We start from the raw sequence: 57,671 nt of genomic DNA, 5'->3' as shown, positions 1-57,671 counted from the left end.
GGAACAGCTCGTGTATGAATTTACGATGCGGCCTGCCGGTTATGAATGGGTCTGTCGGGGGTTACTGCTCGGCATTCTAACCTCGCTGCTCCGAACACAAAGCTCCCGAAATGCAGCCAAATCTTCCGTTCATACCGGGCGGATCAGAGCTTTAATCGATGAGATGGATTCAAAGCTAGCAGACCGCTGGAGTAATAAATTCATGGCTGGTGCCATGAATTTGCATGAAGACCATTTCTCCAAGCTATTTCGTGAGGTGGCTGGCATGCCTCCTGGTGAATATCTCCGTTCCATCCGGCATCGGGAAGCACGCAAGCTGCTGCGCGAAACGGATTGGCCGATTGAACAGGTCGGTGATAACGTTGGTTATCCTGATATCCATTATTTCAGCAGGGTATTTACCGCGAATGAGGGGATTTCTCCGCGGGCTTATCGCAAGTTGTCCCGGATACTCTAGATACGGAAACCCCAGAATATCTCAATCCAAGTTAGAAGAACCTGCCAAAAACATTGAGGGGGATGGATCATCTGCTTTGTATGATACCTGTGGGGGCCGATAAACAATATACATTGTAAGGTGAGATGTGCAATATGCGGGGCGGCGAACGTTCGTGTTTTCTGCGTTAATGCAGTATGCGGGGACGGCTCTAAAACTAATTAGGGAAAAACTCCCTGAAAATAATCAATATTCGCTCTAAATGAACGAAATCAGGGAATTCCTCCCTAATAATAAGAGGAATTTCTATAATTGCTATCAAATCAGCTAAACTTTAGGGAGATTTTCCCTGATTATTAGTCTGATGACCAAAAATCCCGGAATTTCAGGGAGAAATTCCCCAATCACTCCATCGAAGCGGTACAATTCAGGAAAGTTGGAGATAACAGCGGCCGGAAGTCTAATTATTCGCCGTAGTTACGGCTGACTCCTAATGTGTGATCTCAAATTGAAACCACACACTTTCCATCCCACCCAACTCTATTTCTTGGATCACGGCATTGTCCATCAGGATCGTCGTCTTTTGGATCTCGGAAGTGTTATTTACGGCACAATATCGACCCGTCTCAGGATACGCATGACATTCAACATTCGGATTCACTGAGAACCATGAATACAACTGCTCCTCTTGATGTGCAGCCCAAAAGATCGCTCGGCTGAGTAGTCTGGTATTCTGAATACTGTACGGAAGTCCAGCGATATAAACGCCCCGACCCTGACCAAATGAATTCACGGCAAGATTGCAGCTGCCTTGGTGCACATCCAATATTTCTGCTCCGGCCTCCGCTTGATAAACCATGGTCATCCCTTCACCATAATCGATCTCACCTTCCAGATCTTCCGTTATGAAATGATCCTGCACAGGCGTTACCTTGGGCTTATTGATGCTTGCTGTAAATCCAATCTCCTTCTGAACCCCTAGAATATCCGCTAGTTGAAAAAGAACCCCTTGATGTTCATAAGCTGATGGATCACCAATCCCAATAAAACCGCCCCCTTGATCCACCCACTCACGAAGTGTTGCCACAACTTGCGGATCGCTCCATTGATCTCCACCGCTCCAAGAGGTATGGACATCACCCGCGTTTATAATCACACCGATACTAGGATCAATCCCACTTAACCTGATGTCATCAAAGCTTATAAACTCAATGTCGAACGGCAAGCCCGCCAATGACTCTAATGCCCCTATGTAGGAATAACATCTTTGATTCCATAAAGAATGAGCCACTTGATGTGTCTGCCAGCTTCGAAGGGAACCCCAGGTATTCAGAACCGCTACTTTAAAAGGAGCTTTAAAAGGCTGTGTCCCTTCTGCATTAGCATGAATCCCTTTGAACTGCGTCGCAATCTCTGTCACATGATCTATAAAATCCGGGAATTGATGCGCTAGACTTAAATATCCGCCATACCCCATCCTGCCAACTGGTTTGCGCATGAGCGCACGCCGGCATTTGATCCAGATCGGCATGGACTCTCCGACAGGGTCTCCCCCTTCAAAAAAGACATCTGGAAAGAAATAAGGATAGAAACGTGCCTCGGTATCCTTAATAGGTATATCCGCAATCATACGGGTTGTAACGCCATCTCCTGCTGCCCCAACCACTGCGTCGAGCCCGATCTCCGGAAAATATTTGCCATAAGGCTCTGTGCCCGCCCAGTGATCCCCAAAAAACATAATCGCTTTCTTCCCGAAATCATGCACCATATCTACACATTGTTTCGCATAACCTGCGATGAATTTCTGATTGAAGTCCATCCAGTCCAGATATCTTTGGGTCGGGTTCTTAAATGGTGTGTTATATCGCCCCTGATCCACAAAATCTTCTGCAGTCAATCGGTACCCATAAGCTTGTTCGAATTGCTCTAACGCAAGTGGACTTACACAACTGAGATAGCCAAACCAATTCACTTGTTTCTCATTACCTTCCTTGTTAAAAATCAAATCAAAATTATAAAAGAAGGTCGTAAAACGTACGATATCTGTCTTGGGATGTTTCTTCAGCCAATCCTCCAGCACCTTCAAAACATGCTCTTGAGCCTCGGGATAACGAACATCCAACGGTAAACGATGCTCCTCATCCCAATCATTCGTGATGTGGTTGTACATGGAGACTGGCTCCCATTTCTGGTAGGCCAAGAAACTGACCGTATATTTGTGAAATTGTACCGCCTGCTCAAGTGTGACAATCCCCTCTGCATAACTCCAACATTCAGAAGGTAATACTTCTCCTGTAGTCCGGTTTACAACCTGCCAATATTTTTTTATATTCACATCTGTGTTAGGACTAAATTGATCGACAAAATAATCAGCCATAATATCGATGGTCTTCACCTTTGAAGTTACTATTACTGGAGCAGACATCAGATAAATCTGCTGTCTATATTGCGGATGCTGCTTCGCCCACTCGTTGTCCTCACGGACGAGACAAAGCGTTGAATAAATTTGCAGACCCATGTCGAGAATGTCCTGCGATAGATTCGTGCCATCACTGTCACGTACGGCATCTACACCCCATCTTTCGACGAGATCACCTATGACCTCTTCCATCCCTGTTTCACCAGGCAGTGTAAATCTTCCTTTGTCCACGTAACTTCCCTCCATGTCTTTGTTGTTCAGCCCTTAATTCCGCCTGCGCTTATTCCTTGGAGCAATTGCTTTTGTCCTATCACATATAAAAGAATTGTTGGAATCAGCACTAGGATCAGCGCGGCAAAAAGTGCACTCCAATCTGTAGCATAACGTTGAACCTCAAAAAGATTGGCTAAACCTACTGGCAATGTTTTTTTGCTATCACTTTGAATTAAGACCAATGCCAGCGGATACTCATTCCAAAAGCCCATCGCTGCCAGCATACAGACCGTCACAATGCCCGGTTTAGCAAACGGCGCAACAATTCTGACGAGCACTCCTGTGTTGCCACAACCGTCAATCTTAGCGGCTTCTTCATAATCTCTAGGGACGGACCTCAGAAATCCACTTAATACAAAGATGGCAAAGGGAAACTGCAGAACAGCATAGATTAAACTGAGCATCCCGCGATTGTCCAACATCCCGAATGAATTCACCTGCAGAAATAAAGGAACCATAATGTAGGAGGCTTGCAGAAAGATACAGGCCATATAAAGGTTAAGGATTAGTTTGGAGCCCCAAAACTTAAATCTCGTTAAGACGTAAGCCATAGGAACCACAAAAATAACTAAAATCGCCGTGGATAACACCACAAGAAAGATAGAGTTCAGGAAATAACTCCCCATCTTGGATTTCTGAAAAGCACGTACATAGTTATCGAAGTGTAGGGCTTGTGGAAAGGAGAAGGGGTCGGTCAGAAATTCCGTATTGCTTTTAAATGAAGCTAAGAGATTCCATACAAACGGATATAACAAAACAATGGTGGCTACAATCAGAAACAGCCGCGTGATCCAGTTGGTAATATTCATTTTTATAAGACTCTGTTGATTGCTCGTCATCCTTCGCCCCTACCCTTCTGCTCGATTTGTAAGTAGTCTGGACAGAAAAGAAAGCATAAAAGCGAACACCAGCGTAAAAATAGCAATAGCCATGGCATAACCAAAGTTCGCATTTTGGAAGGCTTGCGTGTACATGTAGTGGAGTAAAACAGTAGTTCCACCTGCCGGACCACCGCCAGTCATTACAGTTACAACTATAAAACTTAAATTGATCGTACCTGCCAGGGACAACACAAACGTAATGCCAATAATATCTTTTAGCAGAGGGATCGTAATGCTCGTAAGCTTCCGGAAATATCCCGCACCATCAATAGTCGCCGATTCAAACACATCCGCAGAAATCCCGTCAATCGCAGCGATATACATGACCATATAATAACCAACCGCTTGCCAGATCAGTGTAACGGCTACACACCACAATGCTGTTCGGCTATCTCCAAGCCAAGGTCTGCTCAGTTGATCTAATCCGATGCTCTCCAAAATATTATTCAAAATGCCCATGTTGGGATGAAACACAAAGGACCAGATAATTCCGACTACCGTCAAAGAGATGATACTAGGGAAAAAGAATACGGTTCGGTAAAATCCTCTTTCCTTCAGCTTCGTCTGCGTTAATAGAAAAGCAAGCACCAGCCCAAAAATCAATGTAATTACTGGCACAACCAGCATCAGTTTAAATGTATTGCTCAGCGCTTTGAGGAACATCTCATCTTGAAATATATATTTATAGTTATCCAAAAAGATAAACTTGTTCTCATCACTCATCCCGGTGGCATCCGTAAAAGACATAAAAAATGCCCGAAAGGTTGGAATAATCATAAATACGAGGGTTAACAAGAGCGTAGGAATCGTGCATACCGCTATGAATAGCTTAGGATTTCTGGTTTTCGCTGTCCTAATCTTTGATTTTCTCTGTCTAGGAGCTACTTCTGCCAGCTGCATTTCAGACATCTTTCTCACTCCTCTTCATACAAAATGCATCCCGTTCATAGATAACCTTATCCATTCCTAACAGGATGCATTTGCATGAGATACTATAGATTATTTACTAGCTGCTTTCTCTTTACGAATCTGTGCAAAAGCTTTTTCCACATTATCCATCCATTGATCCGTGGTCATCTGGCCTGTCATCACTGGTGTGACCGTATTCTTGAACATTTCAGTGACTACACTAACCTTGGAACCCTTCGGTAACGATTGCCAGCCCTGTAGAATAGAAATGGAACCATTATAAGCCTCAAACATGTCATAGACACCTTTAGTCAAAAATGGCTTAGACAGCTCCTTCGCATCGTTAAGCGCATACGCCCCATTCGCTTTTTCCGCGAATAGTTTCACAGACTCATCGGTATATAGGAACTTCAAGAATTCCTTAGCGAGCTCAGGATTTTTAGCCTTAGCAGGGATGGAGAATTGCTCGTAGCTGGAAAGCACATACTTCTGATCGCCTTTATTGAACACAGGTACTGTTGTCATCCCAAATTCAAACCCATTTTCTCTAGGTGAATCCTTCATTTCATTTTCCATCCAGTTGCCGTTTACGATAAACAAAGCTTTACCCATCATCATATCGGTCTGCGACTGTGTATGGTTCAAGGCAACCGTGCCATCCATCAGATAACCGTCTTTAGAGATTTTATAGAAGATATCCAGTACTTTTTTGATCGTGTCGTTCTTAAATGAACCTTCTTCATATGCAAAGACTTTATCCAGCGTTTCTTTTCCCCCCGCACTGGCAATGGCCGGGTAGAGAATTTCCTCCAAATAATCCGGATAGATGCCTTGATAAGTGAATAAAGCCCGCTTCGTTTTAGTTCCATCTGCATTAACCAGGTAGTTCTCCTCTTTGTTCAGCTCATCACCTAAAGCAAAGAACTCCTCCCAAGTCTCAGGAACACTCCAGCCTTTTTCTGCGAACAGTGTTTTATTGTAAATCAAGCCCATCGGTCCAGCATTAAAAGGTGCGAGATACGTCTTTCCATCTTGATAGGGCTGAAATCTTGTACTGTCCAGCATCCCCGGTAGAATCATATCCTTAAGCGTCTCCTCTTTATCAAGCGCTTTGCTTTCAAATACATCGCTGATATCTAGCAGTCCTTTTTCTTTAATTAATGAAAGCACGATGCCACTTTGCTCTGTATCTGTAACAGACAGGAAGTCGGGAGGATTACCCGCAACAATCTGCGGCCGGATTACTTCACCAACTTTAGGATTAATCGTCATGTTCACTTTCACACCTGGATAAGCACTTTCGAATTTGCTGACAATTTCATTCCAATAATCCGCACCATATCCCCCTTGGAATACAGCAATGCTAAGTTCCTTGTTATCAAAATCTTTAGCAGGTTCTTCTTTAGTCTTCCCGGCGTTCGTTGTACTTGTAGCTTGCGCGGTGCTCGCAGCTTTCGTTGAATCTGATTCATTAGAGGCAGCAGGTTTATTATTGCTGTTCCCACAGCCGAGCAACCCCACACCTAGCAGCATCACTGCTAATAATGTACTCATAGTCTTTTTCATAAACGCCCTCCTTAAGATATTCTTGTAAACGCTTTTTTAATAATTTAAGTATAGAAGGATTTACGCTATATTTACATTTACAATACAAACCTACCTATGTATTATCTTATCCATCTTCCAATGCGAGCTCGTATAAGCTTATTCATCAGGATCACATAACCTGTAAACTTAGCCGTTAACGGAATGGATAATATTATCCATTCCATAGATTATTCTCACTTTTCGCCGCTGCATATATATTCCATTGTTCTTTTTATGTTAACTTGTAAGTAAAAGATAGTGAATGGGAGGTCATCCACCTGAGTCGACGCAAAGGGAAGCTGCATTTTCCTAATCCTCCGCAAATCATGCGCAAGGTTAAAATTCAAAATCGCTTAACCGTCATTTTCTTAATCGTATCCGTGATCCCAATCATCTTTATAGGTTTCTACTCCTACACCATTTACTCCAAATCTATTAACAATAAATTAAGTAAATCCACATTTCAGGCTTTAACCCTGCTTAATCGAACGATGTTAAGTGAACTTAACAACTATCAATATCTTGCAGGCTCTGTTTCTACCAATAGTATTATTCAGGAGCGTTTATCGGCAGCACCAAATGAACCCGCTCCTAGCAATGCTGCCATTAATCATGCCATGGACAATTTATATAGAACCATCTACCCCGGATATGTCCAGAACGTTCGGGTCATCGACGCCAAGAACCAACCTATTTATGAATTAGGCTACGACGGCATCCCCAATCCTATGTATGAAGAAATTATGAAACAAGTAGAGCTGAATGCCCCCTATGACAGTCTTAACTATGTAAAAAGCTATCGCGCTTACAATACCATTGTCCTGGGCCGGAAAATTTTTGATCAAGATGACATTGGCGTTCCCTTAGGTCATGTGTTTGTTTTTATTGGTGGGGAATTATTTTCAAAAGTCATTCTTTCCAGTGTGGATTTAGGTACAGGTTCCAGTCTCCTTATTATGAATAGGGAGGGAAAAGTAATGTCCTCGAATCAAAAGGATACTCCGCTAGGAGAACCCTATTATAAAGATGAACTTTTTAAGCAAATCAAGACACAAGAGGCAAAGAAAAACCATTCCTTCCAAGGCATGGTCAATGGCAAAATGCAGCAAATCTCCTATATTAACAATAATCAATTAGGCTGGTACATGATTTCTACCGTGCCCTTCTCTTATATCAATTCAGAGACAAGTAAAATCACCACTGGACTACTTATTGTTGTCAGCATCATTGTAGTCGTGTGTATTCTAATTATTATCGTATTGTATAAAAGCATCCTGAAACCAATCAAACAAATCATCGTCTTCTGCAATCAAATTTTTTATGGTGATCTATCGAGCCGGATCGAAGATCACAGCAACGATGAAATGGGCGTGTTGGCCAATAGAATTAACAGCATGGTCAGTAGAATGGAACAGCTGATGAAGGATCAAAAGAAAGATCTGAAAAGAAGACGTTCGCTCGAATTGCAAATGCTGCAATCGCAGATTAATCCTCACTTTCTTTTTAATACACTTAACTCCTTACGATGGCTGGCGATGATTAACCAGGTTCCCGTCCTTAGCGACGGCATCTCCTCACTAGCTGAATTGCTGCGTAGTACCATTATCGATCAAGATGAGCAAATCACCATCAAGCAGGAGCTAAACAATCTGGATCATTATTTTGCCATTCAAAAAATACGTTATGCCGACAGGTTTGACATTGAATATGACTTGGATGAGTCTTTATTACAGAGCATGATCCCCAAGCTCATCCTGCAGCCGATCGCAGAGAACGCGATTCTTCATGGAGTTACAGATATAGGAGGAAAAGTTCTAATCCAAATTAAGGTATACGCAAAAAATGAATACACCCTTATTATTGAGATCATCGATAACGGAAAAGGGTTTGACACCACCAAATCTGAAAAAGCTGACAATCTGTCGGGTATCGGAATTTCAAATGTGGCCGATCGCATTAAACTTCAATACGGTGAGAGTTACGGGCTGTTCATCACAAGCTCAATGGGTCATGGAACCTGCTGCCGCCTAATTATCCCTAAACAAACATACGAACTTAAGGGGTGATACTATGTATCCTATGTATAATGTAATGCTAGTGGATGACGAACCTATTGTTAAAGTCGCGCTCAGAACCATGATTCCATGGGAAGAGCTTGGATACATGATCTGTGCTACTGCCTCTGACGGAGTTGAAGCCTTAACACTTGTAGACAAGTTTAATCCCCATATCATCATTACAGATCTCAAAATGCCTAATATGGATGGTCTGCAGCTGATAAAAGAACTGAATAACAGAGGGTTTGCAGGAAAAATTCTGGTGGCGAGCAACCACGGGGAGTATGAGTTAGTTCGTGAAGCCTTAGTGCTTGGGGCTATAGATTATATGCTGAAGATTAGTATGAAAACGGGGGATTTGATCCATTTGCTGGAGAAATCTACGAAGCTAATTCAAGAGCAGCTTCAATCTAGGCAGCAGCAGGAGACCCAAACACAGTTATTGCAGCACAATTTAAAAAGCGTGAAAAATGCGCTGCTAAAAGATTATTTCACCGATCCTTATTACGATGTGCAGCAGCTTGATCAGCATGATGCTATAAGTTTCGCTTTCAGCGAAAGCAGCTGTTATTTATTCTACGTGACTTTTGAGCAGAATAACGCCACCCAAAACGAAAGACAAAATCACATCTCCGTATCCTTTATTGAAAACATTATCTTGGATATCTTGGAGACCGTAGATCAGTTAGAAATTATTCAGCTAGAATCTAATGGGCTGCTGCTTCTAATCTCCTGTGATACCTTAGACGATCATCAAATTATCCGCACAGACTTTATCCAGAGGGTCATTCGGTTAATCAAAATGTATATTTCTATCACCCCTACTATTGTTTTTTCTGATCCTGTACGGGGATATGCTGAAGCAAAACGAACCCTAGAGCGATGTAAAGAATCCTTGCAAATCCAATTTTACAACGAAATAACGATTATAGATCCAAAGGATGTCCATTTAAAGGATACGCTGGACTTCGAGGATGTACATGATTTCTCGACGCAATTAATTCAGAACTGGAAGCTTTCAGGGGTTGAAGCCGTTAATCAAGCAACTCAGCAATTTCTCGACACCTGTAAATCCAAGCAGATTAATCCTGCTGAAACCAAAAAGTTCATCGTAAATTGTCTGCATTATCTTCCCTTATGCGATGCTCATCTCATTGTCGAGGATCCGAAGCTTTTGAAGACCTATATAGAAAATATCGCCAGCAGTAAACGTACCACTGACGTTCTATCTATAATGGAGCTTGTGTTCCAACTATTCTCCCATCAAAAGCAACAGATCGTAACTACACACAATAGAGATGTTAAACAAGCGATTGACTATATCAACACACATTATCAGAAGAAGCTCACCTTATCTCTGATTGCCAAGCATGTCAACTTAAGTGAGAACTATCTGTCCAGAATCTTCAAAGAAGAAGTGGGGCAAAGCATCATTCACTACATTAATTCTGTGAAAATGGAAAAAGCTGCAGAATTAATACTTAAAGGGAATCCATACATTAAAGAAATTTCCACGCAAATCGGTATACACGATCAATTTTATTTCACCCGGTTATTCAAAAAACACTTTGGTGTTAATCCTAGTGAATATAAGAATCACGTTCAGGCCACGCTTGGTTCAGGAAATTAAGACCATTCCAACTCTTTTTATTGGAACGCGGTTTCTGATTTTATGATCCTTTCACAACCTGAATGTTATTGATGAACCCTTCTTTAGGTGCAAATATGGAATTAAACAACAACTCTTTGTTTAACCGCTCCAGCTGCAGTAGATGATGACGATAGTGCATTTCAATAAGTAGGAACCATTCCTCCGCGCATAGTCCACCGAATCGCGGGTGAGATACGGTATTTTGTTTGGACGCTTTTTCAAGAGAGGGTTCGATCTCTCTCATTCTTTGAATGACTGTACGTAACCCTTGAATTAATTGTTCTTTGCTCTCCGGCTGCTCCGGCGTATATTGGGCGGAAGGCGGAACCTGAATACGAATGGGCGGAAAGCTTCCTTGCGCAAATATAGCCGCACCATCCTCAGTTTTCCCCACATGAGCTACTAAGGGATCTTGGTCTAGCACAAGGCATTGATCAATATTACGAAGCTGCATATATAGCGCCGAGTTAATGAGATGCTGAAACATCTGTCCGATGGACCAGGCGTTTTCACTCGGCTTTTGCTTCAACTGCTCCAGATTGAATCGCTCTAATTCTTGAATATAGTATGTCGCAGTTTCTTCAAATCGTTGTAAGACTTCTTTTGTTGTAATCATCATATATCAGCTCCTGTAGTCATTGATGGTCCAAGTATACAAAAACGCTACTGACAGCGTTATGTCAGTAGCGTTTTAACATTATTTCTATTTCATTTCTAACCTGATCACGGAAAGATTCGGGCTCCAGCACAACCATACCGCCTCCCCAGCCAAGCACCCATTGCAGCAATTCCCCTGGCTCGCGAACGCGAAAAGTAACAAGTACCCCCTCCGCATGCTCCTCAATAGTTTCCATATAGAAATTATTTGATTCCCTTACCTTATCGGCTATGTCAGCTTGGACTAAGATAAGCACATGAACGTTGCGATCATCAGGAGGTTGGTATACCTCCAGATGAAAATCTGCTGGCAGTATAAATTCATCTTCCAGATTAATAAGCTCCCTCATTCGGGATAACCGGAAATGACGGATGTCTTGACGCAATTCACACCAGGCGATGAGTACCCATGACCCGTGATGAAGCACAAGTCCATAAGGAGCAACCGTACGAATACTTTGACGGTTCCCATCGGCTTCGGCGATTCTTTTGGAATAACGAAATCTTATTTTCCTTCCCTCCAATATCGCTCCACGAATGGCTTCCAAACATGCCTTCTCTTGTATGGGTGCTATATCTTCTGCGGATGCAAATAAACGAAAACTTTTGCGAATCTGTGATGCTTCACTGCGGATAGCTTCCGGCAGGATGGCTTCTATCTTTGCTTTAGAACTTCTAGCCTTATTACCATAGTGTGCATCAAACCGCTGCTCGATAAAATCAGTTCCGATAAGCAATGTCACTGCTTCGTCCAGCGTGAAACTAACGGGTGGCAGGAAATACCCCTCGATTAAGGAGTAACCCTGTCCTGGCGCTCCTATAATGGAAACGCCCGCTTCACTCAGTGCCTGAATATCCCGATAGATCGTTCTTACGCTCGTTTCAAACGTAGCAGCCAAATCCTCCGCCCGCAACATTTTGTTACGCTGCAGTTCAAGCACTATAGCTAACAACCGGTCCATTTTGTTCATACGACTCCCCCTCCCCGAACAATCTCATCAACAGCTCGTCGATACCCACCCGAGTTCCGAAACGATTCACTGATATTGGGGACAGCTTTTTTATAAGATAAATCGCTTAATATATGATCTACTGCTTCTCGTAGTTGAGTTGCAGTTAAACTTTGCATTTGTAACTTAATGCCTGCTCCGACATGGACGACTTGATCCGCAATTATTGGCTGATCCGCACTTTGTGGAATTACAATTAGCGGAACCCCGTAATAAAGCCCTTCATTGATACTGTTCATTCCACCATGTGTAATAAATAACTTTGTGTATTGCAGTATATCCGTTTGTGGAACATAATTTTTCACGAAAAAGTTTTGCGGAATTCCCCCTAAATCAGTGATTTGGACTTTATCTCCAATTGACATCACAATAGTGTGCTCCGTGTTCCCCAATGCTTCAATACAAAGTTTATAGAATTCAATGGCTTGGTTAAAAACTGTGCCGAGTGAAATGTAAATTGGACTTTTCCCCTTAATTGCCATGAGGTCGAAGTTTTCTGGAGCTAATCGTGAAGAGATGGAGGGTCCTACAAAGATATAAGACGGGTCGAAAGCTTCTCCCTCAGGTTGAAACTCCCTAGTTGTATAAACGATAGTAAGTGGGGCAGGATTACAAAACACTTCATAAGGGGATTGGATGTCCACATCATATTTGCCCTTCACCATTTGCGTCAAGCTTTGGAATTTATCCTTTATAGGATTAGTTACTTCTGCAGGAACTGTAGTATAAAATTGTTCTAACATTTCATCGAATGCTGCTTTTGTCTGCGCAAAAGAAGTACAGGAGCTAATGGCCGGAAGCCTAAGAATTTGAGCTAACAAACGTCCACAACCAAACATAGAATCATGGATGATGTAATCAAAATGCTCCCCTTTGATCTGTTCAAGAACGCTTGGAATAACTATATCTGTCGTAAGTAAAAGACCGTTGATTCTTTCGAGTACATAATTTCTTCCACCTGAGATAAAAGCTTGTATAAATTTCTGATCGTCAAATGTTCGTACTGTAGCCCCCGTCATCTCCATACGTTCTCTATAAGCTTCTATACAAAAATACACTACCTCTTCGCCACGCGAAATAAGCTCTTCCACAACGCCAATCGTGGGATTAATATGTCCCTCTGATCCACCATTAATAAATAACACACGCGCCAATTGTAATCCTCCTTAACTATAAATAATTTTTATATTAGATATTATAAACATTAATTTTACTTATATCGCTCTAAAAGGGTATAGTAATATAGGCTTTAAAACCATTTTAATAATATAGAGTATACCCTTATTAGAGGAGAGATCATATTGGAAAGAGTAGTTGGAACAGTTGTACGTGGACTTCGCGGACCTATCATTAACAATGGGGATAACATTGAAGAAATCGTAGTTCAGACGGTATTGAATGCAGCAACAGTCGAGGGTTTTTCGATCGAAGATCGTGACATTGTGACCGTAACTGAATCCATTGTTGCTCGGGCACAAGGAAACTATGCAACGATCGACAATATTGCTGCTGATATAAAGGGGAAATTCGGCGAAGAAACTGTAGGGGTCATTTTTCCAATCCTTAGCCGTAACCGGTTTGCTAACTGCTTACGCGGTATTGCCAAAGGAGCACAAAAGGTAGTCCTAATGTTAAGCTATCCAGCTGATGAAGTTGGCAACCACCTTGTAGACATCGACGAACTAGATGCTAAAGGTATCAATCCATGGACAGATGTATTAACAGAAGCTCAGTTCCGTGAGTTTTTCGGCTATATTAAGCACCCATTCACAGGGGTTGACTATATTGAATATTATAAAGGTTTAATTGAAGCTGAAGGTGTGGCTTGTGAAGTCATCTTCTCCAACAACCCAAAAACCATTTTAAACTATACAAAAAATGTATTAACTTGCGATATTCACACTCGCTTCAGAACCAAACGCATTCTCACAAACAATGGTGCTGAAAAAGTATTCGGTTTGGATGATATTCTTACACAATCAATCGATGGCAGCGGCTTTAACGAAGCTTATGGTCTGCTAGGATCAAACAAAGCTACAGAAGAAAGTGTAAAGCTATTTCCAAACAACTGCCAGCCTATCGTGGATGGTATCCAAGCAAAAATCAAAGAAATTACAGGTAAAACTGTAGAAGTTATGGTTTATGGCGATGGAGCATTCAAAGATCCAGTCGGAAAAATCTGGGAGCTCGCAGATCCAGTTGTCTCCCCTGCTTACACTGCCGGACTTGATGGAACACCAAATGAAGTAAAATTGAAATACTTGGCCGATAACAACTTCTCTCATCTTCGTGGTGAAGAGTTAAAACAAGCCATTTCTAAATACATCCAGAATAAAAATGATGATCTAGTTGGTGCGATGGAAGCACAGGGGACTACACCTCGTAGATTAACTGACCTGATTGGATCATTATCTGATTTGACTTCTGGTAGTGGCGATAAAGGAACACCAATGATTTATATCCAAGGTTATTTCGATAACTATACAAAATAAGAGTAGTACAACAAAGGGAGTCTCTAAACGAGGCTCTCTTTTTACTTTCTGGGTTATAATAAAAGCAAACAGCGGCAGGCGGAGGATACTATGAACATAAGAAGGATTAAATATTTTATCGATCTCGTGGAATGCAGAAATTTTACGGAAACAGCTAAAAAGAACTATGTATCGCAGACCACCATTAGTCAACAAATCGCCGCGCTTGAAGAGGAATTCAACATTCAATTGATTGACAGAAAGCAGATCCCTATCGAGCCAACCAAAGCCGGATGGCTTTTCTATGGCGAAGCTCTGATCCTCTGGAAGCAATATAACCATATGAAGATGAGCATGGAAAACTTTCAAAAGTATAATACGCAATCCCTGAGTATCGAATATGCGGCGATGACGGATATCCAAAGTTTGTTGAAATTGATTCCCTCGTTTCAGGATCATCATCCGAATATTAAGCTGGAACTGAATAAAGTATTGCTAAAAGATATTGCAGAATACTTGCTAAAAGGGATTTACGACGTGGCTATTGCCTTTGATTCCGAGTTTCAGGGAAAAGAGGACATTGTAACCTATCCCTTATATAGGGGACGTTATTGTGCGGCTGTGAGTCATCACCATCCCCTGTTTCATCATGAATCGATCGCCAAAGAGGAGTTATATGAACATCCGCTAGTCATGCTGAATCCAACAGCTATTGGAAACTCTTATCATCTAATGATCCAGCATGCAATTGAAGACGGCTATCAGCCGAACATTCTTCGAACCGCAGACGATGTGGAGACAGAATTGTTTTATATCATCACGGAGAATTTGATTGGCTTTTTCCCGGATAACTATCAGCTCGCTTATCTTCAAGATGAAGTCCGGCTAATTCCTTTAGATGATTCACACCATACCTTTGCAATCGAAGCAGGTTATCTCAAAAATAATACAAACCCGGCCTTGCCCTCCTTCCTGCAACAAATCCAAATTGGATTTAGCAATCGACCATAAGTTTTATGTGTTAGACTATGTTCTTTTTTTCACATACTATAAGGGTATAAATCATATCCACAAGGAGTGACAACGATCATGGGTAAATTATTGTTGACTGGTGTCGATGGAAATCTAGGGAAGCAAGCTGCGGAATACTTGTTGGAGCTGGTAGATAAAGACCAAATCATTTTTTGCGCTTACGATCCAGCATGTTTGAAAGAATATGCGGAACAAGGGATTGAAACACATGTGACCAACTTTAATAACAAGGACGGCCTTGCCGAAGCTTTTGCACATGCCGATAAACTCGCACTAATCTCCATGCCTTTTGTTGGAGAGAAACGTCAAAATGCACAAAAAAATGTGGTCGATGCTGCCAAAGAAGCTGGAGTCAAACAGATCATTTATACTTCTTTGGTCAACGCAGCCGATGAAAGCAATCCAAGCGTAGAAAAAATTGACCATGTGTATACCGAACGTTATATTCAAAGCGTTGGGCTAGACTATATCTTCCTTCGGAATTCCCAATACGCGGAAGCCATGATAACCAATTACTTTACGTATGTGAAGGGTGACGGGGTATTAACAAACAATCAAGGTGACGGTAAAATGGCTTATATCTCGCGGAAGGATTGCGCAAAAGCCGTTGCGTATGCCCTAGCCTCCAATAACTATCAGGAAGCGATTCTAAATATCAACGGGCTTGAATTGATGACAATTACCGACTTCATTAAGATTGGTAATGAAGTAACGGGCAATCATATCACCTACAAAGAAAATACGGATGAAGAAAATTATGCCGTATTCGAAGCAATGGGCGTTCCTAGAACCACCGATGGTGCATTTAAAGAAGGCTCCGAAGCCCCCTTTTCTTCAGAAGGTATGGTTACTTTCGGACAAGCTATTCGTGAAGGAAAAATGGATGTTTATACGGACGACTTCAAACAACTTACTGGTCAAGACCCTTTGACCGTGAAATATATGTTTGAACATGCCGATGAATTCCAGGTTGGCGAAAGACACTCTAAAGACAATTAAAAGCTGCCACTCTTACTTCTTAGGCTAAATCACCCCCGTTTATTAAACGGGGGTGATTTCTTTTATACTGAGCGTGGCACAAAAACTCCGTAAAGCTCAATCATATGCTCGCCCTGGAGATAATCAGGGAAAACCTCCCTAATATTCAGAGGATTCTGGTCATCAGACTAATAATCAGGGAATTCTTCCCTGAAATTTAGCTGATTTGGCGGTAAATCTTGTTATTGCTCTGTTTTTAGGGAGTTATTCCCTAATTCCATTCATTTAGAGCAATTGTCGGCTTTTATTAGGGAGGTTTTCCCTAATCCTCCATCACAGTATAGATAGAACTAGCCAAGTATATCGATATGCTCACTGTAGAACAAAATACACCTTTAACCGAACGGATGAACATCCGAATCTAAAGGTGTATTATCTTTATCTTTATCTTTATCTCTGTCTACTTTTTAATTAGAGTTAGTTCCAGATCTCTTCAGCAATTTCTTTAATATAAGCAAGCTTACGCCATTGCTGCTCTTCTGTCAGGTGGTTGCCTTCTTCCGTAGAAGCAAAGCCACATTGCGGGCTAAGGCAAATCCGGTTTAGATCAACGTATTGCTTCGCTTCCTCAATACGCTTCAGAATATCTTCCTTGCTTTCAAGCTCACCAAATTTGGATGAGAACAGACCTAACACAACCTGCTGATTGTCTTTCAAGAAACGCAATGGCTTGAAGTCACCTGCACGTTCGGTATCAAACTCCAGATAATAACCCGAGTAGTTATTGATATTAAGAAGCGTTTGCGCGATAGGCTCGTAGCCTCCACCTACTCCAGCATAAGTCGAAACATAATTGCCCCGGCATACATGGGTCGTTACAACAAGGTCTTCCGGCAGACCAGTTACAACTTCCTCATTCAATTTTGCAAGTTCGCTTGCATATTCAGCTACGTTCACGCCAATCTGATTCATAAATGCTATAAACTGTTCGTCGCAAAGCGCTCCCCACGTACAATCGTCGATCTGAATACTGCGGCAGCCCGCTGCATAGAAGGCCAGAATCGATGCTTTGTATGCTTTGGCAATATCCGAGATAAGCTCTTCGCGATTCGGGTATAATTCATTTGTGCTTTCCTTGTTTTCCGCCCGATCTAGCTCGAACAGGAATTGTGCAGCCGCAGGAATCGATTGACGCGCAACAACGTCCTCACCAGCAGCACCTTTTAAAAATTCATAATGCGAAACAAAAGGATGGCTGCTGTAGCTTATTTTCCCGGTCAGTCGGGCTGTTTCTGGTCTGGACTCTGCACCGTTAAATTGGTAACCTTGGTCAATAATTGTCCGATCTACACCGTCAAGTCCCCAGAAGAAGTCGAGGTGCCACCAAGAGCGGCGGAATTCGCCATCGGTTACTGCTTGAAGACCCACCTCTTTTTGTTTCTGCACGAGCTTAACGATTTCGTCGTTCTCTACTTCCTTCAACTGCTCGGCAGTAATTTCACCATTCTTGAATTTTAATCTAGCATCTTTCAACGCTTGGGGGCGCAGGAAGCTGCCCACGATATCATATCGAAATGGAGTAACGGTTCGTTTTTGGGGTACGGTTTGAATGCTCATATATTAATCTCCTCGTAAACAAATTATTAGAATAAATATAGCATAACCGACTGACTAAACCGATCTACCAATGAGCTATGACAGGTTATAAGTATTAACTATAGCTAGATTCAGCGTGATAATTAGAAGGGCATGATAAAAAAAGAAGAGGCGCATGAGTAGCGCCTCTTTCTTAATAAATCATATCGACGGATATTACATAGTAATTAGACTCCGCAGTCACCTCAAACCCAATCGACTGATAGAGGGATAATGCCTTTCTATTTTGAGTGACCACGCCAAGACGAATCTGGAAATCCCTCTGATCTCGCAAGATTTTAACTACCTCTGAAAGAATTTCACGTCCGTATCCTCTGCCTTGACACGAAGGAAGCACACAAAAATCATGTATAACCGCTGTATTTGTATCTAAATAATTGACTCTGATCATCCCAACCGGAATCATGTTGTCCACAGCAATGTAAGTAATCCGTGCCGGTTCTCTTGTACGAGTTAAATAATTCCTAGTCCAGGACTCTGAATCACCAAAAGCTTGTGATGAACATTTAACCATGAACTCTAAATCCTGATCTTCTTCTAATCGCACAGCTAAACCGGAGTGGCTTGATCCAGCGATTTGTGCCCGATTAAAAACCATGAGGAATTCAGACGGTGCAGCACTTGCCCCTAAATACCGTATATAATCCATCCCTGATTCAGAATTAGAAGGTATCCTAAAACGGCAAGTTTGTATGCCTTGCATTTGCATATCTGATGCGGCACTTTTCAGTAAGTCGTGGAATACACCTTGGCGACGAAAGTCCGGGTGAACCATTCCGTTAATATTAGCTTCGATGCCATCCGAAGTATACCAACTGAGAAATCCGACTAATTGGTTATCGATCTGGCACAAGAATGCCTCATCTCCGTCTATCTCCTTAAGGCTTTCTATACCCACCCTCAAACTTGATCTGTCGGACGTCTTGCAAAGATGTTCTAATATGCGGATTTGATCAATCGATTGCTTTGAATAGTCTTTCATTGTACTAATTTTATATTCTTGCATCTAGTACCCTCATTAAGAAGGAAATACGCAGTTTATGGACGAGTAGGCGTTATCCTTCTAAATTCTGTCCACCTAATGATAGTTACCAATGGAACCGCCTCCTAAAAGTCAATGTCTTCACTCTAAACCAGGGTAATCATAAAACAAACCTTATAACTAAAAAAATGATAGCAATTATAGCCACAACGATCAACAGATTGGTTACCTCACTCCAGAATCCTGGAACGCCTTCAGTATGATATTTTTGCGCATTTACATCATGGTTTGCTTTATGGCCTGCAGGGTCCGACAAATTGGGATTAGGTCCTGAATTAAAAAAGTCAGACATAAATACAACTCCTTCCCATGAATATAAACCATATTATACCAGTTCATTGCCATTTTAACGACAACTTAATGCCACCTTCAATATATCGTTTGTCGGAGGCTCTTAGGGAGATTTTTGACAACCATATCGTAAGAATGATCAATCATTAAATAGATATCCGACTCTGGTAAGGAGCCATCCAAAACAATCGTATTCCAGTGTTTTTTGTTCATGTGGTATCCTGGCCGAACGCTCTCATGCTGCTCTCGCAAGTTCCCTGCAATCACCGGATCACATTTTAGATTTATGTAAGCATAATTCCCCTTATTCTCAAATATAAGCGCGAACATTTTACCGGCAATTTTGATCACCATTGGATCGAAGCCGAAAGGAAAATCCTTTGTTGCTCCATTCTTTTGTAAACAGTATTCGATAATATTATGGGTCAAAATCAGTCCCTCACCTTCTTCATTAAAACGAATCCTGTATACCTTATATCAAATATTATAACTGAAATAAACCTAACACTCTTGCCCTTGGCAAAATGAACTCGTGAGTAATCCTTTCAAGTGCACGAAACCTGAATAACCTTAAATACGTTAAAGTAATATACAAATCTACAGGAGGTTTTTATAATGAGATACAGTGCTGCAGGCGCACCAATAACCTGTCCTTGCTGTCAAAACGATACCTTTGATCTGGATTATAAACTGCTTAACACAAGCGGCGCATCATTTTTAGGCTTTGACTGGGCGAACAAAAACGCTGCCATCCTTATTTGTAAGCGATGCACCCATATTTCATGGTTTATGAAAGAACCAACATCTGATTAGTGTTTGGTAAAAATAAAGTATTAGACTGGATCCATTAAAACAAGCAGCGGCGGACCAAGACTTGATAAATAAAGTCTTAGACTGCCGCTGTTGTCGTTCCAATAACGTTCCTCGTGAGCGTAATCACCTTAAGTGACAAGGTCATCTTACCGTCTGGTAAACGAGACCTATGGCTCCAGAATCAAAGGTCTTGTTTTCGATTAGCTTAAGATTTCTCTTCTCCTTGAGACCTTGGAATAATGGCAATCCCTTACCGATCAGGACGGGAGAAACCGTAATTTTATACTCATCAATTAAATCAAGCTGCATAAGGTGGTGTGCGAATCTAGGACTGCCGAGGATGACCATATCCTTGCCGGGCTGCTGTTTGAGGTTATTGATCTCTTCCTCGACAGCTTCTTTCACGAGTCTGGAATTATTCCATTCGACTTTCTCCAGCGTCGTGGAAAAAACGATCTTAGCTGTCTTTTCGATCCACTCGGCATGATTCCGTTCATGCTGCGAAGCTGATGGGTTCGAAGGGACAGATGGCCAGTAACTGTGCATCATCTGATAAGTCCCACGTCCCCAAATGACAGTGTCGGCAGTACTCAGAATTTCTTTCGCATGGTTCTCCAAATCAGCATCGTAGGAAACCCAGCCAATGTCCATTTCACCATTCGGCCCTTCTACAAAACCGTCAAGCGATGCGTGAAGAAATAGAACGAGTTTTCTCATTTTCAGTTCTCCTTTGTTCATGAGGGATATCTACATTAGACATTAACTACATTTTAGCAGAATTCAACTTGGGTTGTTTTTTATGGATTGCTAATCTCAAACGCTCTTTTCTTCACTTTGGTATTTTTATCCACATCAACATTTTAGCAAACATACGTTCGTTTGTAAATGCACCTTTTTCTAATTTTCAAATCATCTTTCATTTCTTTAGAGCCGGCATTTTTCTGTGTTTCGTTTGTTGTTCGAATGCAAATGCAATCCGAATGAGTGTCGGTTCACTAAATGCCGTTCCTGCAAATGTGATCCCAAAGGCTCTTCCATTCTCTTGAAAGCCTGCGGGCACTGCTATAGTTGGATAACCTGCTCTAGCACTTAAATCAGCTCCGACATAAGCAGGAAACAGGATTGCATCCAATCCATACTTTTCTAAAGCATGATCGATCCCTATATTTTGCGAATAATATAAGTCAGAGATAGACTCTACAATATATTCCGAATGATTCAACGGTTTATCTAGCTGTGATCGATAGTTCAGCATATCTTGTCCATATTTCAAAGCCTTTTCCGAATTCCGCTCGTTCCATTCAATCAATTCATTTAGGTTATGGACAGGAAGTTGAGCCGGAAGGTTATATAAGTAATTTTCAACGGAATGCTTAAATTCAAGATTCATTTTGTTATATTTCCACTCTCTATGGAACGATGGAATATCTATATCTTCTATTATGTTGGCTCCAGAATCTTTTAATTTAGCCACAGCATCATTAAATAAATGTTCATCATATTCACCCATGTCACAATAATTCTTAGGTAGAGCATTTCTAAAAACGCCTATGGTCGCTTTATTTAATCCGTCTTTATCCAAAAATGCTGTGTAGTCCATAGTAGAATATTCATTTTTCCAAGTAGCAGAATCACTTTCATCTTTTCCCGTAAGTGCATTTAATAAGATCGCAACATCTGTCACATTCCTTGCCATAGGTCCAGCTGTATCCTGAGAATATGACCATGGAATTATGCCTGATCTACTTATTAGACCTACAGTTGGCTTTAAACCAACAATTGCGTTTTGCACAGCTGGACTTAAAATAGAGCCAGACGTCTCTGTCCCCACGGCTACTGTTGAAAAGTTGGCTGCAACGGAAGCGGCAGAACCCGTACTGGAACCCCCCGGAAAATGATCCCCGTATGGATTTTTGGTTTGTCCTCCTATTGAGCTATACCCAGCCCACATGGATGATGACATCCCATTTGCCCATTCCGTCATATTTGTTTTTGCAAGTATAATTGCCCCAGCATCCCTTAGTTTTTGGACAAGAAAAGCATCGTTTGAGCTAACATGGTTTTCCAAAGTTAATGCGCCAGCAGTTGTATGCATTTTATCATTCGTTTCAATATTTCCTTTCAATAATACAGGCACACCATGTAAAAGACTTCGTGCTCCGCTTAATTTTCTCTCCTGATCTAATGCCTCGGCAATAAAAATCGCATCTGGATTCATTTCCATAATAGAGTTTATCATGGGACCACTCTGGTCAAACGTTGCTATCCGATACATGTAATACATAACAAGTTCCCTAGAACTAACATCCCCTCTTACCATTGCATCCTGCAGTTCGAGTATCGTTATTTCTTCACTCTTTATTTTTGCTAATTCGAAGATATGTTCCATGATAACTCCTGCTTTCCATTTGGGTCATTTATGTAATAGTGTCATGTTCATATATTTTGGTGGGCCGTCCCCACTCGAAGTTATCCAGACCTATCTCCTTAAATCCATATTTCTCATAATAAAGAATATGATCCGTCGCCAAGTAGACTTTTGCATAACCTAGTTGTCCAGCTATTTTTCTGGCATGCTCCAACAAAACGGCTCCTAGTGCTTTGCCTCTCTCACTTTCGTCAATAAACAATGGCGCAATCCAAGGTGATAAATCTTTTCGAGTTATAAATTCCTGCTCAATTAATTGATAAAACCCGATGATTACATCATGTTTCAACAGCAAAAATGTAAAAGGAAACTCCTCATCTTTTGAGATTAAACTTTCTTGTATATTGGGGAGCACAACTTGTTGTACTTTTGGCCACCGTTTTTTGACATACTTAATAAGCTCATTTTGACGAAGAGGACATTCTTGTAAGGATTTAATATCTAGCATCTAACCATCCCTTCTTGTAAAAAGAAATTCCTATACCCATGTCTGCTCTCACAATAGTCATCCACCAGCTCTCAAAATGCATAGCAGCAAGCCCCGAGTGGGGCTTGCTGTAGGTTGTAAATACTAAAGTAGGTTATAACGCTGGTTCACTTCATTACTTAGAAACCGGTGTATAGATCAGGCAGCGCAGCGTCTTCTCGGGATAGCGCAGCTCTGCCGTGTAGGTGCTACCGTCTTTCAGTTTGACCAAGACCGCTACCACTCCGCTTTTGTCATATGCACTGTCTTTAATGATAGAGGAGCTGGTTATCGCACGGGTCTCGCCCTGCTTGTCCACCACAATGGATTTAGCGGCTTGAAGCCAGCTGGAATCCTGGCTAATCTTTTTATTTATAGCTGCTGTAATCGGAGTTCTCTTGTAGGACAGATCCACTATCGTGGTATCAAGTACGGTCCCGCTCTTTGCATCCACGAAAGTATTATACATGAAATAAGACTTATCCTGAGCCCGCAGTGTCTCTGCCCGGTAAGGTAGAAAATTAACGAACCATTGCCCTTTCGAATCAGGAAAAGGCTTATGATATGAGGTCTGAGCCTGCAACTTTGAGAGATCGACACCGAATAGACGGCTTACGCTCTCTTTTGCTCTGCGTAGGGCTTCATCCTGACTGATGTCCTTCTTATCTGGCTGTGCCACGACAAGATTGAGGCTTACCACATAATTAAAACGGTAATTCCAGTCGATCAATTGCAGCATTTCTTCATCGGTCAGTTCGCGCTTAGGAAATACATAGGTAAATTTGCTTTGATCCAGATAAAATTCGGAGCTCCCTGATTTCAAAGGTAGCTTCTGCTTGGGCCGTAAACCATCGTACTTGTATTGATCATCCAATAACATCCGCCGCTTATTCTCCTGGTCCGTAAATTGCCGCGTAAGCTGTTCATCCTTGCCAGTGAGCCTGGCCTTCTCTGCATACTCATTAATCTGCTTAATTTCTTCAGCGGTGACTGTGCGCTCAAAATACGACTTGATCGTCGAGACTGGTGTTTTGGTTGCAACCTTAAGTACCGGGATCTGGCTGCTCGCCAGTTGAACAGCAGGCTTCTGGTTGAGTTCTTGCGTGTAGGAAACGTTCGCTTGAGACACATTCTGGTTCACTGTAGTGTAAGCGACGATTTTGGGCACTGCCAAAGCAGTCAGGGCCAGCAGACCACCGGATATCGCGATCACCCCAAGGGCTGATTTCACATCTTTACTCTTCATTTCTCATAACCTCCATAGTGTAAGTGGGCTTGACTTACATGTACTTTAAGTTACGAATGTTATAAAGTACGAAGCCCCTTGTTATGAAGTTGTAAAATCAGTTACAGACTCGTTCTAAATATTGGAGCCAAGCAACAGATCAAGGATTGGGAAGCATACACCGCCCATGTTGACATAGTCACAATTACTCATAACAGAAATAGCGATTTTTTCATCGGGAAGCAGGAACAGATTGCTTAAGAATCCAGTATCCCAGCCGGAATGTGAGAGAATACGAGAACCTTTATATTCTCCTAGAAACCAGCCCAATCCTATCTGTGCATTTTCCGGATCATAGCCCGTTTGTGCATGAGGTTTCCACATTTCATCATAGCTACCTGGCTGGAGGATTTCATTGCCGTTCCCGGCTGTTCCACCGTTTAGATGCATCGACAGATATTGGCACATATCTTCGGCATGGGTATATAAAGTGGAGCTAGGTGCATGGGCCCTGTTATATGGAAAAACACTACTAACGCAGCCACCACATTCATGGGTAGCTCCAAGCACATGAGGTGCAGCAATATAAGCTTCAGCCTCCTGTTTAAGAAAAGAACTGGACTGCATTCCTGTTGGTTCAAGAATATTTTTTTCCATATACTGCTCGAAGCTCATATCGCTGACTTTTGCTATCATATCTCCCAAGATCTCATATCCTATATTACTATAGGCAAATTTCTCTCCCGGTTGGCTTAACAGCTTGTGGTGACCTATCCCTTTTACATATCGTTCAAGACTTTGCTCGTCGTATTCAGGGCGATCCCACGCATAATCTTCCTCATCAGGCATACCGGAGGTATGATTCATAAGCTGTCTTATTGTTATATTTTGATACCGCTCATCCTCTAACTTAAAATATGACAGGTATTTAGTGATGGGGGCATCCAATTCTACCTTACCACGCTCAACTAATTGCATAATGGCGGTTGCTGCGAAGGTTTTGGAGACAGAGGCTTGGTGAAACAAAGTGCCACGAACTACAGGATCACCCGTCGATAAATTTGCCGTCCCATATTCACCAGTAAACAGAACTTGGTTGTCCTTTACGATTCCGGCCGCTAATCCCGGAAACTTTTCATTTTCCACAAACTTGATTAGCATTTCATGCAAAATATCCTCTATCTTCTGATTCGTGTACATTTTGTCCTCCCCAATGACAATAAAGCACCATTTTCAATAAATTCACCCATACAAATAATAACATCTTATCGACCCTTTATCTGGTAATAAATAATTATAATCAAATAAACAGTCGCTTACTTGAAAAGGCAGCAATTCATTTCCCGAGCTTCCGAGCCAGCCTCCAATTAGAGGACCCACAACGCGTGGTCTTTCTACCTTGCTAATAATATCCATGAATCGTCTTCGCCTGCCCTTCAACAACCATAGATTTTACGGCTGAAACAGACGGCTGCCGCAGCTTGATAACCTCTAAAGCCTCAGTAACGATAGCATCCGCGGCTGATTTCCGGGAAAAGTTCTTCATATCCTGCACCTTTCCATCCCTGTACCCCAGATGCTCCAATCTCTGAAGCTGCTCTACTAACTGCTCCTCGTTTCGGGCAATCTCTATTAAATTGTGCTCAGACAACCATTCTGCATTGCCTGCCTCCTGACCGGGGAGCGGACGATAGACAATTACAGGAAGTGCTAGAGCCATCGCCTCAGTCAAGGTAATCCCCCCTGCTTTGGTCAACAGACAGGAGGATATGCACATTAGCTCCTGCATTTCTTCTGTATAACCCCGTATGTGAACCCGAGGATTCTCTTGAAAAAGCTCTTCCGTAGCCATCTGGAGCTTATGATTATTCCCGCACAATACCATTACATCGAAGTTTGATTGCTGCAGCGCCCTTATTATTAAATGGTTAATATCACTCAACACGCCGTAAGCCCCTGCCGCAAGTAATAGATAATGTCGATTTCCATCTAGTCCATGCTTACGTAAAAGGCCTTCACGTTCCTGAGTCTGTTCAAAAGCTTCACGAATCGGAATCCCGCTAACCACAAGCTTTTCTTCAGCAATACCTAATGACATCAGTTCTGCTTTCATACTTTCCGTAGCAATAAAATACTTCGAGGTTTGTGGATGAAGCCACCTGCCATGAACCACATAATCCGTCATGACAGTGAAAAGGGGGATTCGTCTTCCCTTTGTTGATGCAAGCTCAGCAGCGGCCAAATAGGGAAAGGTATGAATGATAATATCCGGTCCAATCTCGTCGATGATCCTTTGCACTTTCCGCTTGCCCATAGAATGAATCCATTTACCCATGAACTGGTCTGGTTTAATCTTGCTCGTCAACTTGTACACTAATCCATAAAATTCTTGAGTATAACCTGTGCTGTTCAGATAGAATCTGCGGGACAGCTCATTCAGACTAGGGTAGACTGCAGCGAAAAGATCCAAGGTAACAATCCGGCTGATCCCTCTACGTCTAAAAGAATGATCAATTGCTTCTGCTACTTTGATATGCCCGTCTCCAAATGCCGAAGTTACAATAAGTACTTTAGGATCTGTGTTCATGAGAAAGCTCCTTTTTCGCTTGGCCTTCTCTAACTCTAACTCTGAATCGTAAACAGATAGTGATGAGATCCTCAACTGAATATTAACTTCATGATTTTCTATAGAGCGAAGCAAACGAAGAAATCCGCAGAAAAAAACACAGTGCATCAACCTCCAGTAACGATAGGATTAATGTTCTGTGTTTAGTTAAAGGCAAACTGTGTCCGAAAGCATCTTCGAACGTGTAATATGATCAAATTAAATGAAAGTTGGTGTCTGAGTAAATAAAGTTTTAGACTGCCGCTGGTTTATTGAACTAACGTGTCCCGTTAGCTCAATTGATTACCTTTGAAAAGTGAGTCTGTATTTGATATATATCCATAAATGAAAAATGTATTATTTTCTTCTCTATACGGAATTCTTAATTCATGTAAAATCGAAAGAAATTCTTTACTTATGTCAATTAATTCAGGAGGAAGCAGATTCCCCTTGTGCTTCTGATACCTTGGTCTAACCCGTATCCATTCTACAGAAAAAAAAGGTGAAAGTCCTTCTATCCAATCCCCTAAATACCAGACGTCGTTTTCGAAGTTCTCTGGATAAAGTATATCGTCTAATACATACTTAGCTTGATATGGAGGGGTAAAAGGTAGTTTATTTAGTACATCACTTTGTAAGTTTCCCCACTTAGTGTCATTCATAACTGAACATAATTGTTTCTGTGTAATAACTTCATGTACCCTTTTTTTAAAATCCTGTTCAAAACCCACAATTAAAAATCCTCCTGAATAACAACATAAATCCCACGCTGACCTGCCCGTGTGTCGTTATTGAGTTATCGTTATCCGTTAACTTAATACAAAATGGCTGCTCGGCTATTACATATTCAAAATTAGTCAAGTTTAATAATCTTATCAAAGCAGTATGAATCTTTGTCATAGCCACTATGCACATAGAAAGCATGGGCGTCGGTTCGCTTAAATCCGCTACATAAAATAATACTTGATATTTCCATTTCTTTAGCGTAATTTTCAGTGTATCTTAGTAGTTCTGTACCTATCCCACTATGCTGTAATTCCTTTTTAACAGCAAGCCCTTGAATATGTAGATAACCATTCGAAGACCCTACGGATAACGCCTGAACTATAGTGACAAAACCAACCACATCATTTTCAAATAATGCAACGAATGTTTTGTAATTTCCAGCCTTATTCATGTTTTCCATAGTAACTCGAAAGTTTTCAATATTAACATTGCGAACGCCAAGTACATCATTCCATAAAAAAACAACTTCAGTATAATCATTTGCTACAACTTCTCGTATTTTAATTTCCATCCCCCCCTTTATAGAAATATTCAAGCAAAGGATTCGACAATTGATGAAGCAATCCTGCCCGTAACTTTAACAAATAAAAGAGGAGCATTGTCATGGCAATGCTCCTCAGCTATCGTTTCCCGTAAGCTTTATAGATTGCCTCTTTTTCAGCCTGCAATCATTAGAATCCATTCTCTCATTAGTTTGTTGTTTTATAATATTCTGATAAAATGCCCTCTAAAACTTGCTTATAATCATTTTTATTATAAGAAGAGTTATCAACTTTTATCTTGGTAATGTTTAATCTGTTAAAAATTTCTTCTTCCAGTTCCCTTCTTGCTTTAAGAACCTGCAGTGTTCCATCTAACCCTTTATAATTTTGTTCTTTTCCATACCCTTGGTTCGTGTAATATTCAATAAATCCCTCTGACCATTCCTGAGGTCTTTCCTTTACAGCCTTTCTGAAAGAATGATCAAGATCATTCTGCTGTACATATATCAACAATGGATTCAATCGCTCTACAATTGTTGCCAGTTCAATAACATAACTTATAACGTCTTCCTTCTTCGCACCATGTTTAATCATGCCTATAGTTACAGGGTTTTGTATAAAACAACAATCAAAAACAAAGGTGTCTGCGCCATACAAAACACGATCCGCAAACTTCTTCCATCTTTCTGTTATCAGTTTCCTATTTTGATCTAGCGGCAATTCATAAATATCATGTTTAAAAACTGCGTGATGCAATTCATCTGGAAAACTTGACCAGACTTCATTTTTTATTTTCCGATATTCCAGGAAGTAATCGTTACCTTGTTTAATCATTAGATTACTCAACAAATCTTTAAACTTTTTATGGGTATTCAATAATTCATCGCATTCGGTTTTCTTAAAGAAAGCGACTCCATCATAATCAGCAGGATGTTCCAGATTTCCTTCTAAAAAAAGCTGGGATGTAATGTTCACTTCCGTAAGAATTTCATGAACTTGCTGAGCAGTTGTTGTTTTACCAGATCCTGGCATTCCCTCAATCAAGACTAACTTCGATCGCATAACAAAGTTCCTCCACTCGCTAGTAGAAGGATAAACAGGTAGGAATCAATAGAGATGCTGTTATGCTGTTTCCCACGAATAAAAGCGGATACCATCAGGTATCCGCAGGATGGGTATATGATACACCTTTTCCTGCATACCCTATAAGATTAAAGAAAAGCATACCTAATAAATAGTGTAGTCACTATTTCAGGCATCCTTTCAAATTGTTAATCTTTACAGAGTATTCCACATGATAAGTTTATGCTCCTTTGTTTGCATCTCTATTGTTTAGATTAACAGTAAGCATAGGTAAATACAATCAGGGACTTTCTAAACAATCCTGCCTGTTAGCTTAATAAAAAGAGCAGGATACCGAAGCACCTGCTTATCAAAGTAATGTATTATTCAACTATCGTTCTCCGTTAGTTGAATCCACCCGTGGAATGTAAAACTTGGCCGGTAATCCACTCCCCATCATCGCTGGCTAAGAATGCAACCAGACGAGCTGCATCCTTAGGCAATCCTACTCTACCTGTTACAAATTGCTTAGATAACTGCTGTCGTAGGTCAGGAGTCATCCAGCCGGTGTCTGTGGGTCCAGGATTTATCGCATTTACGGTGATGCCTTTCGGTCCCACCTCTGCTGCAAAAGTTCGTGTGAAAGCATCTATTGCCCCTTTCGTTGTGGCATAAGAGATTTCACCAGCCATGGGACCTAGTGATTGGCCCGATGTCATATTAATAACTCGACCACCTGCCGATTGCGTAAACCGTCTAGCGAATTCCACACTAAGCATAGTTACCGCCCTAACATTAATTGCGTAGTGTGCATCCAAAGACTCTGGGGTAATCGTGGTTAAGTCATCGTTAACCGAATAACAAGCATTGTTAACAAGAATGGAAGGTTCTCCCAGCTTCTGCTCAACGTTATTTAATAAATCCACAAAGCTTTCAGGTACAGAAAGATTCATCATTAGGTGTTCGCAACGAACGCCCATGGAACGTATTTCCTCACAAAGTTGCTTTTGCTCCTCATTATTGCTACCCCAGGGCATCTGTTGATCGTAACTAACCCAGTGTGTAAAAAATACATCAGCGCCTAGATAGGCCAACTCTTTGCACACTGCAGCACCGATTCCTGTGCTGCGACTTGCACCTGTTACTATTGCGATTCGACCTGTTAATCTGCCAAGTGTAGTATTCATGGGTCTTTTCTCTCCTTTTTATTTTGAAGTCGCATTAAACTGCGGTGACTATTGTGCAAATCTGCCCGTTACTTCAATAAAAACAGCAGGCTACCGTAGCGCCTGCTCATTAATGTGTATTATTCAACTAAAGTTCCCGTTAGCTCGATAGTCATATGTTTTAATTAGAGTCGCTGCTTATAGTTGTGAGGCTTGCCAAACACCTAACGCAGTGACGTCCCGACGGGCTTAGGGGGCTGGATGTGGTCACTCGCTTCCCAGAGTGACCCGGAGCGTCAATATGGTGTTAGCCGAGGGAAGTTCTGGAAGCAGCCATTGCATTTAAGACGTTCTCAAAATAGCTACATACTTCATCTGCAATTCCCAGAAACTCTTCAACAAGTACATTACTATCCAAGTAACAAGCATACAGATAATCAACTAAAGCGGAGTCAATCTCACAATAGTTTAATAGGGCATTCTTCATCTTAATAATGTCATCTTGCCATACACCTGTATCTTCTAAAACCAAAGAGTATAATGCACGAATTAATCTCTTAGAGTAACCTTTAATATATCTAGTTTTCATTGTGTTATCACTAGCATTAGAAAGTAAACTATGTATACGATCTATTTCCTCCTTGGTCTCTGTATTTAAGTCTAAAATGAACTCTGGAGAAATAATTATCGGTGGTACTTTTTCACCAACGTCATGACCATATATGCAAACACAAATTATCTTTACCCAAAAACCCCACTCATTTGGTTTACTTAATACATCGTCAATCGAGCAAATTATCGTATCAATCTTAGTTACTATTGGATATTCTTCCAAAAGCCTGTCTTTAATATTTGACAATCTTTCGTAATCAATATCTTTGGGATTTACACATACAATAGTAAAGTCTGCATCTGACTTAAAAGGTTTAGCAGTTCCTTTTGGAATCGAGCCACACATATAAATGCTATGAATCTTACCTTTGAATTCGGTAAGTATATTATCTATATACTTATCAACAAAATCCTTATATTCACTTTGTATTTCAATTCTATTTATAACTTTTTCTAATATCATATAGACTCCTCCTAAACTAAGAACTTCTTTCGGCTAACGCCTTTTTGCGAACTTCGTAAATTCGTCATGACTTAAGTTATTCGCGAAATCATTCAACTATCCTGCCCGTTAGCTTTAATGAAAAAGCAGCCGGTTGTTTGAGCGGCTGCTTACACGTTTTTATTAAATTAACGTTTCCCGTTAGTTTAATACCTTGGTGTATAAACATGGTCTGTATCTGTATCAATTACGAAATCAATCCCAATCCCTTCTTTGTATGCTTCATGAATTAATTCAAATTCAAATAGTCTGCAAAAGATGGCTGAAATATCATTTATGTTTGTGCAATGACTTTTGGCAATAATGTACATATTTCTTAATTCTATAATTGAACATGTTTTGCCTTTAAGCAGTACATTCTCAAAGTAACCATCAATTTCGATTATCACATCAATCACTGCTGGTTTCTAACCAGCCTATAAGCTCATAGTTTTTTACTTTCATCGGCTGTACTTAGATTCCGAAGTGAATAATCAATTGGTTATTGGCTGAAGCTTTGGCAGCCAAGTCAATTAATACTTCTAATTCACTTTGCATTGTTTCTCGTTTCAACCAATTTCTCGTCTGTTCCCAGTAGCCCTCTTCATTCTCTTCTTCTTTCCAAATAGTATCTCCCCTTAAACTAAAAGTGTCTGGGGCTTCTCCGATTAGTTCAAGCCATTTATCTAATATCTTTATTAGCTTCTCTGCTCCAAGCTTATTAATAACGGTTACGCCATAGTAATTTAACCCTTTGTGACTTACTTTTGTTTCAGGGTTATATGAAGGTAACCAGTTCAAAAAATCCGTCATGTATTGAATAGTCTCATCTAATACTACAGACTTCTCAGCCCATGTATACCGATTATTTCTGTACCATTCATATCTGTTATTCAAATCAAAATCAACGTTAAGAAGAAAAAATTCGTGGGTTAAACTCATACAAATCACCTGGGATGACCCGTGTTAATTTATTGGTCTTACATAAACTATATTAGCACATATCAGAACTAAACTACCCGTTAGTTCAATGAAAAAAGCAGGATACCTTAGCTCCTGCTCATCAATTTGTATTATTCAACTATCGTGTCCCGTTAGCTTAGTGCTACTCAGAAGGTATTCCTTTCAAGTCCCCATAATGTTTAACGATTTTCTTCAATCCATCCAATGTCTCCACAAAAAAGTTTTGATTGCTTTCAATTTCAAACTTTAACTTATTGTCCTCATGTGCAAATTCCTTAAAGTAACCTTCGACGATTACTTGCCCTCGCTTATTAAACGTAACATCTAACTTTAGGTTCACTTCAGAATTTATAAAGGTTGCAACACCGTCTAAATCAGCCCAACACAATATCAACTGATTATAAAACTGATAGGCTTCACCTGTTGAGAACCACAACTACCCCTTGAGATAATAGTTCCCACTTTTGATTTCGGCGGTTCCTCTAACATCATATCCACCAAAATGGCTTGTAATATTCGGGAAATCGAATACCTCTTCTATGGTGATTAATATAAAACAGCCCTTTTTCCCTCGTATTACAAATTCACACACCAAAACCAACCTCCTTCATTCGATTTTACTGTTTTGTTAAACTATGTTTTCCGTTAGCGTGATGGACTACTATAAGTTATTCATTGGAAGCTCTTCATTTATCGGCATTCTTACCATTGCTTTAAATCTTTCCTCACATACACCATATTTTTTAAAGTTTTCTCTAGCATGGTCTAAGGAAATATGGTTTGCACCTATATTAACTTTAGGCTTGTCATGAGCAACTTCATCGTACTGCCAAAAGCATACTTCACAGATTTCAAAGAGAGCATCTTCTATACTATTGAAAGTAAAATAGTCGCAACAAGGACACTGCACTCTCACCATTTTTTTGAGCCACCTTTTGATTATTTCCCCATTATTTCTACGTTACCGTTACGCTATCCTGCCCGTTAGCTTAATAAAAAGAGCAGAATACCGAAGCACCTGCTTATCAATGTAATGTATTATTCAACTATCGTTTCCCGATAGTTGAATGCTCAAAAAAAGGGTTCTTTTTCAAATAAAAGACGGTCAATTTCTCGCTGGTTCAGTTTCTCCTTTAGCTCAGGTAAAGTGACATCGCGGAATTGTTTTTGTTCCTCTTGTTGTCTCATACCAGCGTATAGGTGGCTTTTGTATAGCTAAAACCAAGCCGTTCAGCATTCTAGGGATTCCTTTTAGGGTATATTTCTCGCCGAACTCGCGAAGGACCCATGCACGAACGTCCAAGTGCATTTCGCTTCGAATCTAGCATCCACCGTTCTTTGCTTGGCAATGGTCTCCTTCAGCCGTTCTTCTTGTTCGTCAGAAAGTTTTCGGATTCCTCCAGGATACACACCAAATTCAAGGCCTGAAGTCCCAGCTTGCGTTAAGCGTTCCAAATACCCGCTGAGGGCAGGAAATAATTTGTCCAAAATGTCTACAATTTCGGTTAACGCACGTCTTTCCAAATGCCACCGGAAATACATAGAGAAGAATTGGAGATTTAATGCATAAGGAAATTAATATTATCGTAAAATGATGTTCACATGTACTTTAAAAGGTATTATTATAAAATTAGGAAAATAGAACATTTTATAGTGGGATCTTTTCCTTTACGAACCTTATCGATTCGTTCAACATTTTTGTGAATATAATGTTTTAAAGTAGGACATATTTACTGGTAAAGAAAGGTTGGGGATAGTATGTTTAAAAAAATAGGCTTAATAGCCTTTGCAGTGACTATTATTTCAGGAGTGGTGTTAATATCCAATTCAAAAGCAGACACCTATCCAGAAATGGTAACCGTAAATAAGACAGATGAACATCCTGTTAACACTAATTTTTCAACAAATAACGTGGAATCCGTAGAATCTGTAAAAGAATCCGTAGAATCAAAAATCGCAAAAGGGTATTATAGTCAACTATATACACCTCATGGCATGTTCTTGCGAGCAGATAAACAAAGTATCTTTAAGGAATCGGAGATAGCAAGAAATTTAGATCAAATCGGACCTAATACGAATCAACTAATTTTTGAAGGCAAGTTTTTTTTAAAAATAGATGAATCAACATTTTCGAAATTTTATCCCAATTCGTTACTCATAAATGAAACAAATGAAAACCCGACTGATGCTGATATTCCAACAAGTTCATCAAAATAGCAAGTCATAAAGAAGGAGCCGTTGTTTTTCGACAATGGCTCCTTCTTCGCTTTCATGTTTTACTTAATTATTGATAGATCCATAACCACTAACATCCGTATTCCCAATATTTTATATTTGCGTCTCTCTTCCCTTATAAAATATTTTCAAGTTCAATATATATAGCTATATTTAAAAGCTCCGTTTCAGTCACGTCCATATCTATTTTCCTACGTTAATCTGCCCGTTAGCTTAGTACTGTTTCTCAAATAAACCTCCGGGGATTAGCCGATATTAATCTTGTCTTTATATTTCTCTGCCCATTCTTTAAACGGGGTTAATTTAAGATTATAAGTTTTTAACGAATCAATATCTACATTATAACCAGCTACGTTATTCCATTGCTCACTTCGTACAGATAATGGATGAATCCCTTGCTCTAATGCTTCCTCAATACTAAGTGTTGTGATTTTAAGCTCTTTTCCTGTTACCTCCGAGATGATCTCGGCAATTTCTTTATATGACAGCGATTCGGCAGCTAATTCAATATTATGTTTATTGAATTTTTCAGGATTTGCAAAGGCTGCACAAACAAAAGAAGCAATATCTTCAACTGCAATGTGATCTATACGTGTATCCGCAAACGTAACCGTTTTTATTTCCCCTTGTTTTAAAAGTGGATACATTAACTCAGGTTTTTCAGTGAAATTTTCCATAATATGTGCTGGTTTCACGATAGTCCATAAAGGAAAGCCTGCTGAACGAACAGCTTCCTCTATATCCCACTTATCTGTCCAATATTTTTCAAACCAATAACCTGTTCCCCATTCCGGGAATTCCGTATATCTGCTTGTGGCTGCAACGGAAGTATGCACAAATTGTTCTACGCCACTTTTTATTGCACTTTGAATTAATGCAAAAGCCTGTTTTCTCTCTCTATCTGTTTCATTGGTATCCACGCCAGAGATAGGCACAGAAAAAACAGCATCGACATTTTTCATAGCATTTTCCAAAGAGGTTGGGTCATCGAAGTTACCTACTACAGCCTCTGCCCCTTTTTGAATAAGTGCCTGGGCTTTAGTAGAATTTTTATCTCTAACTAAAATACGGACTTTAAATCCCTGCTTTAATGCTTCCCGTGCCACAGATCCCCCTTGTAAACCAGTTGCACCTGTGACTAATATTACTTTTTGCTTATTATTCATTTGAAAAACTCCTTTGTTGCGAAAATTTATTGATGTAGTAATAAGCATAGGATAGTATATAATGTGATTAAAAAACAGTATGCACTTATTAGTGAGTTACTATCCAAAAGGAGAGTATTAGAATGAACGAGAGCAATGAAAATTTCAATGGATTGGAATCCTTTGAATATACCCTCTCCATTATGAGTGGAAAATGGAAGATGTTAATTATTTTCTTTTTAGGACGAGATAAAGTGATGCGATACAATGAACTAAAAAGATCCATTAATGGGATTACACATAAAATGTTAAGCAAGCAACTGAAAGAATTAGAAAAAGAACAATTAATAATACGTCAGGAATATTCTCAAATCCCACCAAAAGTTGAATATTCTTTAAGCGATAAAGGGGTATCTTTGCTTCCTATAACAAAAACTATGTGTGACTGGGGGAAAGAACATACGCAACAGGGTTAATTCCTGATTACACTAACCTGCCCGTTAGTTGAACATAGGCAGCCGATCCATTGACCGACTGCCTGTGTGTCGTTATTGAGTTATCGTTTCACGTTAGCGTAAAGTTAAGGTAATGAATCGACATGTGATTCGACTTCAAAAATAAATTCTTCGAGGTTATCGCAGTCAAACCAACCACTTTTTTCATTAATTTCATATAGCCCTTGAAAACCAGGATAGGCAATTAATTCTATCCACCCGGCTCTCGAAATCATCAGCAGTTCGATCCATTTCTTATTTAATAGCCATAGTAGTTTTAGTCCTACTGCTCATTTTTTTAAATAGTAAGATGGCAAGAAGTAAAGCTATGCATACAGCGGCAAAACCCAGCCAATTCAAATATAGGACAGATGTACGACTGATAACTAACCCGCCTAATCCAGATCCCAGTGCAAAGCCAAATTGGATGAACGAAGTATTTACACTAAGAGCAATGTCCGGATTTCTAGGCGCCAGAGTAACCAGATATAGTTGCTGGGCCGGGGAAATACTCCACGTTGCTAACATAAAAATCATTAAAACCAAGATTAATACCAAGAGATTCACTCCGACTAGAGCGAATAAAAGCAAAGTCGCCCCTTGTAACAGGAGCCCGAGACAAATGGTAAATTTCGATCCTTTTGCATCTGCCAATTGTCCGCCTAATCTGGATCCGACAAAGCTGCAAATGCCCGCCAAGAACAGAACACCGCTGATTTCGGTCATGGAAAGAGAGGATGTTGCTTGCAAGAAAGGCGTAATATAAGTAAACAGTGTAGAATAGCCGCTGACATAAAATAACGTAATAACCAAGGCCATCAGAATGGTTGGATTTTTTAAAATAGAGAGCTGCATTCTGAGAGTAACCTTTTCCTCTTCTTTGATTGCCGGAACCTTTTTATAGATGATAAGTAATGGAAGAATACTTAATAATCCTATTAAAACAAATAGCACTCTCCATCCAAACATCTCACTAAAAAATGTGCCCACAGGAACACCAAGCACTAGCGAACTGCTAAGCCCCATCAAAATGATGCCGATGGCATTGCCCCTTTTTTCTTTTTCAACAAGACGTGTCGCTATTGCCATGGCCACAACGGTAGCAATTCCTCCGCTAGCCCCTTGGATAATACGTAACCATAGTACTGTTTCATAAGCAAGATCTACAAACATAAGTCCGTTGCTGGCAATAAACACACCTAAGGTGGTCATTAGTAGTTTTTTGCGATCTGCATTGATCGTTAATGCAATCAAAACCGGAGCGACAATGGCTGCGGAGAGGGCAAACACAGTCACCAATAATCCAACTTCTGAAGTAGATACTCCCAAGTCCACAGCGATCATCTCAATAACTCCCGTAATAATATATTCAATGGTTCCAATCAGAAAAACAGCCAGTGCCAGAACATAAATGATCCGTTTATTTTTCAATTTCCCCCACTCCACCTTCTTCAGTTATCTATTTATAATGGGAATTTGTATTTCTATGAATTGTGCATCTCGTTCTGGAGATAACGGTAAATATAACTCCCTGCCCGGTTCGTTCTCCTTGATCTGATAGTTGTTTTTCTCAATCCATTTAGCTAAATGAACACAGGCCGCACAATCAAAATTAGTATTTGAATGAAAAGCCATTGTGGCCATCATCGGTTCAGGAGGAAGAGTCCGTAGCTGAAACGGTTCTGGGAATGATCGCAGCTCACAGGTTAAAAAATACCCGACTTCAAACTCAAACTCATCCTCTTTTCCTTCGACTTCTTTCCACAAAACAACCTGAGGACCTTGAATTAATTGACGATTTTCCGTCGTTATAAACTGATCAAATTGACGAAGCAAATCCGGAATGTCCTCTTCTTTCCCGCATGCTTTCTGATAAAGAAACAATTGAGCAGCCTCTGCCTTGACTCTGATTTCTTGACCCGTTTCGAATTGCCCCTCTTTTTCTATAAGCTGCATACGCTCCTCAATCCTGACGAGTTTAGCTTGTTCCGTATCGATGATATGCTGGATTTCGCTTCTTTTCAGCTTAAACATGCCTTGAATATTTTCTAATGAAATATTTTCCTGAAGCAGCTGTTTAATTTGGGGCAATGTAAAACCCAATTCCTTATAGATTAAAATTCGGTTGAGCTCTAGAAGCTGATCTGCGGAATAGTAACGGTAGCACGTATCCTGATCCACTTTTTTCGGCCTAAGTATGCCAATCTGGTCGTAATAACGCAGTGTTTTTAAGGACACCTTGCTTAGCCTAGAAAATGCACTGATTTTGAACAAAATATCATCTCCAATCTATAACATAATGTGAGTATACAGCTTCCCGTGCAGGGGAAAGTCAAGGATGCCTTTATTTATTTAAGAAATTACTCTTAGATGAACAAAAGCAGCTGATCGTGTTGATCGGCTGCCTTCTTGTTTATATTATGCTTCTTTCCAATGTTTAATTGGTGCGTAATAAGCCAATAAACGTTTTCACCTTTGCCCATCCTTAAATTATCGCACGGAGTAGCTAGGTTGGGCTATAGGTAGCTAATTCCGCGCACGGTGTAGATAGCTTGAGCTATAGACGGCTAGTTTAAGCACTGGGTAGCACGTTTAGGAGCAAATTTGGCAGGCGGCGTTCTTTTCACCAACTGTTCGGACTCAGTTGCTCTTATTTCCATAATTCAGCTCGTTTTGCCAAACTATCGGACTCAGTTGCAGCTATTCGCTCAAATGTACTTCTTTTCTACGCAAATCAAGGGCAATAAGAGCTATACAGTCCGAAACCTTCGCAATATGAACCCATATGCTGAAATAGCTGCAATACGGTCCGATACGATCAAGATCGAGCAAAAGGCAGCTAGTTTCGAGACATAGGCGGTTAGTTTGAGCAACCGGTAACAAATTCTGCGCACGGAGTAGCTAGGTTGGGCTATAGGTAGCTAATTCCGCGCACGGTGTAGATAGCTTGAGCTATAGACGGCTAGTTTAAGCACTGGGTAGCACGTTTAGGAGCAAATTTGGCAGGCGGCGTTCTTTTCACCAACTGTTCGGACTCAGTTGCTCTTATTTCCATAATTCAGCTCGTTTTGCCACACTATCGGACTCAGTTGCAGCTATTTGCTCAAATGTACTTCTTTTCTATGCAAATCAAGTGCAATAAGAGCTATACAGTCCGAAACCTTCGCAATATGAACCCATATGCTGGAATAGCTGCAATACGGTCCGATACGATCAAGATCGAGCAAAAAGCAGCCGACCACGCAGTTGCCTGATCGTGATTCTTGAGCCATCGTTTCCCGTTAATTAAACAAACTACTCCCAGTAAGGAGTCCCACTGAAGAGAAATTCTTCTTTATTTACATATAACTTAAATTCCCGACTTGCTAATTTACTAATATGACTGGGCAACCACTCATTAGAATCAGGCAACCCAAGCCAAAAATTCATTGTTTCGAGTTGGGCCGCCACAAAGAAGCCTTCTAACTGTTGAACATAGTTATGAGGCAGGTCGAATTGTTTTGCGTATGATTCTAGCAACTGGCTTCTGAAAACTGGATGGATATAAGAAAGTGTCCAACCTAAATCGAATAAATAATATCCGAACCCGCAAGCTCCAAAATCAATGGCTCTAGCTTCTTGTTTATGAAACACATAATTACTTGGAATCAAGTCTGCGTGAATTACCCCCCAGTTGCTAGGTGTTCTTTCTATATCGTTCATCATTAAAATTGCACGCTCTCCTGCCAATTGCAGAATTGCCACATCATTTTTATTGAGCTCACCACCGTCAGCAAGCTGTTTGAACTTTTCTAATGATTGTGAAATTCTAGTATTATCAAAGGATGGTCTAGTAAATGATTGCGGAACCTTCCAAATAGATGATTGTTTATGAAGCTTTCCGATCAATTTGCCTACGTACTCGGCATCATTGACTGTTGGAACAAATTGTTTTTGCTCACCCTCTACCCATTTTACCAATGTACAGTTCATGTCAGCTATCTTAGTAACATATTCACCAATGTTATTTTTTATAGGTGACGGTAACACCAAATCAGTATCATTTATTAATGATTCCAGCCAAATCATTTCTGAATGAATGACTTTTTCCTCAGACCAAATCCTTTCCATCGAATCATTTTTTGATAGATGTATCCGCAAACTATAACAGTTACTTTCTTCATCTGTCACTTTATAGATAGTGTTTGCATTTTGACCAATATGATCTATTGATTGATAAGTAATTGAATAACAAGTTAATGCTTCTATTGCAACATCATGAGTATTTAACATGTTCTCCTCACTCCCCCTGAAACAACCGAATAAGGACATCGTACCATGACTTTTTCTAATAGTTCGGGAGAGAACTCTTATATTTATATTTTATCCACCACCTAGTTTATTAAGGTAACTTGCCCGTTAGTTGAATAAAGGCAGCCGATCACATTTACTGACGGGCTGCCTTTATCGTGTTTATTGAACTAGCGTATGATGTTAGCTTAACGCCATTGCCTATGCATCACCAATCTCCGATATACGTGTCTACTTTACTTTATTTAATAAGTTTGTCACCATTCTGCTCAATGTCCCTTGATCGACGAAAGGAGCAAGGCTTGCCAGCAGATCTGGGCTAAGATGTTCAGCTTCGACTCCACTAATTAACTTCTCGAGATTTTCCCTGTCCAGAAAAGGTACGAGGCTAATGATCCGGTTCGCATCAATAGTGCCATCTGCAACCCGGTCTACCAAGCGGCTTAACGTTTCTCTGCTAATAAAGGGTGCCAACCCTTGAACGGAATTCCAGCTCAAGCTACCCTCTTCTGCTTGTTGTACCAACCGATCTACATGTTCTTTTTCAAGAAATGGGGCAATTCCAACAAGATTGTGCACTTCTAAGGAACCGTCAATTGATTTATCTACCAGTCGGCTTAATGTGTCGCTGCTGACGAACGGAGCGAGTCCAGTAATGGTATTCCACACAATTTCGCCCTCTTCTGCCTGACGAACCAGTTCATCCAATGTATCTGTTCCAAGGAACGGAGCCAGCCGCATGATCACGTCTAACTTAAGGACGCTGCTGTCTAATCGTTCTGTAACCTTATGCAGAGCACTCGCTTTTACAAACGGCGCTACTTCTACAAGTTCTTCCACCTCCACCTCACCGGTATTGACCATCTCTGCAACTTGGTCCGGCCTGTTCTCTGCGATCTCCTCAACGATCGTTCCTAGGTGCGGGTGCTCCCGATTTTCTGCGTTGTCTCCTGCATTTAAAATGTCGTCTACCGTTTTGCCGAATAACCTCGCAAACTGCGGAAGCGTTCCGATATCCGGTAGCGAGTCGCCCCGTTCCCATTTCGATACCGCTTGATGACTTACATTCAGTTGGTCGGCAAGTTCTAATTGGGTCAAATCCTGGTCTTTGCGAAGCTTTGAAATATAAGCTCCAATTTTACGCAAGTCGAGCATTGTATACCTCCAATAAAACAAAATGTACAGTGCGCACTGTCGAAAACAGCATAGCATTTCCTCAAACGCAATCCTATCAAGCGGTGGTTGAATTTTCACAGGCGCTTTATTCAACTGCCGGTAGAATTGTCCACTTTTGTCACTTTCATTTATAGGTTTTTTTCTACAAATCATTTCCATTATCCTACCCGCTAGTTGAATTATACCCAGGCCTTTGGTCAGTACCGAAGTCTTAAATACGTTGCTCTCTCGTCCAATTAATGCAGAAACCCTGAGGCTCATCAGCGCTCATCGTTTATACATAATATAATCATCACTCTAACTCATCGCTGTTAACAACACGGCAATCGTATTAAACACACCGTGAACGATCATACCAGGCACGACCGATCCCGTACGTTCATAGGTCCATGCAAGGACAACTCCACTAATAAAATTCACGGGCATGGCATTCATAGTGGGAAAATGTGCAAGCGTAAAGATTAGCGAACTAATCACAATCGCCCAGCTCATACTAACACGAGTCCGTAACCAACGATATATAAATCCACGGTAAAATATCTCCTCATAAAATGGTGATACGATCCCTGCCGACACAATACCAATAATCATAGTAAATAGAGTGACATTTTGCTTCAGACTCTCTGTTTTGCTATTGTCCACCGTATTCCCAAGAAAACTCGTGAGATAGAGAGTCGCCATACTCAATACGATAAGAATAAGTGTCCACAGCGCAATTCTCCACCAATCTTTCGCAGAAAATCTCTTTACTCCTACCTCAGTCCAAGGCATTTTCTTCGGTCGTAAAGCAATAAAATATAACCCTAACAAAAGTACAATTGCTATGGTAAGCCCTGTAAGAGTTCCTGAATAAAGAGTATTCCCCAGCCATTGCTCATACATTGACTGTACCGCATATTTGATAACGAATATAACAAATACAAACTCAAGCGCAAGTAAAGCAATAAACTCACGCCATGTCCACTGATCCATCTTCTTCCACATTTCTGTGCTGGTCATCCTTAATCCCTCAATCCTCTGTGATATAATTTAATGATAATAGGTGACGTTACGTCACCTGCAAGCATTATTTTTGGGAGGAAAAAGAACCATGAATAGATGGACAACAGGACAAATATCCAAACAGCGGAACATTTCGGTTCGAACCCTACGTTATTACGATCAGATCGGTCTACTTACACCGAGTTATAAGGAAGATAACGGCCGCCGTTATTATTCAGAAGAAGATTTATTCACTCTCGAAAAGATAACGTTGCTTAAATCACTATCACTACCGCTTGAAGACATTCAAAATGTAATGGACAAGCTATCCTTTCGTCATATTCTAATCGCACATCATAATCATCTTCAGGAGCAGCTTGCTTCTCTTCAGGGCAGTATTGCAAATACTACTTCTTTGATCAACATGATTGATCTAGAAGGTACACTCTCCTGGGATCGGGTTTCTCATCTGGTCCAGAACGTACAACCCATTTCTAAACAATGGATCGATTACTTCAACGATGACGAAAGTACCTTTCTACAAAATGCACTACCCAATCTCAGCAGTAATGACCAGACCACTCAGCAATATGCCTCTTTGCTGCGCCGGATTGAGTGGTGCATACAACAATCTGTTCCACCTGAATCTGATGAAGGTTATTCCATTGCCTGTGAGTTAATAAAGCTATCACACGAAACCTTTAATGGAGACGAGGAATTGATGGAGAAGTTTTGGGAAGTGAGGAAGCTCCCTACATCAGAGTCAGGACTATATCCCGTTTCCGACGAAGCGCTGAACTTTGTGGAGCTTAGCATTGCTCACGCTCTAGAAAAAGAGACGGAACAGAAATAGGAGATTTCATCATATTGATAGATTTCTTTATACACCAGGTTGCGGTTTATCATAACTCGCTGGAGAACTTTTTTTTATTTCCTATAGCCATTTGAACGATAATCTGAAGCACGATGATTACAGCCAATCCATAAAATGCTTGAACGAAGCTGCCTGTTGCATCGTGCAGCCAGCCAATGACTAGCGGCCCAAGCGCTCCGAGAATGTAGCCACCAGATTGGGTCATTGCGGACCAGCTACTGGCTTCTTGAGCACTGCTTGTTTCATCAATGGGCAACATCAGTGCAATCGGGAACAGCCCACCCGCTCCAATACCGAGCGGAATCGCCGCGAGCCAGGGGCTAACGGTTAGGTTCAGCATCAGGACACCCATCAACTCCAATAATGCACACCCGACAAGCCAGAATACACGTCTTTGGTAACGATGTACAAGCATGGGAATGAACAACGTAGAGGGCAGTGATATCAATGTAAATAAAGTTTGGATTTTGCCGGCCGTCTCTTGACTATACCCCTGGCTTTGGATTGCTGGTGCAAGCCAAGCGGTCAATGAATAGAAGATCGCTGCCATCAGCCCGAAGAATAATGTCAGCACCCAGGCACGTTTGTTGTTCACCGGAAGTGGTGCATTAAGTACACTGGAGATTTTACCGGATTGTCGATCTGCGTGCGCAGACCAGGCTAATCTCAACCATATCGGCAATGCAATGGCTGCGAGTAATGCCCATACAGCCAACGAGCCTCTCCACGAACCACCCAGCGTATGCTGTAGCGGAACCGATAGTCCCACACTAATGCTGGCCCCCATCACCATCGCTGTAGAGTAAATACCCACCATGGATGCCACTCGGTCAGGGAAGTACTGCTTAATGAAGCTGGACAACAGCGGCCCTGCCAATGCAATCCCTACACCGGACAGAAAAGAAGTGAACATCATCAAAGGAGTTGTACCAACAAACCATCGTAATCCCGTACCTAACCCAATGAGGATTAAAGCCAGAACAATTGCACCCTCATTTCCCCACCTTCTGCTTAATCGTACGGAGAACGGAGCAAATATACCCATACATAATACCGGAAGTGTGGTTAACAGACTGGCGGTAATCCCGCTTATACCCAGATCATTCTGAATGGTGCTCATTAGAGGAGAAATGGATGTAATGGGTGGCCGTAAATTCAGTGAAGCCAGAATAAGCGCCAAGACGATATAAAAAAGTTTCATTATGAATCACCTCATGGTAGTAGTATCGATGCATTCACCCATGATCCTATTTGTTAATAACAGATCTTTGGATGGTGCACGATTAAGTATAGAATCATTAGAATGATTGAACAATACTATAGTTTCTATTAAAATGATTACAAAAACCAATGATTAGAGGTCATTCATATGGAGATTCGTCAGATGGAAAACTTCATTGCTGTGTGTGAGGAGCTTCATTTTACACGAGCAGCTGAGAAGCTTGGCATATCTCAGCCTACGTTGAGTCAACAAATACGCGCGCTCGAGGATGAACTCGGAGTTCCCTTATTTGACCGAGTCGGCAAAAAGATTGTGATGACTCAGGCCGGAAATCTCTTTCTGGAGCACTGTGTACAGATGATTCGGCATTTACAGAATACCCAGGATGCGTTAGCTGAATTACGCAATGATCAACGAGGGCGGTTGGTAATTGGTGTTCTCCCTTCCGATCTGGACTATCGGCTCACCCCATTACTCGTGAATTTTCATACGCGATTCCCTAAGGTGCAGCTGAAGGTTATCTCTTCGATCTACGTCTTGAATCAAGTACTGGATAATGAAGTAGACATCGGGATCGAGATCATTTCCGCTCCTGATGACCGGCTTGTACGCATTCCTTTGTGCAGTGAAGAATATGTACTTGTCGTTTCCGAGAAACATGATTGGGCTGAACGAAGCACAATTGGAATCCAGGAACTGCGTAATATCCAAACTGTAATGTTCCCCGAAGGATTTACAGGCAGAGAATTGGTTGATGGCTATTGCCGTAAATATGGCTTCAGCTTGAATACGATCATGGAGACCAGTTCGGCAACTTCCATTATTAGCTTGGTTAAAGCCAACGTCGGAGGAACATTGCTGCCTTATCCTCTGATCCAAGCGATGAATGAACCAACACTACACTGCATCCGAATTACAGACGATCCGCCATATCGTCACTTTGAGATCATTCATCGTTCCGACCGTTTTCTGACAAAATCGGCCAAGGCATTTATTGAGAAAACTATCGAGTATTTCAATTAAAGGTGAGTTGCGAAAGAGATCGCTTCTGCTGCCAGAAGTAGAGTATAGTAGGAATAGTTGAAAATATATTAGGAGGCTACAGCCATGTCACAGGAGATTTGGATTAACCTGCCAGTCAAAGATGTTGAGAGGTCAACTGCCTTTTTCAATGAGATTGGATTCCAAGCGGTGAGTGTTGGTAACGAGAGAGCCAAGCTTGTTATAGGCCAAACAACAATTCTGCTGTTTCCGGATGCGGCGTTTGAGAAATTCACAGGTTCAAAGACCGCAGATACTTCCCATAGCGCTGAAGTAATATTCTCCATTGGTGCTGAAAGCAGAGAAGAAGTAGATGCCTTTATCCAAAAAGCAGAGTCTGCCGGAGGAAACATCTTTGGCAAGCCAAGTGAAACTGACGGCTGGATGTACGGCGCAGGATTTGCCGACCTGGACGGTCACCGCTGGAATCTGCTGTACATGGATGAGAGCAAAATGCCAAAACGCTAATATAAAAACGCAGGTCACCTGCATATTTGAACTAACCTTCCGTTAGCTAAACAAAGGCAGCCGCTCCATTGACTGGCTGCCTTTGTGTCGTAATTGAGTTTTTTAGGAGTGAAATTTGAAGCGAAAAGCCAACACCGACAAATCCAAGATATGGTGTAAAAATTTTGCTTATACGTTGATGAAAAGAGCTGGGAACGGAATGAATAAAGAAAATAGGGACTTCGCTGAACGAGTTCGATGATTTAGCTGGTCAACTGTACCTGAACATTGAATCAAAGTGGACTATATTTGATTCAGTTCCCTCTCAATACCCTAGTAATGAAAGTCAAATTGCAGATGTCTCAGAGGAAGAAAAGTACAGTCAAATAATAAAGCTGAGACGTGAAAAAATTACAGATATAAAATCGGGAGACGTTACTCCACATTTAATTATAAACTTGGAATCAGGAAGCATATTATTTGTTAATGGTTTTCATGAGAAGTATGAATGTTGGCAGGTGGGAGTAGAATTTGATAATTGGCTGGTTGTTGCATGTCCAATGAATGGAATTGCTACATGGACCTCAAATAAATTTGAATAACAAAAAACACTCCATTGTCAGGAGTGTTTTTTGCTTTATATACTGATATACATTTTGTGGTCAAACTGTACTTTGTATTTGGAAGCATTACGGTGAACCGTATTATATATTCAAATTTCATGGCTACGCGATTACACTTTCGGAGGAAACATACGTTTATGGACCCTCAGCCACATGTACCTGCACTGTAAGCTTACTATCTACGGTTGCCAAGATGACATTGTTCAATAAGTGGGGCTGTATTACCGTTTCCAACCATTCGCGGTTTTTGCCGATTTCGCGTAACAGTGCATGTTCAATGTGGCCATCCACAATAATCGGTTTGGTCAGGTTAAATGGTTGTGTGGCCAACTTCAGATCAGCCGGAGTTACAGGCTGATAAGCCGTATTTACGAAGACAGAAAGAGTACCGCCTGGCTCCCATGAAGCAAAGGCAACCTTCGAGATATCCTCTACGCTCGACTTTCTCAGCTCTGCATACAAAAAATCAATAGGTAACTTTGCCTTCGACAGGTTCCGGTAATTAAGCTTCCCTTCCTGAATAAGAGTAATCGCTGGAGGATCGAAAAATTGTTTTAACAGTGGGATCTTTAAACTGAGCCAGATCGCGACTATGTATAGGATCACGAGCGAAAGAGTCGTAATCATGGAACCCTTCAGGCCAAGTTGCTCGTCCGACAGTGGATGCGCAATAATATTTCCCAGCGTCAGCGCGATGATGAAATCAAGAAACCTAAGCTGCGATATTGAACGCTGACCCATCATTTTGGCAGCAATTATAAGGAATACAAATCCGACAATCGAGCGTAAAATCCACCCTATTGCCGACAATGACTCTTGGCTCTTAAAAAAATCCACGCGCTCTTTTCCTCCGTTATCTTATTTTCCATTAATTAGGTTGCCCTATCTCTACCCAAGACATACAATTCGTAGCAACACTTTATGTAATGTTAGTTTTTTGTATCAGCGACATTACGCTCTACTGCCCGTTAGTTGAACAAAGGCGGCCGATCCCCTGACCGGCTGCCCCTATGTCATCATTTAGCTATCGCTATTCGACAGTTTAACAATCAAGATTTCTGCACGCCGTGACCACTCTTCTAATGTCTATGTGCAAGAATATTAATAAGTTTGCCAAACGGGTCGCGGACATAGAATCGCCGAACGCCCCAAGGCTCATCAACAGGCCCATATTCTATCGGAAATCCAGCTTTCTTCATGCTTTCAAATGTAGCATCGACATCATCGACTTCAATTGATAGATCAGGCGTAGGCGTTTCTGAGCCACCCTGTGAGGCAAAACTAATCTGAATGCTCATCTCCTCGTCTAAACCATAAGTTCTAATCCAACCATGATCCATCATTAAATCAAGACCGAGCACATCCTCATAGAAGCATTTAGCTGCCGTGATATCCTTCGTGTTTATATTGGCGACGATTCGTTTGACCTTCATTTCAAACCTCCCAGACATAAGTAGATTAATCTTGAATATAGAATACATTCAACATATAGCAGTTAATTCTAGCACCGACGTTCCTAACCTTAATTTATCCATAATAAGCTGTGAGGCTCACCGAGCAGAAAACACCCGAAGAGTTGGCATTAAGTCTGGTTACGAAATCTCCGTACTAACCATCTCAACACAAGAAGCACCACGATTCCGCAAATGGTATAACTGATTGGGCGAATAAATTGCTCCACGATACCCCAGTTGTCACCTAAGCGGTATCCCAGATAGATCAAAGCTAAGTTCCACGGGATACAGCCGAGTGCTGTAAATGTTATGAATCTCCAAGCTTTCATTCCAGCAATCCCTGCGGGCAGTGAGATAAAAGTACGAATAAAGGGCAACATACGAGTAAAAAATACGGTACTCTCGCCATAACGCTCGAACCAACGCTCCGATTGCTCCAAATGATGCTCATTCAGGAGAATATATTTTCCGTATTTCTCTAATAACCGGCGTCCACCAGCCTTACCAATATAATAGGCAATGATGGAACCCAGTAGGTTTCCGAATATCCCAGCAACAGCAACTTCCATAAAAGTAAGCGAGCCTTGCGCAATCAGCCAGCCACCGCTGAGCATAATCACTTCGCTGGGAATGGGAATACAGGCACTCTCTAGAATCATCCCTAACCATATGCCCCAAATGCCCATAGAATTAACAAGGTGAAGCGCGGATTCAGATATCCACGTAAATAGTTGATGCATGAGTGTTCACTCCGCTTCATAAATTTTCTATTATATAAGAAAGGAAACAAAATAATGGTGAAATTCAATATACACAAATTTTTGTACGGCATATTCGTTATAGCCGCTATCTTGCTGATGTTCCCTAAATTTTCTTACAATGATCCCGATACCTTCTGGCATATAGAGCTAGGACAATATATGATCGAGCACGGACAAGTTCTACATCATGCCATACATACTTTTTACGGAAATAAGCTGCCCTACGTCCCTCATGAATTCGGATTCCAGCTGCTCGTTGCCCCGCTTTATGCAGCGTTTGGATGGCCGGGTGTGTATATTTTGACCGCTGTATGCTTGTTCTTTTTAGTGCTCGGATTGCTTCGGCTGGGTAAGGTTTCACGCAAAGAACTGGGACTTCCGGAAGACCATGTTCTCCTGCTCCCTTTTGTGCTGCTAATTTCTTGCTGGATTTATTATAATTATTTCAAAGGCCGTCCACAGATGATCTCTTCGTTTATGATTGTCTGGTTTTTCGTATATTTGCGTGAATATCAAATGAGTGCTCAAAAGAAATATGCCGCTGCGATGATTGCCCTTTCTATTGGCATTGCCAATTTCCATGCAGGAGTATGGCTTGTAATTGCTGTATTTACAGGGATGGCCTTGCTTGAATCATTGATCCAAAAAACGCTGAATGAGCGTAAAATTATAGTCTTCGGTCTCATCTGGTTAGTTGGCATTCTAAATCCAGGCGGCGTAAAAAGCCTCTTGTTTATTTTGACAGTAACGAAAAAGAACTTTAACCTGCTGATTAATGAATGGCAGCCGATTCGGTTCAATAGCTTGGATAATTTGCCCATTCTACTGTTGCTTTTGTTCTTTGCCTGCACACTTCCTTTTGCACTCCAGCGTAAACCGTTCCGTTTTTTTCTTATGCTTGGGATTCTATACCTCGGTGTATCAAACTTCAAGCAAAACCTGTTTATGTGGCTGTTCATTCCCTATTTTGCGGCTGTATTTTTTGATGCGCTTCCTGAGTTCACCAAAACAGGTATTCTAGTCCGACAAAGTACATTACGAGGGTTACTGGCAGTTGGTCTGCTGCTAAACATTGCTTATCTGTTCCTTGTACCACCAGTTATTGACGCTAAAAAATATCCTGTAGATGAAATGGACTATATTCTGCAGCATACACCTGAAGGTACACGTCCCAAAGTTCTCGCCCACTACGGTTCATCCGGCTATGTCATGTTCCGAGGGGGAGATGTGTTATGTGATGGCAGACAAGATCCCTTCGTGACAAAAGATTCTCTTGGCGTATTGGGTTGGACTGCTTTTGAACGCTCGATGCACGGATTCTCTGAATACCTTCCCGAGATCGTTAATTACGATCATCCCGATTATGTTATTACGAGCAAAAAGGTCTCATATAAGCTACTCAAGGAATGGACACAAAAATTCGGTCAGCCCGTATTTACAGGGACCTATGGCAGTGTCTTCTCGTTTATCCCAGAGTGATGATCCGGCTCGTTAATTCCTCACTCTGTAGAACGCAAAAAAACGCTGACCTGAGGCAATCTAGCCAATAGTCACCGATCCGCAATTAAGTATTCTGATTAATAACATCCACATGGTAAGGATATACATAATTACGACAAATAAGAAAAATAAGTTAGTAAAATATCAAATCTAGCGTTGATTGTTCCTAAATTGTATAGTATTTTATGGAAGAAAGGTAATTTAAAAGAAGGGAGGAATTAAAAATGGACAAGATGTGTATGGAAATGATGATGAACATGTGTATGGATGATATGATGTCTAAGATGAACTGTATGAAGATGGGCATGGAAAAAATGTCTGAAATGGGCATGATGGATATGAACATGGATATGATGATGAAAAAAATGCAGGACTGCGATGAAATGATGACTATGTGTATGACAATGATGCGCGAAGGAATGCAAATGTCTAAGTAGCCTATAGACCATCGTAAGTTTGGCAGAGCAGACTAACTGCATGCCTTTTTTTATTTTCTTTTTTATCACAATGTGGGCTTAAATTATATCCTGATATATCTACTCTGAATCTTCTTCGATAGATTAATCCGTTCCTGCTTTAACTCCCAGATTTTCTCTTTCCACCGATACTGCTCTACTGGATCCACACTTTCCCTCAGCTTATTAAATAAATCCATTAATATTGCATTTATATCGTCGAATTGAATCCACAGCTCGTTCACACTTTGTTCTGTTGTCTCAGCATGAGAAGCCTTACTCAGCTTATTCAAACGGTCTATGATGTCAGCTTGCCACTGTCCATCGTTAATTGCTTTGGCGTAGTTTAGAAGATCCAGATAATCATCGACAGACATTTTCACCGACTCCTTATTCTGTGTATACCCAGTATTATACTCGGCATTATAGAAATTGCAATAGTCTATCTGCAGAAAAGGCATCTTCTCAGATGCCCCCGCAATGTTATTCCTAATCTGTTACTGGATTTTCCCACCTTCAACAACAAGCTCATCGGTATATCCTTCACCGTAAATTTCATTTAAGGTTTCTTTATAGGCTTGATGGATAAATTGTTCTTTACCAAGGGTATCAAGTTCTGTATTAATCCAGTCCAATAATTCCTTATTCCCCTTTGCCACTGCTGGAGCAATTGTATCCTGACCCCCGAAAGCAGGAATGCTGACCGTAAATCCAGGATTTGATTTAGCCCAGGCAATGAGTTCTGTATTATCGTTAGCGATTGCCGCCCCCCGACCATCTTTAAGCGCTGCAAAAATCTCGGTGTACTGATCGAATTTGAGCAATTCAATATCCGGATATTCTTTGGTAAAATAGGTTTCCGCTGTCGTACCTTTAGCTACAATGAGCTTTTGCTTGTTCCCTTTTAATTGATCAATGGAAGTGATTGGAGCACTGTCTGGGGATACGATCCCAAAGGATAATTTCATGTACGGATTAGCAAAGTCCACTTTTTCTTTTCTTTCCTCGGTGACCGTAAAGTTAGCCATAATGATATCAACCTTACCCGATTCAAGATAAGCCACGCGGCTGGCAGCATCAACTAACACAAATTCAACCTTCGATTCATCCCCCAGCAGATCCTTGGCAAAGCGTTTGGCAATATACACATCAAACCCTTGGTTTTTACCCTCAGCGTCCACATAACCAAAAGGTGGTTTGTCTGCAAATACGCCGATCTTAATCTTCCCTTTCTTCTTTAGCTGTTCAATAGAAGTGAATTTAGAAGATGCTGAGTTTCCGTTGTTATCCGAACTATTGCCGCAAGCAGCTAATCCCATCAATAATATACTTACACTTACCAGCATCGTTAGCCATTTCAAACTTTTCTTCATTTCTCTTCCTCTCCTATTTCTATAATTTTTCGTACTGAAATATATCCAGAAAATGCTGGGCACGTTCTGTCGCAGGGTGGGTAAAAAATTGTTGTGGGGCAGCGATCTCACATATCTTTCCTTGATCCATAAACACGATTCGATCCCCAACCGATTTGGCAAACCCCATTTCATGAGTCACGATGATCATCGTCATTCCTTGCTGAGCAAGCCCTAAGATCACATCAAGCACTTCCCGAACCATTTCCGGATCCAAGGATGCCGTCACTTCATCAAATAACATAATCTCCGGGTTCATACATAAAGCTCTTACTATAGCTATTCTCTGCTTTTGTCCACCGGAAAGCTGGCGTGGATAGTCCAGTTTACGCTCTAGCAGCCCAACCCGCTCTAAGAGCTGTTCCGCTTGCTGCGTTGCTTCTTTAAGCTCTCTCTTTTGTACTTTCAGGGGGCCTAGAAGAATGTTATCCATAACCGTCATATGCGGGAATAACTCATAATTTTGAAAGACCATTCCGATATGCTGCCTAACTTCACGCCAATCTACAGCAGCCCCCGCAAGGTTCTGCCCGCGATATTGTATCGCCCCTTCCTGAACCGGTTCCAAACCGTTAAGACAACGCAGGAACGTACTTTTTCCACAGCCAGAGGGACCCAGAATAACGATTACTTCTCCTTTTTCCACCTGCAATTGAATGCCGTCCAGAACCTTTCGCTCTCCAAAATATTTATGTAATTGTGTAACCTCCAGCAGGAGTTCTCCGGAATCCTCCATTATAACCGTTCCTTCCTAAGCCTTAATTTTGCCATCTGCTTTCAACTTTTTTCGAAAGTCTGGATAACGGAAAACATACAGAAAAATATAATATAAAGATAAAGCCGTATACCCAAAATGAAGCGGTGGGTGCTTTTATCACGCCAAGTTCAATAATCTGCTGCCCGATCTTTACCACCTCAATCACTCCAATCAGCACCACCAGTGATGTTGTCTTGATCATTCGTGTGGCAAGATTAATCATTCCCGGCAGCATTCTGCGTACAGCCTGCGGGATCAAAATATGCCGATAAAGTTGACAGCTGCTCAGACCTAGCGCCCTGGCAGATTCCACCTGATGTTTTGGCATAGATTGCAAAGCTCCACGAACAAGATCCCCAATCTCAGCAGCTCCCCATAAGCTGAACACCAATATAGAGGTAGCCTCCCCGCTGATATCGATATGAAGTAATGGAGAGAAACTGAAATGTACTACATACAGCCACACTAGAATCGGAATAATTCTAAAGGTCTCCAAATAAAGACGTAATATAAACCTTAAAGGCCTCGATCCCAGCGTCCGGAGCAATCCCATAAGGATACCTAATAACGTACCGATTCCAATAGAGAGGAATGAAATTTCAATCGTTACAAGTAAGCCCCCTAATAATCGTTCGAAATTAGAACCTTCAAAAAGCACCTCAATCCCCGAATTCTGCATATCTCACCTTCCTTTCCACCCAAGTCAATAAAAGCGATAAGGGCAGGACTAACACCAAATAGGCGAGTACCAGAAGGAGCAGAGACTCCGCTGTTTTGTAATGCATGCCGATCAAGTCTTTTGCCACATTCATCAAATCCATTAAAGCAATGGCACCTACAATAGAGGTCTCCTTCAGCAGAAAGATCGCATTTGCCCCTAAAGAAGGAATACTTATCGCAAAGGCTTGGGGAAAAATAACATATCTGACCAGCTGCAGCTTAGACAGTCCAATGCTTTGACCTGCTTCAATCTGCGATTGGCTAACTGCCTCGAACCCACCACGAAAAGCCTCCGTCATATAGCTCCCGCCCAAAAATGTCATGCCTACAATCGCACAGGTCATCTCACTAAAGTGAATTCCGATCTTAGGTAAGCCATAGTAAAGAAAAAAGAGCTGCACAAGTAAAGGGGTGTTCCGTGAAAGCTCAATGTAGATCTTAATAACATCACTGACGATTTTAACCTTATAGTACAAGACGATACTAAACAGTAAGCCAATAAGGAGTGAGAAGACAATAGCTAACAACGCTAGCTTCACTGTCAGCCACATCGCCTCACCATAAAGCGGCAAACTCTCGTAGATAAACTCCCAGTCTAAATTCATATCTGAGTAACCCGATCCCCTTTTCTTAATTTCTAATAATTATCAAAATCTTACATTAAACCTTACGTGTGGTGATATGATTTTATTCATACTATTCCAAGTAAATAACTACGTTTTAAAATTCTTGTATAGTAGCCACAAAAAAAAAGAAAACCGCTAAGAGATTAGTCTTAGCAGTTTCCTTTTTCTATAGGCTAAACCTTTCCACATTCTAACATCCCACTACCAATAGCCTCGGATGCCAGTCTGCAAGCGGATCAACGCTTCCAAATAATAATAATCTCCCCAAATCATATGACCATCAGGCACACGTCCACCTCTCACATGATAAGAACCATGCTTTAGAAGTCCCTCTGCTTCCGGATTTCCAGATGTCGCATAATGTTCCACTAGGGATTTCATGCTACGGTGTAAAGCAACTTCATAAATGGCCCGGTCCGGATCATCTACACCTAGGTGATCGAGCAGTTCCAAAAGACCGGCTGCAGCAATCGCCGAAGCCGAGCTGTCGCGAGGGGTGTCCGCTCCCACTGGCACATCGAAATCCCAATAAGCCACACCGTCCTCCGGTAGATGGCTGATAAAATAATCCGCTAGGCTCTTAGAGGTATTAAGAAAATCCTCATTCTGCGTATAGCGATACGCCAGAGCAAAACCGTATATTCCCCAAGCTTGACCCCGTGTCCAGGTCGATCCGTCCTCATAACCTTGATGTGTTCCCCCACGAATTGCATTTCCGGTAGCCGGATCAAAATAAAAAGTATGGTAAGAGGAGGCATCCCCACGCACAAGAAATTTCCGGCTCTTAAACGCATGTTCGAGCGCTATTTCATAATAGCGCTTATCTCCTGTTTCCTCCGCTGCCCAGAACAATAGAGGTAAATTCATCAAGCAGTCAATAATGATACGTCCCGCATTCTCCGGGTCACTCTCCAGTCCCCAGGCCTGAAGAATCCCTGCTGGTTCACGCCAGCGCTTGCACAGCGTGTCCGCAGCTTGCAGGCCGACAGCTCGCGCCGCTTCGCTGCCCGTTATTTTCCACTCCGCTACTGCAGTCAGTGTATACAAGAAACCAATATCATGATGGTCCAGGGCAATGTGCTGATCCAGACGATGCTTGAAGTCCCCTAACCAAGAGGCTGCCGCCTCCTTATAGCATGAATCCTTACTATATTCATAAGCAAGCCACATCATCCCAACATAGAAACCCTCTATCCAGTCGTCGTTGTCTCCCCATTCGTACTGTTGCCCCTCAGCGATATGAGGCAGTTTGCCCGGATGGTTAGCCATATTGCTCCCAACTTTGTGAATCGCATCCTCAATAGCCTTATTCCACATCTTTGTTTCTCCCTTCCCTTAAATCAACAGTATGCAAAAGTGTATCGTTACTAGGTTCGTATACAGCAACCCTTCCGTCCGAGTGCCATTGAATAAGCGGTGGTGAAGCAAGACTTGCCTGGTTCTCCGGAGTATTCGTCGCTCCGAAGACAGCAGATATCAATACTTGATCTCCCGGTTCCAGTCTGGAGCACAAGCTCGGAAGAAGTGTCCGCGGCTTCAGCAGATTGGTATTCGGCTCGGGATGTACGCACTCTCCCCGATCAAAGCCGCTTAGCCTATGTATGGCACTGATTCCCCAGGGCAGCTGCACCGAAACAGCAGTGTTTGATACCTTAATGGTTTCCCGTTCACTGTGCGAGAAGCCAGCTGACTGGCCAATGGCAAATCCACCCTCCGCTACATCCAGCCGCCGGGCAGTATGAATGCTGTGAACACGAACATGCCATAGACCTGCCGGAATAATCCATGTCTCCACATGTACATCACTCCAGGGATGCCAGCGGGAATATACATAGCTGTCTCCGATTTCCCAGGTCTCGCAGAATCTGCGTACCCGATAGTGTTCATCACATTCGCATAGTGCGAGTGTAGAATCGTAAGCGCCTTGAACCAACCCGTAACCCGCTTTCGGGACACTAAAGCCAAACAGAGTGGAATATGCAAATTTAGAATATTTGGCTGCACTATGGGCCATATCAAAATTAGCCATCTGGCCAGAGGTATAGGCAATAACATGCCGATTTCCTTCCGGATGACTCACAAGCATTCGCGCCTCTTGGAAAGCCCGTACCTCTTTCAAAATAGGCAGTGGCTCTTCCTCCGCCTGCCAAAAAGGATGATCATCTGGCAAGGCAAGAATAAGCATAGCTTTAAAAGCCCAATACGGAGATCCGGGGGCGTTGTAGCTCTCTGTCATGACTAGATTCGGATAAGCATATCCGATGCTAAGCAGTCCGTCTAATCCCATAATAGGTTGTTCAAACCACCAACGAAAATGGCGCATAATGATTCCTTTAAGAACGCCATATGAAAAAGGAACCACTTCTGCATACACCAGCGCACTCCAGAAAGAAACCTGTGCAAAACGATAGGTCAGGCTACGACCAAAAGGAAGTGCACTTCCGTCCTCAGCGAACCAATAAATGAAATCCTCGGCAAATCGTGCGGATCTTTCCCGATAAACAGCAGCTCTCTGAGGATCATCATCCGCCATCAACTTAGCGTATATCAGCGTATAATAATGCATAGCAAAAGCAATATAATAATCCCTCTGATCGGTCAATCCATCGGAATACCAACCGTCACCAAGATAGTAATTATCGATCTGCGCTAGATAATCATCCATTATGCTCTGATCATAAGGTAATCCGACTTTCTTGAAGCCCACATTCACAAGAACCGTGAACATCAGCCAGTTATTCGGATTGGAACGATCCACATGATTAATCTGATTCAGCCAGTTATATACATTCATTTTCTGCGTGTCGCTCAGCGGCTCCCACATTTTATGTGGTGCAAGAGCAAGCCCCAGTCCCAACACGGCCTGCTCTACCATACGCTGATCTTTGGTAGTAAATTGCCCCCAATATTCTTCATGCTCCGGGTCTGTTCCGTTGATGATCCCTTCCAGAAACATCGGCCAGAGTGCACTTTCCCCTCCACCGCTGGTATGAGGAACAAGGCCCCATAAAGGACGGGC

The 57,671-nt window shown here is 41.4% G+C and carries 56 protein-coding genes (2 of these 56 cut by a window edge); 14 read left to right on the top strand and 42 right to left on the bottom strand.

The window, feature by feature from the left end; translation table 11 throughout:
• Positions 1–457, top strand: partial view of an AraC family transcriptional regulator gene (locus MHH49_RS18850; RefSeq protein WP_341138410.1) — the 3' portion only. The gene continues 449 nt to the left of window position 1, outside the view; 457 of the gene's 906 nt are visible here — the last part of the coding sequence; the start codon falls outside the window, past its left edge; its stop codon occupies positions 455–457.
• Positions 458–926: 469 nt separating this feature from the next.
• On the opposite strand, the gene gnpA is transcribed toward MHH49_RS18850, so the two are convergent.
• The 4 genes from gnpA to MHH49_RS18830 form a co-directional block, all read right to left on the bottom strand.
• On the bottom strand, positions 927–3,086 hold the full coding sequence (gene gnpA, locus MHH49_RS18845) for a 1,3-beta-galactosyl-N-acetylhexosamine phosphorylase (RefSeq protein ID WP_212592212.1): 2,160 nt from the start codon (positions 3,084–3,086) through the stop codon (positions 927–929).
• Between the two features lie 26 nt (positions 3,087–3,112).
• Positions 3,113–3,967 carry a carbohydrate ABC transporter permease gene (locus MHH49_RS18840; RefSeq protein ID WP_341138409.1) on the bottom strand — a complete coding sequence of 285 codons (855 nt, stop codon included), beginning with the start codon at positions 3,965–3,967 and terminating at the stop codon, positions 3,113–3,115.
• 9 nt (positions 3,968–3,976) lie between these two features.
• Positions 3,977–4,918 (bottom strand): carbohydrate ABC transporter permease, encoded by a 942-nt coding sequence (locus MHH49_RS18835; RefSeq protein ID WP_341138408.1) that lies wholly within the window; start codon positions 4,916–4,918, stop codon positions 3,977–3,979.
• A gap of 90 nt (positions 4,919–5,008) precedes the next feature.
• Positions 5,009–6,484, bottom strand: coding sequence for a carbohydrate ABC transporter substrate-binding protein (locus MHH49_RS18830; RefSeq protein WP_341138407.1), 1,476 nt, complete (start codon positions 6,482–6,484; stop codon positions 5,009–5,011).
• Positions 6,485–6,831: 347 nt separating this feature from the next.
• Between MHH49_RS18830 and MHH49_RS18825 the strand changes: the two genes are divergently transcribed.
• Both MHH49_RS18825 and MHH49_RS18820 read left to right on the top strand, forming a co-directional pair.
• Positions 6,832–8,571, top strand: coding sequence for a cache domain-containing sensor histidine kinase (locus MHH49_RS18825; protein WP_341138406.1), 1,740 nt, complete (start codon positions 6,832–6,834; stop codon positions 8,569–8,571).
• 4 nt (positions 8,572–8,575) lie between these two features.
• A complete protein-coding gene (locus MHH49_RS18820; protein WP_076304662.1) occupies positions 8,576–10,192 on the top strand; it encodes a response regulator transcription factor in 1,617 nt (538 codons plus the stop codon).
• A gap of 40 nt (positions 10,193–10,232) precedes the next feature.
• On the opposite strand, the gene MHH49_RS18815 is transcribed toward MHH49_RS18820, so the two are convergent.
• From MHH49_RS18815 to MHH49_RS18805, 3 genes are all read right to left on the bottom strand, one after another.
• Positions 10,233–10,826: a DinB family protein gene (locus MHH49_RS18815; RefSeq protein WP_076130254.1), complete on the bottom strand. Its 594-nt coding sequence runs from the start codon at positions 10,824–10,826 to the stop codon at positions 10,233–10,235.
• A 67-nt stretch (positions 10,827–10,893) separates the two neighbouring features.
• On the bottom strand, positions 10,894–11,841 hold the full coding sequence (locus tag MHH49_RS18810) for a helix-turn-helix transcriptional regulator (RefSeq protein WP_076130229.1): 948 nt from the start codon (positions 11,839–11,841) through the stop codon (positions 10,894–10,896).
• The gene (locus MHH49_RS18805; protein WP_341138405.1) at positions 11,838–13,034 is read right to left on the bottom strand and encodes a macrolide family glycosyltransferase; all 1,197 of its coding nucleotides are present in this window, start codon (positions 13,032–13,034) and stop codon (positions 11,838–11,840) included. Before MHH49_RS18805 ends, MHH49_RS18810 begins: the two co-directional genes overlap by 4 nt.
• Before the next feature lie 147 nt (positions 13,035–13,181).
• Between MHH49_RS18805 and MHH49_RS18800 the strand changes: the two genes are divergently transcribed.
• From MHH49_RS18800 to MHH49_RS18790, 3 genes are all read left to right on the top strand, one after another.
• Positions 13,182–14,372, top strand: a complete 1,191-nt coding sequence (locus tag MHH49_RS18800) for a coenzyme F420-0:L-glutamate ligase (RefSeq protein WP_076130227.1) — start codon at positions 13,182–13,184, stop codon at positions 14,370–14,372.
• Positions 14,373–14,462: 90 nt separating this feature from the next.
• Positions 14,463–15,362: a LysR family transcriptional regulator gene (locus MHH49_RS18795; RefSeq protein ID WP_341138404.1), complete on the top strand. Its 900-nt coding sequence runs from the start codon at positions 14,463–14,465 to the stop codon at positions 15,360–15,362.
• Between the two features lie 78 nt (positions 15,363–15,440).
• On the top strand, positions 15,441–16,382 hold the full coding sequence (locus MHH49_RS18790) for an NAD(P)H-binding protein (protein WP_076130225.1): 942 nt from the start codon (positions 15,441–15,443) through the stop codon (positions 16,380–16,382).
• Positions 16,383–16,838: 456 nt separating this feature from the next.
• Here MHH49_RS18790 and MHH49_RS18785 read toward each other — a convergent pair whose 3' ends face one another.
• The 4 genes from MHH49_RS18785 to MHH49_RS18770 all read right to left on the bottom strand — a co-directional run bounded on the left by MHH49_RS18785 (position 16,839) and on the right by MHH49_RS18770 (position 19,779).
• Complete coding sequence (locus tag MHH49_RS18785; RefSeq protein WP_076098609.1) at positions 16,839–17,978, bottom strand: 5-methyltetrahydropteroyltriglutamate--homocysteine S-methyltransferase; 1,140 nt, start codon at positions 17,976–17,978, stop codon at positions 16,839–16,841.
• 172 nt (positions 17,979–18,150) lie between these two features.
• Positions 18,151–18,870 (bottom strand): GNAT family N-acetyltransferase, encoded by a 720-nt coding sequence (locus MHH49_RS18780; RefSeq protein ID WP_341138403.1) that lies wholly within the window; start codon positions 18,868–18,870, stop codon positions 18,151–18,153.
• 289 nt (positions 18,871–19,159) lie between these two features.
• Complete coding sequence (locus MHH49_RS18775) at positions 19,160–19,351, bottom strand: hypothetical protein (RefSeq protein WP_036683062.1); 192 nt, start codon at positions 19,349–19,351, stop codon at positions 19,160–19,162.
• A gap of 77 nt (positions 19,352–19,428) precedes the next feature.
• Positions 19,429–19,779 (bottom strand): MmcQ/YjbR family DNA-binding protein, encoded by a 351-nt coding sequence (locus MHH49_RS18770; RefSeq protein WP_036683066.1) that lies wholly within the window; start codon positions 19,777–19,779, stop codon positions 19,429–19,431.
• Between the two features lie 186 nt (positions 19,780–19,965).
• On the opposite strand from MHH49_RS18770, the gene MHH49_RS18765 reads away from it, so the two are divergent.
• A complete protein-coding gene (locus MHH49_RS18765) occupies positions 19,966–20,163 on the top strand; it encodes a hypothetical protein (protein ID WP_036683067.1) in 198 nt (65 codons plus the stop codon).
• Positions 20,164–20,304: 141 nt separating this feature from the next.
• Here the strand turns inward: MHH49_RS18765 and MHH49_RS18760 are convergent, their stop codons facing one another.
• From MHH49_RS18760 to MHH49_RS18695, 14 genes are all read right to left on the bottom strand, one after another.
• A complete protein-coding gene (locus MHH49_RS18760; RefSeq protein ID WP_038572611.1) occupies positions 20,305–20,880 on the bottom strand; it encodes a dihydrofolate reductase family protein in 576 nt (191 codons plus the stop codon).
• 199 nt (positions 20,881–21,079) lie between these two features.
• Positions 21,080–22,552: an amidase family protein gene (locus MHH49_RS18755; protein ID WP_341138402.1), complete on the bottom strand. Its 1,473-nt coding sequence runs from the start codon at positions 22,550–22,552 to the stop codon at positions 21,080–21,082.
• 28 nt (positions 22,553–22,580) lie between these two features.
• Positions 22,581–23,039, bottom strand: coding sequence for a GNAT family N-acetyltransferase (locus MHH49_RS18750; protein WP_076104339.1), 459 nt, complete (start codon positions 23,037–23,039; stop codon positions 22,581–22,583).
• A 154-nt stretch (positions 23,040–23,193) separates the two neighbouring features.
• Complete coding sequence (locus MHH49_RS18745) at positions 23,194–24,303, bottom strand: hypothetical protein (protein WP_038572617.1); 1,110 nt, start codon at positions 24,301–24,303, stop codon at positions 23,194–23,196.
• 114 nt (positions 24,304–24,417) lie between these two features.
• Entirely contained in the window at positions 24,418–25,482 is a 1,065-nt protein-coding gene (locus MHH49_RS18740; RefSeq protein ID WP_076223594.1) for a serine hydrolase domain-containing protein, read from the bottom strand.
• Between the two features lie 202 nt (positions 25,483–25,684).
• Positions 25,685–26,869 carry an MGDG synthase family glycosyltransferase gene (locus tag MHH49_RS18735; RefSeq protein ID WP_036683080.1) on the bottom strand — a complete coding sequence of 395 codons (1,185 nt, stop codon included), beginning with the start codon at positions 26,867–26,869 and terminating at the stop codon, positions 25,685–25,687.
• 308 nt (positions 26,870–27,177) lie between these two features.
• Positions 27,178–27,618, bottom strand: a complete 441-nt coding sequence (locus tag MHH49_RS18730; RefSeq protein WP_051491267.1) for a DUF6678 family protein — start codon at positions 27,616–27,618, stop codon at positions 27,178–27,180.
• Positions 27,619–27,740: 122 nt separating this feature from the next.
• Complete coding sequence (locus MHH49_RS18725) at positions 27,741–28,184, bottom strand: GNAT family N-acetyltransferase (RefSeq protein WP_036683081.1); 444 nt, start codon at positions 28,182–28,184, stop codon at positions 27,741–27,743.
• A 178-nt stretch (positions 28,185–28,362) separates the two neighbouring features.
• Positions 28,363–29,217 (bottom strand): hypothetical protein, encoded by an 855-nt coding sequence (locus MHH49_RS18720; RefSeq protein ID WP_076223596.1) that lies wholly within the window; start codon positions 29,215–29,217, stop codon positions 28,363–28,365.
• 404 nt (positions 29,218–29,621) lie between these two features.
• Entirely contained in the window at positions 29,622–30,404 is a 783-nt protein-coding gene (locus tag MHH49_RS18715) for an SDR family oxidoreductase (RefSeq protein WP_038572625.1), read from the bottom strand.
• A gap of 286 nt (positions 30,405–30,690) precedes the next feature.
• Positions 30,691–31,458 (bottom strand): nucleotidyltransferase domain-containing protein, encoded by a 768-nt coding sequence (locus tag MHH49_RS18710; protein ID WP_341138401.1) that lies wholly within the window; start codon positions 31,456–31,458, stop codon positions 30,691–30,693.
• A 492-nt stretch (positions 31,459–31,950) separates the two neighbouring features.
• Positions 31,951–32,418, bottom strand: a complete 468-nt coding sequence (locus MHH49_RS18705) for a hypothetical protein (RefSeq protein ID WP_076273043.1) — start codon at positions 32,416–32,418, stop codon at positions 31,951–31,953.
• A gap of 163 nt (positions 32,419–32,581) precedes the next feature.
• Positions 32,582–32,875, bottom strand: a complete 294-nt coding sequence (locus MHH49_RS18700; RefSeq protein ID WP_076104332.1) for a WapI family immunity protein — start codon at positions 32,873–32,875, stop codon at positions 32,582–32,584.
• A 225-nt stretch (positions 32,876–33,100) separates the two neighbouring features.
• Positions 33,101–33,358: a CPCC family cysteine-rich protein gene (locus MHH49_RS18695; protein WP_339210416.1), complete on the bottom strand. Its 258-nt coding sequence runs from the start codon at positions 33,356–33,358 to the stop codon at positions 33,101–33,103.
• Between the two features lie 839 nt (positions 33,359–34,197).
• On the opposite strand from MHH49_RS18695, the gene MHH49_RS18690 reads away from it, so the two are divergent.
• Positions 34,198–34,656 carry a hypothetical protein gene (locus tag MHH49_RS18690; RefSeq protein WP_341138400.1) on the top strand — a complete coding sequence of 153 codons (459 nt, stop codon included), beginning with the start codon at positions 34,198–34,200 and terminating at the stop codon, positions 34,654–34,656.
• Positions 34,657–34,919: 263 nt separating this feature from the next.
• Here the strand turns inward: MHH49_RS18690 and MHH49_RS18685 are convergent, their stop codons facing one another.
• Positions 34,920–35,840, bottom strand: a complete 921-nt coding sequence (locus MHH49_RS18685; protein WP_076104328.1) for an NmrA/HSCARG family protein — start codon at positions 35,838–35,840, stop codon at positions 34,920–34,922.
• Positions 35,841–35,962: 122 nt separating this feature from the next.
• On the opposite strand from MHH49_RS18685, the gene MHH49_RS18680 reads away from it, so the two are divergent.
• Positions 35,963–36,295, top strand: a complete 333-nt coding sequence (locus tag MHH49_RS18680; protein WP_076104327.1) for a winged helix-turn-helix transcriptional regulator — start codon at positions 35,963–35,965, stop codon at positions 36,293–36,295.
• A gap of 273 nt (positions 36,296–36,568) precedes the next feature.
• Here the strand turns inward: MHH49_RS18680 and MHH49_RS18675 are convergent, their stop codons facing one another.
• The 5 genes from MHH49_RS18675 to MHH49_RS18655 form a co-directional block, all read right to left on the bottom strand.
• Positions 36,569–37,744, bottom strand: a complete 1,176-nt coding sequence (locus tag MHH49_RS18675; protein WP_341138399.1) for an MFS transporter — start codon at positions 37,742–37,744, stop codon at positions 36,569–36,571.
• A 24-nt stretch (positions 37,745–37,768) separates the two neighbouring features.
• Positions 37,769–38,587 carry a MerR family transcriptional regulator gene (locus MHH49_RS18670; RefSeq protein WP_038572631.1) on the bottom strand — a complete coding sequence of 273 codons (819 nt, stop codon included), beginning with the start codon at positions 38,585–38,587 and terminating at the stop codon, positions 37,769–37,771.
• 1,020 nt (positions 38,588–39,607) lie between these two features.
• Positions 39,608–40,585: a phosphotransferase enzyme family protein gene (locus MHH49_RS18665; protein WP_341138398.1), complete on the bottom strand. Its 978-nt coding sequence runs from the start codon at positions 40,583–40,585 to the stop codon at positions 39,608–39,610.
• Between the two features lie 249 nt (positions 40,586–40,834).
• Positions 40,835–41,758, bottom strand: coding sequence for a helix-turn-helix transcriptional regulator (locus MHH49_RS18660; RefSeq protein WP_051491268.1), 924 nt, complete (start codon positions 41,756–41,758; stop codon positions 40,835–40,837).
• Between the two features lie 318 nt (positions 41,759–42,076).
• Entirely contained in the window at positions 42,077–42,778 is a 702-nt protein-coding gene (locus tag MHH49_RS18655) for a CPBP family intramembrane glutamic endopeptidase (protein WP_038572639.1), read from the bottom strand.
• Between the two features lie 91 nt (positions 42,779–42,869).
• Between MHH49_RS18655 and MHH49_RS18650 the strand changes: the two genes are divergently transcribed.
• Positions 42,870–43,613 (top strand): MerR family transcriptional regulator, encoded by a 744-nt coding sequence (locus MHH49_RS18650; protein ID WP_038572641.1) that lies wholly within the window; start codon positions 42,870–42,872, stop codon positions 43,611–43,613.
• A gap of 49 nt (positions 43,614–43,662) precedes the next feature.
• On the opposite strand, the gene MHH49_RS18645 is transcribed toward MHH49_RS18650, so the two are convergent.
• Positions 43,663–44,835, bottom strand: coding sequence for an MFS transporter (locus tag MHH49_RS18645; RefSeq protein ID WP_076275113.1), 1,173 nt, complete (start codon positions 44,833–44,835; stop codon positions 43,663–43,665).
• A gap of 183 nt (positions 44,836–45,018) precedes the next feature.
• Here MHH49_RS18645 and MHH49_RS18640 point away from each other — a divergent pair, with 183 nt between their 5' ends.
• Positions 45,019–45,879 carry a LysR family transcriptional regulator gene (locus MHH49_RS18640; RefSeq protein ID WP_235219488.1) on the top strand — a complete coding sequence of 287 codons (861 nt, stop codon included), beginning with the start codon at positions 45,019–45,021 and terminating at the stop codon, positions 45,877–45,879.
• Positions 45,880–45,963: 84 nt separating this feature from the next.
• Entirely contained in the window at positions 45,964–46,365 is a 402-nt protein-coding gene (locus tag MHH49_RS18635; RefSeq protein ID WP_036683113.1) for a VOC family protein, read from the top strand.
• A gap of 737 nt (positions 46,366–47,102) precedes the next feature.
• On the opposite strand, the gene MHH49_RS18630 is transcribed toward MHH49_RS18635, so the two are convergent.
• The 3 genes from MHH49_RS18630 to MHH49_RS18620 form a co-directional block, all read right to left on the bottom strand.
• On the bottom strand, positions 47,103–47,804 hold the full coding sequence (locus tag MHH49_RS18630) for a DUF421 domain-containing protein (RefSeq protein WP_038572643.1): 702 nt from the start codon (positions 47,802–47,804) through the stop codon (positions 47,103–47,105).
• A 242-nt stretch (positions 47,805–48,046) separates the two neighbouring features.
• Positions 48,047–48,400 carry a VOC family protein gene (locus MHH49_RS18625; RefSeq protein ID WP_036683117.1) on the bottom strand — a complete coding sequence of 118 codons (354 nt, stop codon included), beginning with the start codon at positions 48,398–48,400 and terminating at the stop codon, positions 48,047–48,049.
• 149 nt (positions 48,401–48,549) lie between these two features.
• Positions 48,550–49,161, bottom strand: coding sequence for a DedA family protein (locus MHH49_RS18620; RefSeq protein ID WP_036683119.1), 612 nt, complete (start codon positions 49,159–49,161; stop codon positions 48,550–48,552).
• 54 nt (positions 49,162–49,215) lie between these two features.
• Between MHH49_RS18620 and MHH49_RS18615 the strand changes: the two genes are divergently transcribed.
• The gene (locus MHH49_RS18615; protein WP_076317238.1) at positions 49,216–50,661 is read left to right on the top strand and encodes a hypothetical protein; all 1,446 of its coding nucleotides are present in this window, start codon (positions 49,216–49,218) and stop codon (positions 50,659–50,661) included.
• 245 nt (positions 50,662–50,906) lie between these two features.
• Positions 50,907–51,119, top strand: coding sequence for a hypothetical protein (locus MHH49_RS18610; RefSeq protein ID WP_038572647.1), 213 nt, complete (start codon positions 50,907–50,909; stop codon positions 51,117–51,119).
• 83 nt (positions 51,120–51,202) lie between these two features.
• Here MHH49_RS18610 and MHH49_RS18605 read toward each other — a convergent pair whose 3' ends face one another.
• The 7 genes from MHH49_RS18605 to MHH49_RS18575 form a co-directional block, all read right to left on the bottom strand.
• Positions 51,203–51,514, bottom strand: coding sequence for a hypothetical protein (locus MHH49_RS18605; RefSeq protein ID WP_036683223.1), 312 nt, complete (start codon positions 51,512–51,514; stop codon positions 51,203–51,205).
• Positions 51,515–51,634: 120 nt separating this feature from the next.
• Positions 51,635–52,510, bottom strand: coding sequence for a cysteine ABC transporter substrate-binding protein (locus MHH49_RS18600; protein ID WP_076134603.1), 876 nt, complete (start codon positions 52,508–52,510; stop codon positions 51,635–51,637).
• 19 nt (positions 52,511–52,529) lie between these two features.
• Positions 52,530–53,285 carry an amino acid ABC transporter ATP-binding protein gene (locus MHH49_RS18595; RefSeq protein WP_326047007.1) on the bottom strand — a complete coding sequence of 252 codons (756 nt, stop codon included), beginning with the start codon at positions 53,283–53,285 and terminating at the stop codon, positions 52,530–52,532.
• Between the two features lie 22 nt (positions 53,286–53,307).
• A complete protein-coding gene (locus MHH49_RS18590) occupies positions 53,308–53,985 on the bottom strand; it encodes an amino acid ABC transporter permease (RefSeq protein WP_326047008.1) in 678 nt (225 codons plus the stop codon).
• Complete coding sequence (locus tag MHH49_RS18585) at positions 53,966–54,631, bottom strand: amino acid ABC transporter permease (RefSeq protein WP_076275115.1); 666 nt, start codon at positions 54,629–54,631, stop codon at positions 53,966–53,968. Before MHH49_RS18585 ends, MHH49_RS18590 begins: the two co-directional genes overlap by 20 nt.
• Before the next feature lie 222 nt (positions 54,632–54,853).
• Positions 54,854–55,969 (bottom strand): glycoside hydrolase family 88 protein, encoded by a 1,116-nt coding sequence (locus tag MHH49_RS18580; RefSeq protein WP_038572655.1) that lies wholly within the window; start codon positions 55,967–55,969, stop codon positions 54,854–54,856.
• Positions 55,959–57,671: the 3' portion of a DUF2264 domain-containing protein gene (locus MHH49_RS18575; RefSeq protein ID WP_341138397.1), read on the bottom strand. The gene runs 153 nt beyond the window's last position; the window shows 1,713 of its 1,866 coding nt (coding positions 154–1,866); the start codon falls outside the window, past its right edge — the gene reads right to left on this strand; it ends in the stop codon at positions 55,959–55,961. Before MHH49_RS18575 ends, MHH49_RS18580 begins: the two co-directional genes overlap by 11 nt.

It is taken from the genome of Paenibacillus sp. FSL F4-0122, assembly GCF_038002845.1.
Lineage (GTDB): Bacteria > Bacillota > Bacilli > Paenibacillales > Paenibacillaceae > Paenibacillus_AQ > Paenibacillus_AQ odorifer.
Note: the sequence above shows the minus strand (reverse complement) of the source record. Positions and strands in the feature narration are given on the sequence as shown.

Excerpts from the sequence above, each read along its gene's own strand:
- MHH49_RS18840 (WP_341138409.1), bottom strand. The coding sequence starts at position 3,967 with ATGACGAGCAATCAACAGAGTCTTATAAAAATGAATATTACCAACTGG.
- MHH49_RS18835 (WP_341138408.1), bottom strand. The coding sequence starts at position 4,918 with ATGTCTGAAATGCAGCTGGCAGAAGTAGCTCCTAGACAGAGAAAATCA.
- MHH49_RS18830 (WP_341138407.1), bottom strand. The coding sequence starts at position 6,484 with ATGAAAAAGACTATGAGTACATTATTAGCAGTGATGCTGCTAGGTGTG.
- MHH49_RS18825 (WP_341138406.1), top strand. The coding sequence starts at position 6,832 with ATGCGCAAGGTTAAAATTCAAAATCGCTTAACCGTCATTTTCTTAATC.
- MHH49_RS18820 (WP_076304662.1), top strand. The coding sequence starts at position 8,576 with ATGTATCCTATGTATAATGTAATGCTAGTGGATGACGAACCTATTGTT.
- MHH49_RS18810 (WP_076130229.1), bottom strand. The coding sequence starts at position 11,841 with ATGAACAAAATGGACCGGTTGTTAGCTATAGTGCTTGAACTGCAGCGT.
- MHH49_RS18795 (WP_341138404.1), top strand. The coding sequence starts at position 14,463 with ATGAACATAAGAAGGATTAAATATTTTATCGATCTCGTGGAATGCAGA.
- MHH49_RS18790 (WP_076130225.1), top strand. The coding sequence starts at position 15,441 with ATGGGTAAATTATTGTTGACTGGTGTCGATGGAAATCTAGGGAAGCAA.
- MHH49_RS18785 (WP_076098609.1), bottom strand. The coding sequence starts at position 17,978 with ATGAGCATTCAAACCGTACCCCAAAAACGAACCGTTACTCCATTTCGA.
- MHH49_RS18775 (WP_036683062.1), bottom strand. The coding sequence starts at position 19,351 with ATGTCTGACTTTTTTAATTCAGGACCTAATCCCAATTTGTCGGACCCT.
- MHH49_RS18765 (WP_036683067.1), top strand. The coding sequence starts at position 19,966 with ATGAGATACAGTGCTGCAGGCGCACCAATAACCTGTCCTTGCTGTCAA.
- MHH49_RS18760 (WP_038572611.1), bottom strand. The coding sequence starts at position 20,880 with ATGAGAAAACTCGTTCTATTTCTTCACGCATCGCTTGACGGTTTTGTA.
- MHH49_RS18755 (WP_341138402.1), bottom strand. The coding sequence starts at position 22,552 with ATGGAACATATCTTCGAATTAGCAAAAATAAAGAGTGAAGAAATAACG.
- MHH49_RS18750 (WP_076104339.1), bottom strand. The coding sequence starts at position 23,039 with ATGCTAGATATTAAATCCTTACAAGAATGTCCTCTTCGTCAAAATGAG.
- MHH49_RS18745 (WP_038572617.1), bottom strand. The coding sequence starts at position 24,303 with ATGAAGAGTAAAGATGTGAAATCAGCCCTTGGGGTGATCGCGATATCC.
- MHH49_RS18740 (WP_076223594.1), bottom strand. The coding sequence starts at position 25,482 with ATGTACACGAATCAGAAGATAGAGGATATTTTGCATGAAATGCTAATC.
- MHH49_RS18735 (WP_036683080.1), bottom strand. The coding sequence starts at position 26,869 with ATGAACACAGATCCTAAAGTACTTATTGTAACTTCGGCATTTGGAGAC.
- MHH49_RS18725 (WP_036683081.1), bottom strand. The coding sequence starts at position 28,184 with ATGGAAATTAAAATACGAGAAGTTGTAGCAAATGATTATACTGAAGTT.
- MHH49_RS18720 (WP_076223596.1), bottom strand. The coding sequence starts at position 29,217 with ATGCGATCGAAGTTAGTCTTGATTGAGGGAATGCCAGGATCTGGTAAA.
- MHH49_RS18715 (WP_038572625.1), bottom strand. The coding sequence starts at position 30,404 with ATGAATACTACACTTGGCAGATTAACAGGTCGAATCGCAATAGTAACA.
- MHH49_RS18710 (WP_341138401.1), bottom strand. The coding sequence starts at position 31,458 with ATGATATTAGAAAAAGTTATAAATAGAATTGAAATACAAAGTGAATAT.
- MHH49_RS18705 (WP_076273043.1), bottom strand. The coding sequence starts at position 32,418 with ATGAGTTTAACCCACGAATTTTTTCTTCTTAACGTTGATTTTGATTTG.
- MHH49_RS18695 (WP_339210416.1), bottom strand. The coding sequence starts at position 33,358 with ATGGTGAGAGTGCAGTGTCCTTGTTGCGACTATTTTACTTTCAATAGT.
- MHH49_RS18690 (WP_341138400.1), top strand. The coding sequence starts at position 34,198 with ATGTTTAAAAAAATAGGCTTAATAGCCTTTGCAGTGACTATTATTTCA.
- MHH49_RS18685 (WP_076104328.1), bottom strand. The coding sequence starts at position 35,840 with ATGAATAATAAGCAAAAAGTAATATTAGTCACAGGTGCAACTGGTTTA.
- MHH49_RS18680 (WP_076104327.1), top strand. The coding sequence starts at position 35,963 with ATGAACGAGAGCAATGAAAATTTCAATGGATTGGAATCCTTTGAATAT.
- MHH49_RS18665 (WP_341138398.1), bottom strand. The coding sequence starts at position 40,585 with ATGTTAAATACTCATGATGTTGCAATAGAAGCATTAACTTGTTATTCA.
- MHH49_RS18660 (WP_051491268.1), bottom strand. The coding sequence starts at position 41,758 with ATGCTCGACTTGCGTAAAATTGGAGCTTATATTTCAAAGCTTCGCAAA.
- MHH49_RS18655 (WP_038572639.1), bottom strand. The coding sequence starts at position 42,778 with ATGACCAGCACAGAAATGTGGAAGAAGATGGATCAGTGGACATGGCGT.
- MHH49_RS18650 (WP_038572641.1), top strand. The coding sequence starts at position 42,870 with ATGAATAGATGGACAACAGGACAAATATCCAAACAGCGGAACATTTCG.
- MHH49_RS18645 (WP_076275113.1), bottom strand. The coding sequence starts at position 44,835 with ATGAAACTTTTTTATATCGTCTTGGCGCTTATTCTGGCTTCACTGAAT.
- MHH49_RS18640 (WP_235219488.1), top strand. The coding sequence starts at position 45,019 with ATGGAAAACTTCATTGCTGTGTGTGAGGAGCTTCATTTTACACGAGCA.
- MHH49_RS18635 (WP_036683113.1), top strand. The coding sequence starts at position 45,964 with ATGTCACAGGAGATTTGGATTAACCTGCCAGTCAAAGATGTTGAGAGG.
- MHH49_RS18625 (WP_036683117.1), bottom strand. The coding sequence starts at position 48,400 with ATGAAGGTCAAACGAATCGTCGCCAATATAAACACGAAGGATATCACG.
- MHH49_RS18620 (WP_036683119.1), bottom strand. The coding sequence starts at position 49,161 with ATGCATCAACTATTTACGTGGATATCTGAATCCGCGCTTCACCTTGTT.
- MHH49_RS18615 (WP_076317238.1), top strand. The coding sequence starts at position 49,216 with ATGGTGAAATTCAATATACACAAATTTTTGTACGGCATATTCGTTATA.
- MHH49_RS18610 (WP_038572647.1), top strand. The coding sequence starts at position 50,907 with ATGGACAAGATGTGTATGGAAATGATGATGAACATGTGTATGGATGAT.
- MHH49_RS18605 (WP_036683223.1), bottom strand. The coding sequence starts at position 51,514 with ATGTCTGTCGATGATTATCTGGATCTTCTAAACTACGCCAAAGCAATT.
- MHH49_RS18600 (WP_076134603.1), bottom strand. The coding sequence starts at position 52,510 with ATGAAGAAAAGTTTGAAATGGCTAACGATGCTGGTAAGTGTAAGTATA.
- MHH49_RS18595 (WP_326047007.1), bottom strand. The coding sequence starts at position 53,285 with ATGGAGGATTCCGGAGAACTCCTGCTGGAGGTTACACAATTACATAAA.
- MHH49_RS18590 (WP_326047008.1), bottom strand. The coding sequence starts at position 53,985 with ATGCAGAATTCGGGGATTGAGGTGCTTTTTGAAGGTTCTAATTTCGAA.
- MHH49_RS18585 (WP_076275115.1), bottom strand. The coding sequence starts at position 54,631 with ATGAATTTAGACTGGGAGTTTATCTACGAGAGTTTGCCGCTTTATGGT.
- MHH49_RS18580 (WP_038572655.1), bottom strand. The coding sequence starts at position 55,969 with ATGTGGAATAAGGCTATTGAGGATGCGATTCACAAAGTTGGGAGCAAT.